The organism is Novosphingobium chloroacetimidivorans, assembly GCF_014204535.1.
GTDB classification, from domain to species: domain Bacteria; phylum Pseudomonadota; class Alphaproteobacteria; order Sphingomonadales; family Sphingomonadaceae; genus Novosphingobium; species Novosphingobium chloroacetimidivorans.
Genome location: NZ_JACHLR010000005.1, coordinates 1 through 55,234 on the forward strand (window position 1 = coordinate 1; position 55,234 = coordinate 55,234).

Consider the following 55,234-nt stretch of genomic DNA (forward strand, 5'->3'; position numbering starts at 1 on the left):
CCGTCAAATCAAACCGCGCCATATCAATCCCCTTCTCGGAGAATGAATCAGATCGCCGCCCCTTTGGGAATCCTGTTTATGGGTATGTGACCTAGTGAGCCGAAAACGGCTCGCTCAGATCAGCGGAAAGGCGGACGCCCGATTGAGAGTGATGAACTTCATGCGTGCAAATATAACGCAATGGGCAGTTGGCGCAATTGTGGCCTGGCGGGTTGACGACATCCGCACGTCCGACTCCCGACATTCCGGACATTGGCGGCAATACCGATGAACGACCTAGTCCGGTCGGCTTCTGCCGCTTCTCGCGTATGCCAGCGCTGCGGCAGAAGCCGCCGACTTTCCAGCTGTTCGCGTGCCGAATCCCGCTCCACGAAAGCTTCCGTCCATTCAGGTACAGTTTGGCGGCCGGAACTGGGCCGTAGCGGAAGCGCGGCTTTACGCTTGCGGCGCGGCGTCGGCAGACCTTCTCCGCATGCGTTCCAGAATGTCCTCCGCCACGTACAGAACCTCTTTCGCCACCACCGGCTTATCTCCCCTACCGATCTTGAGCGCGATCAAGAGTGGTTCGAGTGACCCTCCCCCCGGCCCGCCCAAAAGCTCCTCGAGGAGTTCGGCCCGCCGATCATTGGCAATTTCGATTGCACTGTCGACGAACGCGGGGATCAACTCCATCCTGCTAGGTATCATTGGCAGCACCTCGGTGAGCAGAAAGAATTTCCGCGTCATCGCCATGCCGGGCACCCGAGGCTGCCGAGGAGATGGACGTGGCGACCGACAGCAAGGCGAGCGATGCAAAGCACGCTGGCGAACCGATGCCGACCAAGCTCGATCCGAAAACCTACGCGCTCCGCTCGCGTCCGGCACGCGCGATCCGCTTTCGGCGTGACGTCATCGTCGGCGTGGCCGCCGTGGCAAGCCTCGGCCTCGTTGCGGTGGGCTGGATGGCGCTGAAGCCACGTCTCTTCCAGCGGGCTGCGCAAGAAGCAGAGCTGTCGCAGCCGATGCCGGGCTGGCGGACAAGGTGGATTTCCACACCTGGTCGCTGCTGAAAGGTGTGGGTCTTGCCACCATGCTGAGTTTCGGCTCCGAGCTCTCGATCGGCGGCGATGGCGATTTTGTGGAGGCGCTCCGCAAGTCCGCGCAGACCAACGTCTCGCGCGCGGGCGACCAGATCAGGTCGATCACCGCCCGATCATCTTCCCTGCCGTGCGTGTTGACCCACTCGTTCATGATCGTCGAGAAGGCAGCGCGAAACCCAGGGGGCACATGCCTGCCGTGTTAGCCGGCGCGATTGAGCAGGTAGCGGAGCGCATCTTCGCTCATCGGGCGGTGCATGTGACGCGTGCTGGGGAAGACCAGCTTGCTGGCACCGGTCAGAGGAGCGATCGCCTGTAGGACTCCACCCTCGCTGGAGCGAGAGGAACGAGGTGATCGCCGCCAACGTCATCCTTCCGTTTGAGATTACCCTTCATGCGCACGTCCGGGATGCGCCAAAGCGGTGCATGCCCGTCAAGATTTTCAAACTCGGCCCACTCCGCTCCGCGCAGCTCACCGGGCCGCACAGCGGTGAGCGCGATCAGCCGCAAAGCGAGGCGCGTGAACCTCCAGCAACTTGGGCGGCGCGAGCGTGGTGATCGGCAAGCCGCCGACGGCAGGGAAGACATCGCGTTCGAACGAGCGGAGAACGTCGGCGGCATGACCTTGGCCCATTGCGGAGCGTAGACCTCGTGCCACTCACGCGCGACCTTCTCGAAGGTGTTGCGAGAAGCTTCGATAGTGGCCTTGAGCTTCAGCTTCTTCGCGACGCCGGGGTCGTGGCCCTCTCGCAGCTTTGCCAAAGCTTCGTCTCTCAGCCTGCGCGCTTCAGCCAAGCCCAGCGAGGAATAGCGGCCAAGCGCGAGGCTCTTCTGCTTACCGTCATATTTGTAGTTGAGGCGCCAAAGCTTCGAACCGCCCGTTGTCAACAGCAGGAACAGCTGGTGAGCATCGAAAAGCTTGTAGCTTCGATCTTTTGGTTTGGCGTCTCGTATCTGCGCATCGCTGAGCATGAGATCGATACCCTATATTCAAGGTTCGATACCCGATCGCGCGTGGATGGGCATGAAGGGAAAGGAACCAGCCTGCCCCGAAAACACAAGCAATTCTGCCGATCTTGTCAATCCCGGTGGACTGCTGGGTACCCCTGCGGAGGGGCCTCTGGCGGACCTGCTGGGAGCAAGTTCGAACCATCTTACCGAAATCTTGAAGGAATGGAATGACGTCCTTCGTCATTCCAGCCTTGGTCGCGGACAGGCCCAAAATGCCAATGAACGGGAGGATGGAAGCGCCCCGCGCGTCAGCCATCCGGCTGTCGGGCGGAGGCGCAAGATTGCATAATCGGGGGGCGGGATGGCAATTCGTCCGCCTCCGTTCTCGCTCAGGCTCACTTTCGAGCAACGCGCCCGCTTGGAGGCGGAAGCGGGGGATATGTCGCTGGGCGGCTATATCCATTCCCGCCTGTTTGATTCCGAAAATCCGCCACCACGTCGTCGGAGCAAAAATCCGGTCAAAGATCACAAAGCTCTGGCCCAAGCCCTCGGGCTGCTGGGCCAATCGCGCTTGTCCTCGAACCTGAACCAGCTCGCGCGTTCGGCGAACACGGGGAGCTTGCCCGTGACGCCCGATACCGAAGCGGCGCTATTGGAAGCCGTCGCCGAAATTCGTGAAATCCGCCGCCTGCTGATCGAAGCTCTAAACCTTGAGGTCGAGCCATGATCCTAAAGGCGTCTCAGCGCAGCGGCGCGAAGCAGCTCGGTCTGCACCTCCTCAAGACAGAAGAGAACGAACACGTCGAAATTCACGAGGTCAGCGGCTTTGTGTCCGACGATCTCATGGGGGCGATGAAGGAAGCGCACGCGCTGTCGCTTGGGACCAAGTGCAAGCAATTCCTGTTTTCCGTGTCGCTCAATCCGCCGTCCACCGAGTCCGTTCGTTCGGAGGTTTTCGAGAGGGCGTGCGACGTGATCGAAGAAAGGCTCGGTCTCAAAGGCCAGCCGCGCATGATCGTGTTTCACGAGAAGGAAGGGCGTCGCCATGCCCATGCCGTCTGGTCGCGTATCGACGCGGAAACCATGACTGCCAAACCGCTGCCCTTCTTCAAGCGGACGCTCAACGCCATCGCCAAGGAACTGTATCTCGAAAACGGCTGGAAAATGCCGGAAGGGTTCCGTGATTCCAAACTCCGCGATCCGCGCAACTTCACGCTCGACGAATGGCAACAGGCCAAGCGGGCGGACCTCGATGCGCGGGAGGTGAAGGCGACTATTCAGGAATGCTGGGCGGTGTCGGACAACGGCCCCGCATTCGCCAAGGCGCTCGAAGAGCGCGGGCTGTTTCTGGCCCAAGGTGATCGGCGCGGTCATGTCGCCGTGTCGATTGAGGGCGAAGTCTTCGCCATCGCCCGTATGGTCGGGCAGAAATCCAAGGAGGTCGCAGCTCGCCTTGGCGATCCGAAGTCATTGCGGTCGGTTTCAGACACGGTGCGCTTCATCGGCGAAGCGGTAGCGCCGCGCCTGTCGCGCTATATCTCCGAAGCCAAGCGCATCGCCCACAATGCGATGAAGCCGCTCAACGAGCGGAAGCAGGCAATGAAAGACGCCCACGCGCAAGAGCGGAAGCTGCTCGCCGAAAAGCAGCGTGAGCGGCACTTGTCGGAACAGCAAGCGCGTTCCGCGCGGGTCCGCACGGGAGCGAAAGGCGTCTGGGACATCATGACCGGACGGTATTTCAAGGTCCGAAAGCAGAACGAGGTGGAGGCGTTTTTCGGCCTCCAACGTGATCGGGCGCAGCGGCACGATCTAGTTTCAGCTCAGCTCAAGGAACGGCAAGCTCTGCAACAGGAGATTGTTCGTTTGCGCGAACGAAGTGCGCGGCAGGTTCTTGGGCTGTATCGCGATGCAGCCCAATATCGTCGCATGGTTCGGGACGGACAATTCGAGCGTGACGGCGCGGAACGGGTGCGTCCCTTGGCCCCGCGCGGCCCTGAACTCGGGCGGTAAAGTTCGCAGCCTGAGGCGCGGCAATAAGCATCGGGATTCGCCATCGCCTCGATCATTTTCAGTTTTCTCATGCTGATTTCCGCCGCCCGCTGGGCGCGGTTGTGATCGGTGTATCTGTCCGATGACTGCGATCCGGTGCAAGGCGTTGTCAGCCTTCTCCATTCCATTGCGATTGGGGCAATGCACCTCATTCATGCGGGACTGATTCCTCGTCCTCAACGCGGCCCAGCGGGGGCGGCGCAAAACAACAGGAGGAATCCATGTTCAAAATGACCAAAGGCGATCTGGCCAAGAAATCCGACGCGCAGCTTGCCGCACTGTTCCAGCAGGCAACGCTCGGCCTTTCCGCCGCAAAGTCGGACCTCGCCTCGGCGCAATCGCTGCTCGCGATGATCCACGTCGAACGCGCGAACCGTCGTCCGTCTCCCTAGCGACGATAAAGGGGCGCTATCCGCGCCTCTTCTTTTCTTCCTTGCTGTCGTTGACGCGCATTACAACGCGACCGTTGAGCGGAAGGGCATTGAGGCTCAGCGTGAAGCCTTTCCCGTCGCGGGTGGCCCATGCAACGCCGATGTCGGTCCAGCGGGCTTGCTCGCCGTCGCCGTTGACAGTGAATAGGCGGTGGCTCGGGCGGTTCTGATTAGTGTCGGTCATGATGTTCTCCTGTCTGTTGCCGAAGGACCATTCCCTCGGTTCATGGGGAGTGTGCGGACCGGACGGAGAAGACGGGGATCAAAGGATGGTGAAGCCACCTGCGGGCCGGACCTGCACAAGCGAAGCGCGGAAGGGAGGCTCCTTGATCCCCGTCGCGTCCGGTCCAAAACCCATGAAGAAAACCGATGGAATAGTCATGTGGCTGACGGCGCGAACGCTGGCATCGATACTGAATGCGCCTGCTTATCCCCCCGACCGTGCACGGCGATATTGCCAATGAGGGGTCGTCGGCTGGATGGTCCGGTCGTGTTGCAGGAAGGGAATTACAATGAGCGATTACGCAGCCGAAGCCGCCCGCCGTGACGCCGAACAGCGGAAGGCCGCTCGCGATATGCAGAACGCGACGTGGCAGGAGCGCGAAAAGTACAATGCGGCCTATGCCGCCGCGCAAAAGAAATAAGTCCGCAAGACGGACAGCGAAGGCGTCGCCGGAATCCGGCGACGCCCTTTTTGTGTCTATTGCGATAGCAATGAAGGCGGCCCTCAGGCCGCCTCCTTGCGTTCGATATTGGAGAGATTAGCAAGATATTCGGCGGCCTTGTTCGCAGCACTCGCGGCGGTGAAAATCGCCTTGCGGTCGGATTTCAGGATGCGGAGCCAGTTGTCGATATAGGCCGCATGGTCGGGACGCGGCTCGGCAGAAATCCCAAGATCGCCACACAGGAAGGCTGCGCCAAGCTCGGCAATCATTTCTTCCATAGCATATGCGTCACTGCCGAAGCGTTCGTTCAACTCGCGATTGAGGCGGGTCTTGTGGCCGCTCCAATGGGTGAGTTCATGCAGGAGGGTGGAATACCATCCTTGGGTCGCGGTGCTGGTGTCAGTGCCGATGAAGCGGTGCTTGTCGGGCATGACGATGTAATCGCTCGCGGGGGCGAAATAGGCCGAGTCACCACCGATGCGAATGTCTGCACCTGTGGCGGCAATCAGCCGTTCGGCGGCGTCGATTGGATCGATCTGCGCGACGGGTTGCGAAACCTCGGGAGTCGCATATTCGTCCACTTGGGCGATGTTGAAAACGTAGGACGCCTTGGCCACGAAGCGGCGCGGATTCTCGTCGGTAGAATTGCCTTCGCCTGCGGACTCGTCATTCTCGAATTCCTTGTAAAAGATGATGAGCGATGATTTCTCGCCTTTGCGAACCTGAGCGTCGCGCTCCTGCCACTGGCGGTAAGTTCCCCAGATGCCCTGTTCGTAACCCCGCGCGTCGGCTGCGGCCCAGAGGGCGACGGTGTTGACGCCGCGATACGCATTCTTGGATGCAACATTGACGGGGCGGCAGATTGCAGAACCCTTGCGGTGCCAAGGTAATTGAACCTGCCCTGCGCCTGCTTCGATAGCAGATACGATCTGGTTGGTGATGGCTTCATACACGTCGAAGCGTGTGGTGGATTTGGTAGTCATGTCCGGTCTCCTTTCGCTGTTTCCTGAGGACGCGAAGGGAAAGGCTCGGGGTATTAAGCCGGACGGTCAGCCGTAGGCGGAACGGGCAACACGGGAGGACCAAGGCACTTGGGACGAATGGAGCGGGCCACCCGTTGACCGGGCGGCGCACCGAGCCAACTTAGCGGCATTATCTCAGGGACGGCGGAAGAGCTGGCACAAAGGCCCAATCATCCACCTGAGGACAGGAATTGAATCCTATTCCCAAACGAATAATGTTCCTGCTATGTTCTCGTGCATGGGCAGTTATCAGGGCGACGACACAACGGGCTTCCAAAGTCCGGCACAGGACTATGTTGAACCAGTCATCGATCTGGCTCAGCTCCTCGATCTGCGCCGTCCGGGCCTGTATCCCGTGCGGGTTGTGGGGCATGAACTCCGCGCCCGTGGCATTCATGCGGGCGACATTCTGATCGCAAATGCGGCGGCGGAGCCGACATCGGGCAAGGTATGCGTCGCGTTCCTGCATGGCGAAGTGATACTCGCGACACTGAATCTGAAAGACGATGCTTGGTGGCTTACGCCGTCAAAAGGGTCGCCGCTTCCGGTATGCGACGATGTTGAAATCTGGGCGATCATCAGCGCTCTCGTGCGGATGCGGGTGTGACCATGTTCGCGCTTATCGATGGGAACAGCTTCTATTGCTCCTGCGAGCGGGCATTCGATCCGACATTGCGCGACAAGCCGCTCGTTGTTCTGTCCAACAACGACGGCTGTGTGATTGCCCGAACTCAGGAAGCCAAGGAACTTGGCCTCAAGATGGGCGATCCGTGGCATATCGCGAGCAAGAAGCCTGAACTGAAAAGCGTGCTCTGGAAAAGCTCGAACTATGTCCTCTATGGCGACATGAGTCGCCGCGTGTTCGATGTGCTGTCCAGCATGGTTCCGCGTGTCGAGCCTTATTCCATCGACGAAATGTTCATGGACTACACAGGCCTCGAAGGCGACATGACGGAGAGAAGCGTCGCCATACGCGCCGCCGTCCGCCAGATTGCCAAGATTCCAACGTGCGTCGGAATTGGGCCGACGAAGACGATTGCCAAACTGGCGAACAAGCTCGCCAAGGCCGACCGTAGCGGCGTTGGCGTCCTTGATCTTTCGACGGCGGAAGCCCGCCGCGAATTTTATCCGTGCGTCGAACTCGGTGACGTGTGGGGTCTGGGCCGTGCATCGGTCGCCAAGCTGGCAAAGCTCGGGATCGATAACGTCGCATCTTTCGTGAGCATGGAACCGGACCTCGTGCGGGAGACGCTGACCGTCACGGGCCAGAGAACCCATGCTGAGCTGCGCGGCGTGCAATGCTTCACCTTCACCGACGCGCCGTCGTCGCGGAAAAGCATTGCCTGCACGCGGAGCTTCGGACGGGCCATCACATCGTTCGACGATATGCGGGAAGCGGTCGCGACATACGCGGCGCGGGCGGCTGAAAAGCTGCGCCGCTTCGGCATGAAGGCCGGAGCGATGCAGGTTTTCATGCGGACGAACGAATTCAACGACGATCCAAAATACTCGAACTCTGTGACGTTCGAGATTGAACCGTCGGCGGACTCGTTCGCCTTGATCGGCGCGGCGACACGGGCGGCGCGGTCGATGTGGCGAGAAGGCTTCCGCTATTTCAAAGCAGGGGTCATTCTGATCGATTTATATCAAGCGGCGGAATTGCCCGTGGGCGACCTGTTCGCATCTCGTGATCCCGAGAAGTCCAAAGCCCTCATGACGGCGCTCGATGCCATTAACGGACGGTTCGGAAGGGGAGCCGCACGGCCCTCCATATTGGCAGGTCGTGCAGATTGGTCGATGCGGCGTGGAAACCTGTCCCCGTGCTATACGACAAGGATAGATGACCTTTTAACGGTTCGAAGCTGAGGATTAATCGTCTGTTATCGGTGGATGATCAGCATTTTCACGCTTCGTTCCAGCCAAGCCCCGGTCTATAGTGACCTGAACAACTCGCTGGGGGTACTTTTGGAATCCGTACATAATCCCGATCGGTTCATGTCTGATCTTAGGCAAATTCTATCGCAAGGTAGAAAGCGAATTGGATTGCTTGTTGGCGCTGGCGCACCCTTGGGTGTGAGAGTGAATGCCGCCGGAAAGTTAGACGATGCGGGCAAAGCTTTGATACCGGGCGTGGACGCTTTGACGGAAAAGGTCGTGGCTGCATTGAAGGGAAAAGAAGCGGTAGCTGCCGCCGCGATCATAGCTGACCTAGATAAGAAAAAGCCAAATTCAGCTAACATTGAATCACTTCTTTCAAAAGTTCGGCTTTTGCAGAACGCTATCGGGGATTTGGAACTTCACGGTCTGGATGCGAAAGGATATGAGGCGCTCGGCCAATCGATCTGTAAAGAGATTGGAGAAGAGGTCGGCGCCAACTTGCCGAATGATCGTTGCGCTTATCATGAGCTGATTTCATGGATTAACGGAACCCAGCGGCAGCACGGTATAGAGATATTCACTACCAATTACGATCTGCTGTTTGAAGAGGCTTTTGAAGGAGCAAGAGCGCCTTACTTCGACGGATTCACAGGCGGCAACGCTCCTTTCTTCGATCCGGTCACGGTAGCAGGCGACGATTTGCCTCCGAGGTGGTCGCGTCTGTGGAAATTGCACGGCTCCTTGGGCTGGTCGAACGATGACGGCACCATTGTTCGAGCGGGAGGAAAGAAGGCCACAGAACTCGTTTATCCTGACCATCTAAAATACGATCTGACACAGAAGCAGCCCTATTCCTCACTGTTCGAACGGCTCAAACAATTCTTGCTAACACCTGACACGTTACTGCTTGCGACGGGATTCTCATTTCGTGATGCTCACATCTGCGCGGTGTTAGACGAGTGCTTAGCTGTAAATAAAAACACGGCTGTTTTCGCGTTTCAGTTTATGGAACTCGCAAAAGAGGAGCCTGCATGCAAGATCGCGTACAACCGTCCGAACTTATCGGTTTATGCCGCTGACGGGGCGGTCATCAGTGGCGTAGCTGGAAAATGGAAACTCGGCGATCCGCCAAAAAACTGGACCGATATTCGGGCAAGCTTTTGGGGCGAGCGAACAAAGGGGTTGCCGCATGTTTTCCTCTTGGGAGATTTTGCCCGGTTCAGCCGATTTTGCGCCCTTTCGCAATCTGCGGACATGCAGCGTCCAACAACGGCACCAATCGACGAGCCGGAAAGTCCAGCTTCATCGGATGCAGAGACTGTGGCTGAAAAACAAGGGAAAGCCGCATAATGCGGGACACCGACCCAACGTATCTTGGTAGGGTTGCGGGTGTCGCTGGTGCGTCAATCCGCGTGAAATTGGCAGAATCGCTCTCTTCCGGTTTGGCGATTATCAAGGGGCACACATACCGAGTGGGACAAGTGGGTAGCTTCGTCCGCATTCCTCAGGGGTATCAGGATTTGTATGGCATCGTCGCAGAAGTCGGCGCGGCGGCGGCTCCGCCGAGTGCGGACGGTGCCGACATCGACACGGGTCGATGGATGCGGGTGGAACTCGCCGGTGAAGCCATCGGTGACCGATTTGAGCGCGGCTTAAGTCAGCACCCCAACATTGATGACAGCGTTCACATTGTTACTGAGAGTGACCTGAAAAGAATTTATGGCGGTAAGGGGGACGATCAAGTGCCGGTCGGCTGTCTCTCTAGCGCAGAGAACATCACTGTCCGCCTTGCCCTTGATGCACTGGTGACACGGCATTCTGCCATTCTGGGTTCGACGGGTTCAGGGAAGTCCACGACTGTCGCGAGCCTACTCCGGTCTATCGTGCGGCCTATGGACGGCAAAGGCGCTGATGGTGCTCGGGTTCTGCTATTAGACATTCACGGAGAATATTCTGCCGCGCTTGGCGATATCGCGACGGTTTTCAGTACCACGCCGCAGCCAGGGGAGAAGCCTCTTGTCGTACCTTACTGGGCTTTGGAGGCCGGCGAGCTTTTGGATTTCGTTGCAGGCGATCTCAACGACAATCATCTAATCGCCTTCACCGATAAAATTCAGGAGCTGAAAGAAAAGACCTTGGCGGCTGGTTCGCTGGCGGGCTTGGACGCCAATTCGATTACCGTTGATAGCCCTGTTCCGTTCAGCCTCAAGAAGCTTTGGCTTGATCTGATTGATTTTGAAATTCGAACGCTCACCGGGACAAATCGCGACGTGCCAGCCATCGAAAAGCCCGGCGACGCAGAAAGTCTCACGCCTCCGCAGTATACCCCACACGCAATAGGCTCTGCTGGCCCGTATCTGAATACGGCGGCGAAAGGTATACGACGTCCGCTGAATCTTCTTAGGTCGCGGCTGCTGGATCGACGCTATGATTTCATTTTGCATCCCGGCGAATGGGAGCCAGATGTCAACGGAACGACGGCCAAGGACTTAGATGTTTTGCTGTCCGGCTGGCTCGGCCATGACAAACCTCTGACAATCTTAGACTTGTCAGGTGTGCCTAGCGCGGTGCTTGTGCGGCTTATCGGCTCGATTCTGAGAATTATCTATGAGGCTTTGTTTTGGAGCCGCGAGAAAACCGAAGGTGGGGTATTGCGGCCACTCCTGATTGTTATGGAAGAAGCACATCGATACGTCAGCCCAGAAAGTGGGAATGTCGCGGCGGACGTGGTGAAGCGAATAGCGAAAGAAGGCCGGAAATATGGTGTCGGCGCTATGCTCGTTTCGCAGCGGCCCGCTGAAATTGACGAAACCGTTTTGTCGCAATGCGGCACGCTCATAGCGCTTCGGCTGACCAATCCAACTGACAGAGCGAGGGTCAAGGGCGCGCTGCCCGACAATCTATCGGGTCTGATGGATTTACTGCCGGTCTTGCGGACAGGAGAAGCCATCATCGCTGGGGAGGCTGCGCGGTTGCCGGTCCGAACAAGGGTCTTCCTACCTTCGTCAGAACATCTTCCTAACAGTCTCGATCCTGCTGTAAGCGAGGCTTGGGCGACACGAAGGAAGGCAGAGGGATATGATCGCGTTGTCGCATCGTGGCGCGCTCAAAGCACGACGGCGGTTGCAAAGAAAGCGGATGTGAAGCGGGTGGCGGTCGTTGATTCATCATCGGCTAAGAGTGACAGTAAAGACGAAAAGGCGGAATAATGGAACGGGCGGCAGTAGGTTCATCGAATATATCGGAGGTTGGATATGATCCAACATCTGAAACTTTGGAAGTAATGTTCACGAATGGTTCGGTGTATCAATATTACAATGTTGGCCAAGCCTTGTTTGACCAGTTAATGCAGGCACCCTCTAAGGGACAATATCTGAACGTTTATATTAAAAACTCTTACCCGTACTCGCGAGTTGGGTGACAATAATTCTTCTGTGAATCGTGCCTTATTAAAGAGCGACAGCTTTCATGTTGACGTTGTACGTGCACGATCCTTCGATTGTGCGTGAACCAAGCGAGCCGATTTGGCATCGTATCTGTACTGAGTGATGGTACCGTCTTTGATCCGTTCAACGGCTTCGTCGATCACATGGAGAGGCACGAGAAACCACTCACGGGGGCGGACAGGCTTGCCGAAGCGGTCCGCGATTTCGAGGTCGTAAGCCGCGTCGGCGAAAAACCGATGGATCAGCTTTTCGAGCTTGGTACGGTTGATATTGAATAGTTTGTATTCGGCGATGATCTCGACGCCTGCCAAGAGGTAGGTTGCGTCGTTCTCGGCGGCTGCGATGCGCGTTACGACGCTGCCGCCTGTCACGCCAATTTTATGAATGAGTGCGCGATGCGCGGCGATCTGGGGATGATCGGACTTGCTTCGGAGGACATAGATTGACCCGCTTTCCGTATCGCCTTCGGTGGCACTACCTGAAAACAGTGGGCCTGCCTCGGGATCGGTAATGCGCCGTCCTGCTTCATCCTTATGGAGTGCGCGTTGCAGCGACCGCATGAGCATATTGCTCTCGGTCCCATTGTCGAAAACAACACGAAGGCGGGCGTCAGTTCGACCTTGGGCATTGGAATATATTTCGCCCATTTCAGCAACGTAGGCCATCTGGCCACCGACGATGAAGACGCTTCCGACACGGATTTCAGCCTTCAATTCGAACGGACGGGTATTGCGAACGCCCGTGTCCAGCTCGTTTTTGATCTGGGCAAAAATCGGCTTAAACTTGTCAAAGTCTTCGCACTTGTCGCGATTGGCGATCTCCTCGGCGGCGCGCCGTTCCTCGCGGGTTTGAACATGGCGGAGCTGGGTGATGTCGTCGTCGCTGCCGCCTTCAATGCCGAGTTCCGCAAGCAGGGCATCGTCGTCCAGTTCATCGGGGACGGCGCGATTGGAAACGGAGCTGGCATCGAGCAACCCGTGCTTGTCCAGAGGCGCGAGTAAAGTCCGGCACTCGTCGAGTTCGCGCAAGCGATCAAGACGGACGGCATAAAGCCGCTCGAAGATGTCGCGCTCCTCGCCATGCAGCGGGGCGCGACCATGCTCATCATAGAATTTGAGGATGTCCTCGAAGCCCGCGATGATCCGTTCCTCGCGCGGAGTGTAGGTGCGCGCGACCTTCTGCTCGACGGTGACGCCGAGTTCGGCAAGCAGTTCGTCGTCGGTCAAATCAACCATTGGCGGCCTGCGCTCTGTGTTTCGCAAGGGCCGCTACGCCTTCGGCAAGGCGCTTTTCCCAAGGGTCTTGTGCTGTGATGTCGGGAGCGCGTCCGCGTTCCTGCTTCCATTTCAAAGCGCGAATGGCAAGATCGCGAGCCTCTTCGTAAGGGATGCTGACCTTCCGCTTCTCGATGACGGCGGCAACCTGCTTCAACGTGCCTTCGCTCATGGATTTGGCAAGCACCGCATAGGCAGCTTCAAACGGATTGATCCGGTCGATCAGGTCAATGTCGAGGTCGCGCACGTCCATTGCGAATTTCCGTACACCGTCGAGCAATGCCGTGTTCGCGCGCAGCTCGTCGCCGTCACCAGCATCGCCAGTGCTGGCAAGCTGCTTGGCTTTCTGCGTGAGGTTGAGTGCCGCGATGGCGTGTTGGCGGACGGCTTCCTGATCTTCGTCGGTCAACTCAGGGTAACGGTCGCGCACGATTTTGCCCATTTTGAGCTGGGTCAGCTCTTCCGCCAAGGTTTCGCCGCCGACGTGCGCCCCATCGAACAGGCCGCGCTCCAAGGCCGACTTGTCCTGAACGAATGCCGTGATGACCTCGTTCAAATCCTCGGTGCAAATGCGGTTGGCTTCGGGGCTTTTCGGCTCGACAAGCCCCTTGATCTCGAAATGGAACTGGCCGCGTTGCTCATTGAAGCCGACGTTGGTTTTGCCTTCCTTGTAACCGCCTTCGCCATAGTCGAAGCGTTCAATCGGGCCTCGGTCTTTCGGCGTGAAATTGAAGCGCGGTGCGAGAACTTGTTCCATCAACAGGCTGGCGGCGATGGCTTTCAGGGTGTCGTTGATTGCATCGACAACGGCGGCTTCCGACGCATCGGGTTCCGCGATGAGGTTGGTGAAGCTGGCCACTTCCTTGTTGGGCGCATCACGGGTGGCGCGTCCGATGATCTGGATGATCTCGGTCAGACTGGAACGGTAGCCGACCGTGAGCGCGTGTTCGCACCAAATCCAGTCGAAGCCTTCCTTAGCCATACCCAGCGCGATGATGATGTCCACATGGTCGCGGTCATTCTTATGCGCAGGGTCTTTCAGCGCATTGAGCGCCTTGGCCCGCTTCGTTGCGTCGCTGTCATCGACAAGATCGGCAATCTTGATCGTGCGACCATCGGGCAACTCCACACGGTGGAATCCCGTCGCATCATCGACGCCTTTCCAGTCGCCGAGATATTCCATGATCTCTTCGACTTCCTTGATCTTGTCCTTCGTGCTTTCGCGCGAATTGACGGAGGGAATGTGGACGATGGTTTTCAACGATGGATCAAGGACGGCCTCAATCGCATCAAGATAGCGGCCCGTGTAAAAATAATACCCGATGTTCAAAGATTTCAGGTGGTCGTAGCCGTTAAGCTGCTCATAGTAAGTGTAGGTGACAGTCTCGAACTTGGCCTCATCCTCGGGCGGCAAAACTGCCACGGCATCGCCACGGAAATAGCTGCCCGTCATGGCAACGATATGGACCTTGCCTCGTCGGATGAACTCGGCGAGCTGGCCACCCAGCTTGTTGTCGGGGTTGGCGGAAACGTGGTGGAACTCGTCCACCGCGATCAGGCGGTTGTCGAACGCCTCGACGCCCAACTGTTCGACCGCAAAGCGGAATGTCGCATGAGTGCAAACCAGCACCTTGTCATCGTTGGCGAGAAACTGCCCAACGGCGCGAACCTTGGAAGGGTCAACGCGCTCTTCATCGGGGCCGGGTGCGTTGCACAGATTCCATTGCGGCTTCACCGTCCAGTCGTAATGGAAGCCATGCTTGGTGAGCGGTTCATCCGCGAAACTCCCGCCGATGCTTTTTTCAGGCACGACAATAATCGCCTGCGAAACACCTTGGTTGTGCAGCTTGTCGAGCGCAATGAACATGAGGGCGCGGGATTTGCCCGACGCGGGCGGTGACTTGATGAGCAGAAATTGCTCGCCGCGCTTGGCGTAAGCGCGCTCCTGCATCTGACGCATTCCAAGCTCGTTCGCCTTGGCCGACGCGCCTGTGCGGGCGGTCTGAAACGATACGGCGGGAATTGGTTTGGATGTCGTCATGGCTCAAGCCGCCTCTTTCTTTTTGGTTTTCTTCGGCTTTCCAGCACTTTGCGTCATTTTGGTGTAGAGTTCAAACAGCTTTTCTAACCGCTCGGTGTCGTTCTTAAACCGCCGTCCAATGTAAATGCGCTCCAAAACCTCGTCATTGGCCTCGTGGGCGCGGCGAAGATTATCAGGCATATTCTCAGGATCATACAATTCGGCAATGGTAGCCGGATAATGCGCTTCACGCGCAAGTAAAATTTCATGTGCGCAACGGGTCAATTCAAATTTATTTTGCTCCGTCAGTGTATTTATCGGAAAAGTGTGCCAACCCATTTTGTTTGAGTACGAAAAGCGAGTTTCAAGCTTTCCGCACACAGCAGCGATCCAAACTAAGTGCATCCGCGATGCTATGATAGACAGATTCATTATTGGGCCATCATACAAGGCATAAGACAAGTTGGTTGCACGATCTTGCGATTTGAATAAATCCACTGGGAGATACGGCCTATTTTCAGAACTTCGAATTGGCACTATGATAGTGTTGTGTCGCCCAAAATTCATTTCTCGAAACTGATGCGAGCGAGCAGCCATCTGCCTTGTTCCAGAGTCGCCGCTTGCCAAACGCATTGATTTCACAGCTTCGATACGTTCTGCTATTGAGGGAATTGACAAAGCTTCATTCAAATCGGGATTTTCAATCCAGATACAGTATCGGGACAAGCCATTTATTACTTCCGTTGATCCCCATAGCGGCTTCAGCCAACGCTCTCTTTGAGTTTGATTTAATCCTAGATTTTTAATTTCATCGGTCGTTAAAATTAAGTGACCGCCATCATATGGAGCATTTCCCAGAGACATAGGAGTAATGTCTGAAAGAGGCGTGGTTCGTCCTTCGACAATTACGGTGTGGTTTGGAATGAGATATGGGCCGATGATACTGCAAGACTTGTATATAGCATTATCCGCTTCCGTTACATCAAACAGCTTTCTCTCAGTGTAATTACGAGAAGAAATCCCAACTATTATGACGGTAACACCTGCGTTGTTGCTGGCTAGATTTCGCCATTTAAATGAGGTGTAAGCAAACTTTATCTGAACTCCCATTTTATTCAATATAGGCCACAAAACCGGAACTTGTCCGCCTTGACAAATAGAATTGGTGCTTACGAACGCCGCCTCAGCATTTGTAATTCTTGCCACCTCTGCGGCTTTTACAAACCACCCGCACACGTAATCTAGAGTTCCACTTCTAGAAGTGTACGGAGATAGGAGGCGAGTTAATTCATCCTTGTCTTCTTTGGTCTGGTTTTTTGTGCCTTTGTATGGCGGGTTTCCACAGATATACGTTTCACCCCCGTCGTTCTCAAAATCGATCTGAGCTTGGTCAATGGGTGTGTTAAAAAGGTCATCACCGTGCAATTTTACGCCCGTTCCAGTCGGGGGGCAGATGCTCAACCAATCCAGACGCAACGCATTCCCACAGGTGATCCAATTTTGCGCGTCTAGAGGCAGGAACTCGGCGAGCGCCTCCTTCTGCCCACGATACAGCACATCGCACTGATACTCAGCTATGATAAGCGCGAGACGGGCAATCTCCGCCGGAAAATCGCGCAGCTCAATTCCCCGATAATTGGTGAGAGGGATGTCGGTGCGTCGATCAGCTTCATCGCGCCGCCGATTGATCTCCGCTTCAATGGCGCGCATTTCCTTGTAGGCAATGACAAGAAAATTGCCGCTGCCGCACGCTGGATCGAACACGCGTATTTTCGCCATGCGATTGCGGAGGTTCAACAGCTTGCGGCCATTGTCGCCTGCTTCCTCCAACTGGTCGCGCAGGTCGTCGAGAAAGAGCGGGTTCAGCACTTTCAGGATGTTGGGAACGCTGGTGTAGTGCATCCCCAATGCGCCGCGCTCATCGTCGTCGGCGACCGCTTGGATCATACTGCCGAAAATGTCGGGGTTGATCTTGGTCCAGTCGAGATTGCCAATGTTTAGCAGGTAGGTCCGCGCGATCTTGCTGAAACGCGGAACGTCCGTGCTGCCTGAAAACAGCCCGCCGTTGACGTAAGGGAACACGTCGGCCCAGCGGGGTAGCTTGGCGGTCGCACGGTCCGCGACACTGGTGTTCATCGCGCGGAACATTTCGCCAATCACCTCATGGGTGTTCGACGAGTCCCGCTCGCTCATCTGGTCAACAGTCGCGGTGAACAGGCCCGTGCCGTTGAAGATGTCGGTATCCTCTGCGAAGAAGCAGAAGATCAGTCGCGCCATGAAATGGTTCATGTCGGGGCGGCGGGCGGGCTTCGCCCAATCGGGATTGTCTTTCAGCAGCTCGACATACAGGCGGTTCAGACGTCCCGTCGCCTTGATGTCGAACGAGCTTTCCCTGATCTGCTTGACGGTGGTGATGCCCGCCAAGGGCAGGAAGAAACCGAAATGATCGGGGAACTGAGTATAGTTGCACGCGATGGGCGGCTCATCGCTAAACAGGTCTTCGGCCTGTAGCGTCTCGCCATCGGTGGCGAGAATGAACTTCGCCTTGGCCTGTGCCGTCTTCGGGCTTTCCCTCAAAGCCCTCAGCGTCGCATCGACCTGACCAGCGGCACAGGTGGCAACGTGGATGTTGCTGCGTTGAAGGACGCCACCCGCAACGTCGGACGTGTTCGACGCGCCTGCACGAAGGCGCTTGAGCGTGGTGTCCTTGTTGCCGAACGCAGCAAGGAACGCATACGGGAATTCGACTGGATCGAATGGCGCAGTCGCAAGGTCGGATACGGCTTCTTCGATTTCGACTGCGTTCATGCGCCTAAGTGTTCCTTGTTACGTCAAATTCCGTGGCCTCCCTGATGGGGTTGTCGGCTGAATCGCCGACACTCATGCCACCGACATGAGTAGATCAGGGGGCGGATTTTGTCACCTAGAACCCGCTCCATGTATGCGGCTATCCACATTGGCGGGCATCCAATCGGCGGACGGTTGGCCCCTCGGGGAGAGGCTGGGTTCCAAGGGGCAGGCACGCCCTTTCGGTCGTCTCAATGGGCGAAAACAGTGTGCAGGGTCCAAGGGCGGCATACGCCTTGGTCGTGGTTCAGGGCGCGAAAGCCCTGACGGCATCCAATCCGAGCAGGGTTGGGGTATGGGGGAGGAACCGCAACGCGGTTCCGGTTGGGGAGAGAGCATTCTCCCCAATGGTGCGGATCTGGCTCAATGCCAGTGACGCGCCACTGCTAGAGGGATGCAACGGGAGAGCGCAGCGTCTCCCTTGCCAAGATAGGCGTGGTAGTACCACGCACATCTTGCGGTCAGCGTAAGCGACGGTCTTTCTATCCCTTTGCCTCCGCTGACGGGTTCGGCATCAGGTGATCTGCTGCCAAAGCTGGTGAGCCTCGCCATGTGACGCGAAGCTCCAGTAATGAGAATACAGGTCGGGATGATCTTCCCTCTTGAATATGAAATCGGGTCGCGTGCCGCTCTTCGTTGCTGAGGTTCGCGGTGACACAACGACAAGCGCGTCCTCATGGTCCGGGTCCACGAACGATAGCGTCATGGGCAGGAACCAAGCGCGATAAATTTTGAGCACACCCGCTTTGGTGTGCCGCGATCTTGCTTTGCTTTCTATCGCTGCCTTCTCGGCGGCATACGAAGCCGCGAAGCGGTCGAGTGTCGTCCAGCATTTTTGAAGATGCGCGGGAAACTGCTCTTCCTTCAGGAACCGCGTCCAGATTCCTACCGCGTCGGATGGTGGCATGTGCGAGAAGGGCTGCGGCGCATCCCCGTGCATGGCGACGATTTCGACCGTTGCGCCGCGAATGAGCGCATCCCTGATCTTGGGCCAGAAGTCAGCGTCGCTGCCTGCTTCCTGATTTATCATGTACCAGTGGTTTTGAGCGATCAGGACAATGCGCTTGCTCGCCCGCTGGAACAGATAGCCAAGGTCGCGGGCGCTTTTCTCCTGAAGGAATGCAAGGACCGGGACAGGTCGGGAGCCAAGACGTGAACGGGCGTCTTCGATCATCTGTTCAGGACTGAGGCCGAATTTTTCGAGGATCGGGCCGGTCAGGTCGCCCCGTTCGCACCATGCCCATATTAGTAGCAGACCGAAGAGGGCTGGCTTGTGCCTGTTCCGCAAGCTGACGACATTAGTTCTCACATAATCTGCGAGGTCCAATTCGTCCTTTTCTCCATCGGCTCGTCGAAAACTGATCTGAGCGTTTTCGGCTATCGCAGCGAGCGGACCGATTAAGGCGCGATATTTCGGCTTTCCGCCTCCGGGGCAGTTGTCCTTTATCACCTCATAGAGAGCCGCCGCCTGATCCTCGAAAATGCGTTTTTCTGACCGCTCGGCAGCGGCAACCGCTGCGCGAAGTATCTCCGGGTCGATCAGCTCGCGGGGAAGATTCTCGTAGGGCATTTCAACTGCATAGCAGCAGTCGCTGCTCGTTGGCAGATGTCGTTACCCTTATTTTACCCTGTTGTTGCCTGTCCTGTTCAACTCCCCGCCAATGTTCAGTCGGGGTAGCAAAATGAGGTCGGCGGGAATGCACCCGGCGGCGTCGCGACAGAGGTAACACAGACTGGCCAGTCGTCTTTCCAAGGACGACGACAATGGAAATCCACATTGAAAGCCGCGAACGCCTTCTGAGCCTCGATTTTTTAGAGGGGCTGGCGATTCGGATTGCAGACCTGAATCTTTCTCGTGTCAAAACGACGGACTGGCTTGCCAGTAAAATCTTCTTCTTCGACGGGACAATCTACGATTGGAATGGCAGGCCGCTCTATCTCGATAGCGACATAGTGGATCGGGCGTATGGGCGGGACATCGCCTGTAGCTGGAACAGCGAAGTGAAGATGTTCGCTGCGCGCCCGCCGATCCGGCGTCCGTCGCATCGGCTGCTATTGCGTCTGGCTTTGTGGGACAGTGCTATGAAGATCAATCTTACTCCTGTCCTTTCCTGACATCACAGGCGGGCCGTTATCCCCCCGATAGCGGCCCGTAATTTTGAGAGATGTAGGCTCCACTTTTACGACGGAGACTCCCATGACCTATCGTATCGACTACACTGGCGACGATTCCGACAACAGCAATGTGGTTGCCGCAAGCCATTATACTGCGCCTGAAATCCGCTATATCGAGATGCCGCGTCGCGGTTTCGGTATCCCGAGCATCGTCAAAACCTCCGCCGCCTTGTTGCTGGGCGGCGCGGTGCTGTTCGGACTGGAGGCACAGGGTCCGGTCGAGTTGCGCCCTTCGACGCTGATGGGAACCTATGACTCCCGCATTGAAGAGCAGGTGAAGGCTGCGGAGATGCGCGTTCAGGGTCGCTACGAGGGCTGGGCTGCACAGGTGAAGGCTTCTGCGGAGCAGAATGTCGAGCAATATAAGGCCAAGACCAATGGCTTGATCGCCGCCTATCAGGGGGGACTTGATCGCGCCAAAACCTATGCTCAGCTTACGGGCCAGTTGCAGTCGCAGCTCGTCGGTGCCCAGCTCAGCCGGACGGGCAACGAACAGTCCCTCGAAGTCGCTCTCATTAGTTGGGGTCGTCTTCTGGGCACGGGCCTGAACATCTATCACCCCGGTTCGGGCGATCAGGTGATGGGCTGGGCGGAAGTGAACAGCGACCGCCTAGAAGGCGAGCTGAACGATGCAGTGCTCAAGGGACAACGCGTTTCTATCGAAGGATGGGACACGGGCCTTCCGTCCGCCGCTGAATTGCAGCGGCAGCTTGATGACGTCGAGCCATTGAAGGTGCCGCCGATGCCTGCGCTCGGTCCCGAACACGGTTCGGATCGCTGAGAAGGCATGTATGCGCCGCCGCTCCATGCTGCCGTTTCTGCAAACATTCGCCTCCGTGCATCGGGGCGTGGTGGAGCGGGATTATGCCGATGCGTCACGACGCGAAGCGGCTCAGACAAGGGCGCAGATTGCGACGGCGCAGGCGTCAGGCGTCCTGGGCAATGGGCGTCTCGCAAATCTGCGCGACGCCCAAGCCGCAAATCTCTTCGATCCGAACGGATTGTTTCTCGGGGCGCTGCATAAGCGCCCCTTGTTTTTCAGCGGTGACTCTCCGCTCCTTACCTATGCCCGCACGGGTACTGGTAAGGGCCGCGATTTCATCCTGCCAAATCTGGCGCATAGCCGGAACCGCTCTATGGTCGTAATCGACCTGAAAGACGGAGAAAATTGCTGGGCAAGCCATGTCCACCGTCGCAACAATCTCGGTCATAAGATTGTCTATCTCAATCCGTTCGGGCTGCACGGCCTGCCGAATGCGCGGATCAATCCGCTGCACAACCTCATCGACATCGTTCGCTCCGGCGAACAAATCGATACTGAGGCCGATGAGATTGCCCATATCCTCATCCCGCCATCGCCAAAGGATCAGAATGGCGATTGGGTCGGGAGCGGCGCTCGGCGGATGCTCGCGCTCCGCATGGAATATCTTGCCCTGTTCGAGTCGGAATTGTGCAATCTGGGCGGGCTGTGGCGGTTTGTGAATTCATCGCAGGACGATCAGAACATGGCGTTTGCCATGATGACGACGTGCGGTGTGGAAGGTATTGAGCGCCGCGCCCATGCCATCCAAGCGACGGCTATGGACGCACCGAAGCAGCAGGAAGCCTATAAGTCGGCCTGCATCGACGCGCTCAACGTATTTGAGCCGAACAAGAAACTGGAACGGGCTACCTCGGGCCACGATGTCGATCTGTCGGCGCTCAAGCATAGGCTGCATACGGTCTATCTGATGGCACCTAGCGACAAGCTCAGCGCCGTCGCGCCGTGGGTCAGCCTTATTATCAGTTATCTCATCGAAACCGTCGCGCGGGAGCGCGGTCCTGTCGCGACGACGTTGATCCTCGACGAGTTCGCCCAACTGCCACCATCACCAGCAATCAAGAAGATGCTTCACCTCTATCGGGGGAAAGGGTTGCAGCCGTGGATATTCGCGCAAGGGCGTCATCTGCTCGAAGGCAAATGGTCTCGCGACGCAGTGAAGGATTTTGAGGACTCGGCTGCGATCCTGAACACCAGTTGCGTCGAGGACACCGACGTTATGGCCGATATTGAGAAGTGGAGCGGGAATCGCACAGTTCTCATGCACGGCATGAACCGCAGCGGCGGGACGGTGGAATCTGCTGGAGCGAACCTCGGCGAAAGTAAACGCGCTGTCATGCAGTCGGAGGACATTCGCAAGGTCGGCGACGGTCGGCAAATCATTCGCGTCGCGGGGATGCCGTATCTGTTGGATTGCGAGCGCGTACCGTTCTTCCACATCGATCCGTGGAAAAGTCAGATTCTTGATGTCCGTGATCTCCATAAGGGTATGCGGAAGTGACCGGGGATAGCGCAGCGGTTCGCGCGATCAGCCCGCGTTTTGCGTCGGTGAGTGTGGCGCAATCCGCGCCTGCTACCGTTCCACCTGAACGCGCGGCGGAAGTGTGTGAGAAAGCTGAGCGCGTAACCGCGAAGGCAGAGGCACACTTTGAAAAGCATCGCCAGCTCTGGACCAACCGCCAGTACGGGCAGCTTCTCGCCCGTGATGGCGAGCGCATGGCGTTCCGACCAAATGGAATGGCCGATGATCGCAAAGCGCATCTAATGCGGGCGGCGGATCATCTGGTGAGGCAGAAACAGGTTCAGCGGATTTCCAAGATTGCTCGTGCCGCTCAGAAAATGATGATGGAAGGGCAAACCAACCGACGCCAGCACGAAATGGGGAGGTAACAAAACTCCATGTAAGTTTGATAATATGAAATAATATGTGGTATTATAAAAATGGGGATTACGAGTATCTTCGCAAAACGCGAATTCGAAAGTCGTATGCCTTACGCGAGAACCCGGAACATATTCTTCGGCTATATCGCTGAACACTAAAAGCGATGGGCCGTGGGAAAGACTATTCCCCCGACTGACTAACGGTAAATTTTTAGATCGGACTCTCTCACTGCTCAAATGAGCGCCGCGTTAGCGGCGGGGACGGGTTTGATGAAGTTGCTATCGGCAGAGGAAATGCAGGAACTCCGCACTGAGCTTGCGGGATTTTGTATTTCTGACGAGCGCAAGGACGAGCTGATCCGTTTTCTCGATGCTATCGCCGCCTCGTTTATCCATCAGGCATTCGGCAAAAGCCCTGTCCAGTTGTCTCTTTCCGCCCGTGCAAACTATGCTTTCAATGGCGCGGAAACCCATGCTAATCTCCCAAAATCCGAGATTTCGGAGCTTGTTGACCTCGCCGGGAATTCGAAGTGCGAGGGCGCGATCAACACCAAAAGCCCCCGCAAAACAGGGGGGAGGCAGGCAGCGCCATGACCAGAAAAATAAACCATCAGGCAGTCATATACTGCCGCGTCAGCACCAAGAAACAGGCGAAAGAGGGCAACGGCCTCAGCTCGCAGGAAACCCGCTGCCGCGAATATGCCAAGCATCGCGGGCACAGGGTCGTTGGCGTTTTCACCGATGACGTGTCGGGCAAGCTGGCGCAACGTCCGGGCTTCGATCAGATGCTCGCTTTCATCCGCAAGGCCCGTAGCAATGCGGGACTGGTCGTTATCATCGACGACATAAGCCGTATGGCGCGTGATGTCCGCAATCACTTCGATCTGAAAGAGTCGATCTTCCGAGCGGGTGCGACGCTGGAATCCCCGTCCATTGAATTCGGGTCGGACTCCGATAGCATCCTCATCGAGCATCTGCTGGCGAGCGTTGCACAGCATCAACGCCAGAAGAACGGCGAACAGGCCAAGAACCGGATGCGGGCGCGTATGCTCGGCGGGTACTGGGTATTCATGGCACCGCTGGGCTATCGCTACGAGAAGAGCGGGAGCGGTGGCAGCATTCTGGTGCGCGACGAACCCGTCGCCTCGATCATAGAGGAAGGCCTGACAGGCTATGCCACAGGCCGTTTCAACTCCAAGGCGGAGGTAAAACGCTTCCTTGAATCTCATGCAGAGTTTCCGGTGTGCCGTCACGGCCATCTGACGAACCAGCAAGCGCACCGGATCATGACGCGCCCGATTTATGCTGGCTATGTCGAAAGCGATGTCTGGGGCGTCTCGCTACGTCCGGGGCAGCATGAAGCGATCATCTCGCTCGCGACCTTCCACCAGATTCAGGAGCGGCTGGCTGGCAAGCCGTTGGCTCCGACGCGCTCTGACATCCATGTGGATTTCCCTCTGCGCGGTTATGTCACCTGTGGGGATTGCGATCACCCGATGACCGCAAACTGGACCAAGGGGCGCAACGGTCGCTACCCTTATTACGTCTGCCGTCATCGCGGGTGTGACCGCTTCGGCAAGTCCGTGAAGCGAGATACAGTCGAAGGGGCGTTTGAGGCGATGCTGACAAAGCTGACGCCGCGACCGGAGTTGCTCGCCCTGTTCTCGAAGTTGTTCCGCAAGCGTTGGCTGGAGGCGGAGTCGAAAGCGCACGAAGGCCGTGCGGCGATGAAGCGTGAAATGGCTGGCATCGAAAAGCGGATCGGCAATCTGCTTGACCGGATCATGGAAGCAGAGAGTCGCGCTGTAATCTCACGGTACGAGAGTGAGGTCGAAAAACTCGAACTGGAAAAGCTGGTTCTGAACGAAAAAGTGGCGTCGTGCGGCACAGTCGCACAGGACTATGACGAAACTTTTCGAACCGCTTTTGAGTTTATCGCAAACCCTTGGAATCTTTGGAATAATGGCACGTTCGATGACAAGCGTATCGTGCTGAATCTCACGTTAGGCTCTCATCTGGAATATGACTGGAATGAGGGCGTTCGAACCGCCGAATTATCCTTGCCGTTCAGGCTGTTACAGGATGTTTGCGACCAAGAAATGTTAATGGCGGAGAGGGTGGGATTCGAACCCACGGTACGGTTACCCGTACACCGCATTTCGAGTGCGGCGCATTCGACCACTCTGCCACCTCTCCGCGAGGTCTTTGCTGGTAGCGGGAAGGTCCCGCCGGTCGAGCGAAGCGGGCGGTTAGCTCATGGTTGCGGGCTTGCCAAGCCCTTTGTGACTGCTTTTGGGGGATGAAGCGGGCAGCTTGCTTGTTTCGGGCTCTTCGCGCGCCTATATTTCGCCCATGAACAGCATGAACCGTGCCTCTTTCTATCTTCCCCAGGCTGGCCGCATGATCGAGGCGCCGCGCAGTGCGCGGGCCAGGTTCGCCATCGGCAGCATCGTGCGGCACAAGCTGCACGACTTTCGCGGCGTGGTTTTCGACATAGACCCGGTCTTCGCCAACAGCGAAGAGTGGTACGAATCCATCCCCGCCGATGTGCGTCCACAGCGCGAGCAGCCGTTCTACCACCTTCTGGCCGAGAGCGAGGACAGCAGCTACGTCGCTTACGTCAGCCAGCAGAACCTGCTGGAAGACGGTGAAAGCGGGCCGGTGGACCACCCTTCCATCGCGCAGATGTTCCACGATTATGCCGGCGGTCACTACCAGATACGCCGGGGCATGGCACACTAAGCCGGCGTCTGCGGCGTCAGCCTGCGGGGTTTGCGCCTCGCAGGTGATCGCGCCCTTCCGCGCCCGCGATGATGGGTGCCGTGCCGAAACTGCGCTCAACCCGCAAGTAGGAGAGCGCCAGCGTGGCGATCTGCCAGCGCCCGTCACGCTTGACGTACGTTTCCAGGTAGTGACCCCATCCGTTGTTCTGGCTGCCGTCCTCCCAGATGTTGTAGTCTTCCATGGCCCAGACACCCGTGGCGCTCTCCGGTCCGGTCAATTCGATCTCCGGCATGTGGCCGTGGTGCACGCTCTGAAGGATGGTCATGCCGCGCGCATAGTCCATGAAGGCATCGCGGCCTTCGAAGCGTTGGCCGCCGGCCCTGGTCAGATCCACGACGATGTCAGGCGCGAACCCCTGGGCATAGAGGTCCCAGTCCTTCGTATCCAGCGCGCGGAAGTAGCGAGCCTTCAGCTTCCGGATTTCCTCGATATCGTCCATCGCGCGATCCTCTCTTTTGTTTGGAGAGCATGCTATGGTGCCTGATCGTCCAGCACCAGTCCCCGCAAGGACAGATCTAGCTCTTCAGCTTCCAGCCAGACCGCAGCACCATGTAGGTCACCGTGGCGAGCAGCGCATTGACCACGCCCAGGCCGATGGCGGAGTGCAGCACCGCGGCGTTGGTGTCGCCGATATCGCTCACGCCCAGGAAGCCGAAGCGGAAGCCGGAAATGACATAGAAAAAGGGATTGAAACGGCTGATCGTCTGGAATGCAGGCGCCAGGTTGTCGATCACGTAGAACGTGCCCGACAGGAGGGAGAGCGGCGCGATCACGAAATTTGTGATGGCGGCGTTGTGGTCGAACTTCTCCGCCCAGATCGAGGACAGGAAGCCGAGCAGCGCCAGGAAGAACGATCCCATCAGCCCGAACCACACGATCGCCCAGGGATGCGCCGGGCGAAGGTGCACGTCGGGCCACAGCAGCATCGCACCGGTCAGCGCCAGGCCGACCAGGATCGCGCGCGTCACGGCCGCAGAGGTCATCGCCAGCATCAGCTCGCCCTCGGTGAGCGGCGGCATGAGGAAGTCGATGATCGTGCCCTGGATCTTTCCCGAGAGAAAGGAGAAGCTCGCGTTGGCAAAGGCGTTCTGCATCATGCCCATGACGATCAGGCCCGGCGCCACGAAGGTCGCGAAGTTGACGCCGAGAACTTCCTTGCCGCCGCGGCCCAGCGCAACGGAGAAGATCACCAGGAACAGCAGCGTCGTGATCGCGGGCGCCCAGATGGTCTGGGTCTGGACCTTGAAGAAACGGCGCACCTCCTTCATATACAGGGTCTTGAGCCCGATCCAGTTCACCTGGTGGATCACAGGCTCTCCCATCGCCGGAAAGCTGCGAGGTTGCGGGATCTGGGCGGGCGAAATGAGTTCCGCCGAAGAGGGTTGATCGGCCATGGTGCCGCGACTATCGGCTGGCCGCTCCGCAGGCAAGTCCTGCGGCCGGAAGCTGGCCCGAATAGCTGCAGTCGCAGCGACAAGATTGTGGCACCTGTCGGTGCCGATGATGATGCAAGGCCTCGGTGCGAGGCGGAACGAACGGATTGCAGATGAGCTGGACGGACGAGCGGATCGAGAAGCTGCGGAAGATGTGGGAGGGCGGTGCCACCGCCAGCCAGATCGCCGACGACCTGGGTGGCGTCAGCCGCAACGCCGTGATCGGCAAGGCCCACCGCCTCGGCCTCAAGGCGCGACCTTCTCCGGTGAAGCCGAACGAAAAGCCCGCCCGTCCTGCGCCGGTGGCCAAGCGCCCTGCGGCAGAATCGCGCGACGATGAGCAGGAAGCACCGGCGGCGCGTCCCGAGCCGGTCGCTGCCGCTCCTGCCGTGGAGCGCCCTGCTCCCACGCCGACGCCGGCACCTGTGAGCGCCGCGCCCGCAGAGCCAGCTGCCGACGAGCCGGTTCGCGCGCCGCAGCCGCGCATCGTCTCGGTCGGGCCTGGCGGCTTCCTGCGTCAGGGTCCGGGCGATCAGCAGCAGCCGATCCCACCCGCGCCGCCGCGTCGCCTCGTGCCGGCCAAGCCCAGCGCCGAGATCGCCGACAAGACCAGTCTGCTCGACCTCAACGATCGCATCTGCCGCTGGCCGATGGGTCACCCGGGCGAGCCGGACTTCCACTTCTGCGGTGACAAGGTGAACCCTGGCTTCCCGTACTGCGTCGACCACTGCGGCCGGGCCTACCAGGCGCAGCTACCCCGCGGTGCGCGCCGTCCTCCCCCACCCCTCCCCTTCGGTGGGCCTCGAGTGCGGTAAGCCCCATTGGGTCGCCGTCGTCCCGGGCTCGACCCGGGACCGGTTCCGGCAGTGCGCGGGTTTTGCGTTTCTGGCCTCAACTCTGCCGACCACAGCCCGTTCGTGCTCGTGATCGTTGAAGCAGGCGTAGCTCGCCTGCCTCAAGCCCGCGCGACTTGCGGCGACTTGCTCCCTCTCAACAGCGCCGCGCAGGCCGCACCTGCCAGCGTCAGTCCGGCCATGACTGCCATCGTCAGCAGGTAGGACGAAGGCGCGGGGAAATTGGCTCCGCCTTCGGGCGCCGCGACGGTGCGGCTCGCCAGCAGCATCGCGATTACCTGAGCGCCCACTGCCGCCGCGATGCCGCGCACGACCTGCATCGATCCGATCGCCTCGCTGGTGCGCTCCTGCGGCACCGAGGCGACGACGATGTTGGGGATCGCCGCCTGCAGGATCGTGGTCCCGAACGAGATCACGCACAGCAGCGCGATGACCAGCTTCAACTCACCCGGAAGCAGCATGGCCGCGCACCAGCCCGCCGCCGCAAGCAGAGCGCCTGCCGTCACCGTCAGGCGATTGCCGAAGCGGCGGATGAGCCAGCCGGCGAACGGCCCGGCGAAGAACGAGAGTAAGTTCGAAGGCAGCTTGGCAAGGCCGGCAACGGTCGCGCTGAGGCCAAGACCCACGGCCGTCCAGCCGGGCGACTGCATGTAGGATGAGAAGACGTAGACGATCTGCATCGTCCCCATGCCCAGCAACACGGTGATCAGATTGGCGACGGCGAAGTCGCGATCGCGGAACAGGCGCAAGTCGACGAACGGCTCCTCCGCCCGCAAGCTGCGCTGCCCCCACAAGGCGAAGAGCGCCACCGATACCGCCAGCATCGCCAGCACTTGCGGCGCGAACCAGCCAGCCTGCTTCGTGGCACCCAGGGCATAGAGCAGCAGGCCGATCGCCGGCACCGGCAGCAGGCCCTCCACCCAGTCGATCGGGCGGCGGGTCGGCGTGCCCGGCCGATCGGGCACGAAGGCGGCGATTGCCGCGACCGACAGCGCGAGCAGCGCCGCGCTCGCCCAGAACAGAGCGTGCCAATCGAGGTTGTCGACGATCACGCCACCGGCGACCAGGCCCATGGCGGCTCCGGCACCCAGCGCCGTCGTCAGGACGCCGATGCCCATCGGCACCTTGTCCTCCGGCAGGCTCTCGCGCACGATGCCGATGGACAGCGGCAGCACGACCGCCGAGAGGCCCTGCAGCGCGCGGCCGACCAGAACCACGCCGAAGTTGGTGCTGACGGCGCTGATCACCGAGCCGACGAAGGCGAGCGCCAGCAGGATCAGCACCAGCCGCTTGCGCCCGCGGATGTCTCCCAGGCGGCCGACCACGGGCGCGGTCGCGGCGGCGATGAGCATGTGGATGGTGATCAGCCAGCCCACCTTCAGCGGATCCCCGAACTGACGCGTCAAGGTGGGCAGAGCGGCGTAGACCATCGAGGCTTCGAAGGTGACGGTCATCTCCGCGATGAACAGGGCCGCGATGATCAGTGCCGGTGCGGATCGCATCGGGGTTCCTCTTCCATGCGCCGGCTGGCTGCCGGCATCGTTGTCGCCCGAGACTATTGATCTTGTGTTCAGCAGCCAAGCGCTTTGGTGCAGCGGGTTGCCCCGCGCAGGCAGGCAAGCGCAAGATCGCGCCCATGCTAAAGCGATTCGCGCCCCTGCTCGCCCCTGCCCTGCTCGCCCTTACGGGCGCGGGCCCTGCGCAAACGCCTGCCAAGGACGTCTACGTTGCGATCACCACCAGCGCCGGGACGATCACCGTCGATCTCGACGCCGAGCACGCGCCGCTGACCACGGCGAACTTCCTCAAGTACGTGGACGGCCGCAGGTTCGATGGCACCGCCTTCTATCGCTCGATGCACCTCGACTGGGGTACACCGCCCAACGGCCTAATCCAGGGCGGCACCCAGAACGAACCCACGCGCACCTTCAAGCCGGTGGCGCACGAGCCGACCAGCCAGACCGGTCTGCTGCACAAGCGCGGCACGATCTCGATGGCGCGCTTCGCCCCGGGCACGGCTACGGGCGACTTCTCGATCATGGTTTCCGATCAGCCCGGCCTGGACGCCAGGCCCGACGCACCCGATGCCGACGGCAAGGCGGGCTTCGCCGCCTTCGGCCAGGTCGTCGGCGGCATGGAGGTGGTCGACAGGATCTGGGACATGCCCCGCTCCGCCACCAAGGGCGCGGGCGTGATGAAGGGACAGATGCTCGACCCGGTCGTGAAGATCGTCAGCGTCCGGCGCGTGGCAGGACCGCCGGCACCTGTGTCTGGCGCGCCGGCCGTCCCGTCAGCAGCGGGTACGGATTGATCGCCGCGCCGTCCTGGGACCAGCCCTTCGAGGGGTCGGCGCTCCACACCGCGAAGTGCAGGTGCGGCGCCGCGGGATCGGCGTTGCCGGTGTGCCCGACCGTTCCGAGCCGCTGCCCGACGTTCACCCGCGATCCCTCGCGCAGAGCGGGATCGTAGCCGGCGAGGTGTGCGTAATAGTAGATCAGCCGCCGATCGGGCGAGCGGACGTAGATCGTGTTACCGCCCTCTTCGGAGAGGAACATCTTCTCGACCCGACCCCCCGCCGCGGCCAGCACCGGCGCGCCCTCGCTCGCCATGATGTCGATCGCGTCATGCCGGCGTGCCCCTTCGGCGCGAGCTTGGGAGAAGGTGTCGACCAGGCCGGTCGCGGGCACTCCGGCCACCGGGATGGCCAGGGAGCCGACCCGGACCGGAGAGGGAGCCAGCACCGGAGGGCGAGTTTGCGACGGTGCGCTGGCCGGGGCACCACCGGTCAGCCCATCCAGCAAGCCCAGGCGTCCGGCCGGACCTTGCGTCGACGGCTTCGTCGCGGCTGGATCTCCATGTCGATCTGCGGCGATGTGGCCGTGGAACAGCCAGGCGCCCAGCGCCACCCAGAATGCCGAAGTCAACACCACGCTGAGAGCGATGGCGCGGCTCAGCCCCGGCCATCCAACTTGGAACGTCATGCCGCGAACACGGCGGCGCCGCCGTGAGCCCCGCGCCCACGGTCGCATCGGCCACCTTCCAATACAGGCGACGTGCTCGGCAATACGGGTGCAGTAGCAAGCACGCTGTTTCCTCCTCAGGAAGGGTCATCGTCCGTCTTCCGGCGACCTGTCCTACAAACGAACATTCGGGGGAATGGCTGCGGTCCTACAATGAAGCCATCTTGACTTGCGCCTCGGGTGCGTGTGCTTGACCGAGCCATGAGCGAAGACGAGACGCATACCTTGCGCGCCGGCTGGCTGCAGCGGCTGGGCCTGGCCCAGCGCCGGCGCGCGCGCGATCCGCAGCCGGTCCGAGCCATCGCCAGCCTCGACCCGCACACCGAACACGCCATGCAGCGCCGGCGCGAGCTGCTGGCCGACGTCTCCAGCTTCGTCATCGCGCACGGGCTGCCGGTGAACAGCTTCACGCTCGACATCGCGCACAAGGTCATGGCCGAAACCGACACCCGGCTGATGGGTGCGGTCGAAGACCGTGTACGCGCCGGCGAGCCGATCACGGTCGATTGGCTCGAAGCGACGGTTGGCAAGCGCGGCAACGCGGAGGGCATGCAGGCGCTGCAGGACCTCATCGAACGGCTGGAAAGCACCATCGCCCAGTTCGCGCAGACCGCCAGCGAGGCTCGCAGCGCCACCAGTCGCTACAGCACCGCGCTCGAGCAGCACGCCGAAGGCCTGAGCTCTCCCGAGAGTGGGCAAGGCGATGACACCATCGCCGCCCAGATCGCCGCCATGGTGCACGACATGCTCTCCCGCACGCGGCTGCTGGAAAAGGAGCTCGACCGCTCCGAGCGCGAGACGCGCCAGCTGGAAAAGAACCTCGCCGCAGCCCGGCGCGAGGCGGAGGTCGACTACCTTACTGGCCTGCCCAACCGCCGCGCCTTCGAAGCCGTGTTCGCCCGCGAGGTGGCCGAAGCCCAGCAGGCCGGCCACCCGCTCTGCGTGGCCTTCTGCGACATCGATCACTTCAAGCGCATCAACGACGCTCACGGCCACGAGGCCGGAGATCGCATCCTGCGCGCCGTCGCACAGACGTTGTCGAAGCTGCTTCCCGATGCCTGCCACGTCGCGCGCCACGGCGGCGAGGAGTTCGTGGTCGTCATGCGCGCGCTGAGCATGGATGAGGCCGTCGCCAAGCTCGACGAAGTTCGCACCGCCATGGCCGGGCGGCGACTAATCAACCGATCGACCGACACGCCATTCGGGCAGATCACGTTCTCCGCCGGGATCGCCGACGTATGCGCATACGAGGACGCGCGTGAGGCGCTGCGCTGCGCCGACCGTGCACTCTACAGCGCCAAGAGCCAGGGTCGTAATCGCATCGTCTGCGCGCCCCCGCCGCAAGGCTGAAGACCGCCCCACTCTCGATCGACGAGACAAACGCACGAAGCGAATCGATCGCCTGAGCCTGCGGATCGATAATATCCGATCGCGGATAGAACGTGAGGTCGATCTTCAAGCACTCATCAACAGCACTGTTTTCTTCGAACCGTTACTTGACGGCCGACGAGTCGATCTTCGGCCGGGGCGCGACGCTTAGAACTCGTTAGGGAATTTTGCTTATCATCCATGGTGATAAAAACACGGGATGAACCGCGGTGCCGGCACAGAATTCATTCGCCAACGATCTGCGGGTCACATCGACACGCCGCATCGCCATCCTGGGTATCCAGGTTCCGAGTTGCGTGTTCATCGCAATCGCCGCATTCGGGCCGGCGGAATATACTCGCCCCGCCGCCGCCCTGGCTCTCGCGATCGTGCTCGTGGTCTTCTGCATCGGATTGTTCTTTGCGCGTGGCGCGGTCGAGCAGGCGCTTCGGCAGGGCCTGTTGTTTCGCGAGGCGGAAGAGACCAAGCAGCAGGTCGAAGAACTCTTCGCGATGACCGACATGCTCCAGGCGGCGGAGGATCATGAGGACGCTGGATCGATCCTGCTGGCGACCGCGCGTCGCCTCCTGCCGGAGTTCGGCGGCGCGCTCTACGTCTTCAACAACTCGCGCGATCGGCTGGACCTCGCCAAGTCATGGAACGTCAGCGAGAGCTTCCATCCCGGCAGCACGCTGCTGCCAAGCAATTGCTGGGCGCTCAAGCGTGGCAAGCCGCACATCAACGACATTTCGCGTGAGACACTGTGCTGCATGCACACCATCGGCACGACGCCCCACATCGAAGTGCCGATGATGGCGCGCGGGCAGGTGCACGGCCTGCTGGTGCTCTCGATCGACGGTGAGGATGCCTTCGAACGCCTGGAACAAGTGGGTCGGGTGGCGCGCGCGCTGGCCGATTCGATGTCGCTCGCGCTCTCCAACATCGCCCTGCGCGAGAAGCTGCGCACCCAGTCATTGCGCGATCCGCTGACGGGCTTGTACAACCGCCGCTACATGGAAGACGCGCTGGAGCGTTACATCAGCTTGGCTGAGCGCACGGGAAGCGCCACGTCGGTGATGATGATCGATCTCGACAACTTCAAGCGCCTCAACGACGAGCACGGCCATGCAAAGGGTGACGCGGTGCTGCGCGACGTTGCCGCGCAACTCGTCACCGCCCTGCGCCCGTCCGATGTCGTCGCTCGCTACGGCGGCGAGGAGCTGATCGTGATCCTGCCCAACTGCGGGATCGACGATGCCGCGATCAAGGCCGAGATGCTGCGCCTGCGGATCGAGGGATTGTCGGACGCACACGGCGTCTCGATCAGCGCCTCGTTCGGCATCGGCAGCGTGCCGCAGACCTCGACCAACGCCGCCGACGTCGTGCCCATGGCCGACGCTGCGCTCTATTCCGCCAAGCAAGCGGGCAAGAACTGCGTCGTCTGCGCCGACAAGCGCGCCGGGCGGGACGACAAGGGTGCGCCCAGGCTGGCCGTCACGGGCTGAGACGCTTCGCGCTGAGGTTCGCCGGGCGATGCCTTGGCACGATAAATGGCACGCCAGCCGGGCGTAGCTGAGGATCTGCCTTTCCCGGTTCGCGTATTAAGCCAACGGCGACACGCTGTCAGGCACTTCGGGCGCGCCACCTCACCCTTGCAGGGACGCCTGTCCTCCCCGGTACGGGGAGGGGGACCGCGCGAAGCGTGGTGGAGGGGAGTCTCGCCATCTCCGGAGCTCGCCGGCAAGCTCGGGTAAGGACGCGAATCCCCACCACCCCTCGCTACGCGAGCGGTCCCCCTCCCCGTCCCGGGGAGGACAAGATGCGCTCGCATTCTCCCCTATAGGGGGATGTTAGACGCGTAGCGATTGACGGAGGCGTGTCACCGTCGTCGGAGCAAGCAACCGAAAGCGCTACATCCCTCCACCACCGCCTGCGGCGGCGGCGCCTTGCAGGAGAGTATCCGGACACATCGCTCAAGCGTAAATCAAAAAGGCCGCGCCGGTTGCCCGGTGCGGCCTCTTCAACTCAAGCCTTCAAGGATTAGTCTTCCTTGAGGAAGGCCGGCATGTGGTCGGGATTGCCGCCACCGTTGTCGCCACCATCACGGCGCGGACCACGGTCACCGCCGCCGCGCGGGCCACGATCGCCGCCGCGGCCGCCGCCATCGCGGTCGCCACGGGGACGACGACGGTCACCACCGCGATCGCCACCGCGGTCGCCGCCACTCGGACGATCGCCACGCGGTTCGCGCGGTTCGCGAGCGGGACGGGTGTCCTCCAGCGGCTCACCGGTTTCCTGATCGACGACGCGCATCGACAGGCGGACCTTGCCGCGGTTGTCGATCTCGAGGACCTTGACCTTCACGGCCTGGCCTTCCTTGACGACGTCGGTCGGCTTTTCGACACGCTCGTTCTTCATCTCGGAGACGTGGACGAGGCCGTCCTTGCCACCCATGAAGTTCACGAAGGCGCCGAAATCGACGATGTTGACGACCTTGCCGTCGTAGATCTTGCCGACTTCCGCTTCCTCGACGATGCCCAGGATCCAGGCCTTGGCGGCTTCGATCTGGCTCACGTCGGAGGACGAGATCTTGATCGTGCCCTCGTCGTCGATATCGACCTTGGCGCCGGTTTCGGCGACGATCTCGCGGATCACCTTGCCACCGGTGCCGATGATGTCGCGGATCTTCGACTTGTCGATCTTGATCGTCTCGATGCGCGGAGCGTGGGCCGACAGCTCGGTGCGAGCCGAACCCAGCGCCTTCTGCATCTCACCCAGGATGTGCGTGCGACCGGCCTTCGCCTGCTCGAGCGCCTGACCCATGATCTCCTTGGTGATGCCGGCGATCTTGATGTCCATCTGCATCGTGGTGATGCCCGCCTCGGTGCCCGCGACCTTGAAGTCCATGTCGCCGAGATGATCCTCGTCGCCCAGGATGTCGGACAGGACCGCAAAGTCCTTGCCTTCCAGGATCAGGCCCATGGCGATACCGGCCACCGGACGCTCGATCGGAACGCCCGCGTCCATCATCGACAAGCAGCCACCGCAAACGGTCGCCATCGAGGACGAGCCATTGGACTCGGTGATGTCGGACAGGACGCGGATGGTGTACGGGAAGTCCGCCTTGGTCGGCAGCACGGGGTGCAGCGCACGCCATGCCAGCTTGCCGTGGCCCACTTCTCGGCGGCCCGGAGCGCCGAAGCGTCCAACTTCACCAACGGAGTAGGGCGGGAAGTTATAGTGCAGCATAAAGTTGGAGTAGGACAGGCCGTCCAGGCCATCGATCATCTGCTCGGCGTCCTTGGTGCCCAGCGTGGTAGTGCAGATCGCCTGCGTCTCACCGCGCGTGAACAGCGAGGAACCGTGGGTGCGCGGCAGGAAGCCGACGATCGCCTCGATCGGACGGATCTGGTCGAGCTTGCGGCCGTCGATGCGCGAACCGTCCTTGAGGATGGCGCCGCGAACGATGTCCGCCTCGACCTTCTTCATAGTCTTGTTGGCGACCATCTGGGTCTGCGGGGTCTCGTCCGCGAACGCCTTCTTCGCCTTGGCACGCGCTTCGTTCAGCGCGTTCGAGCGGGCGGACTTGTCGGTCAGCTTGTAGGCTGCGGCAACGTCCTTGCCGATGGCGGCCTTGAGCTTCTTCTTGATGTCCGCGGTGTTGTCCGACAGGTCGACATCCCAGGGGTCCTTGGCAGCCTGCTCGGCCAGGTCGATGATCAGGTCGACGACCTTCTTGATCTCGTCATGCGCGAACATGACGGCGCCCAGCATCTCGTCCTCGGACAGCTCCTTGGCTTCCGATTCCACCATCATCACGGCATCGCCGGTGGCGGCGACGACGAGGTCGAGGCGGCCTTCGCCGGCCAGAGTCTGGTCCTGCTTGGGGTTCAGCGTGTATTCGCCGTCGACGAAGCCGACGCGCGCGGCGGCGATCGGGCCCATGAACGGCACGCCCGAGATGGTCAGCGCGGCCGAGGCGGCGATCATCGCGACGATGTCGGGCTCGTTCTCACCGTCGTAGCTCATGACCTGAGCGATGACGTTGATCTCGTTGTAGAAACCTTCAGGGAACAGCGGGCGGATCGGGCGGTCGATGAGACGGCTGGTCAGCGTCTCTTTCTCGGTCGCACCGCGCTCGCGCTTGAAGAAGCCGCCCGGGATACGGCCGGCGGAGGAGAACTTCTCCTGGTAGTGAACGGTCAGCGGGAAGAAGTCTTGGCCTTCCTTCACCGACTTGGCGGCGGTCACGGCGCAGAGCACCACGGTGTCGCCCAGGGTGGCCAGCACGGCGCCGTCGGCCTGACGGGCGATGCGGCCGGTTTCCAGCGTGAGGGTCTTGCCGCCCCACTCCATGGATACAGTCTTTACGTCGAACATGAGATACTATCCTCAACCCGCGGGCCAGATTGCCTCGTGGGGTTACCTGCCGGGGATACCGTCCCGGTCCGGTGTGGAGCCTTGGCTCCTGGTCCTCACGCCGAATTGCGATCGGACCGGTAGTGGGTTCCTGAAAGCCAGCGCTGGCCATCTTCCAACACCACCGTCATCCCGGACTTGATCCGGGATCCCGCTTGTTCTTTCGACCGCACGATGTGCCGCAAGGGAAGCGGGGCCCCGGATCAAGTCCGGGGCGACGAGCTAGAGGATGGCAGCTTTGCAGCGATCTCCTTCTCGGAAGCCCAATAGAGCAGCGGCCCCGGTTTCCCGGAGCCGCCGTGAAACTTACTTGCGAAGACCCAGCTTCTGGATCAGCGCGTTGTACCGCGCCACGTCCTTCTTCTTGAGATAGTCCAGCAGCGAGCGCCGCTTGTTGACCATCGCCAGCAGACCGCGGCGCGAGTGGTTGTCCTTGTGGTGGGCCTTGAAGTGCCCGGTCAGGTTGTTGATCCGCTCGGTGAGGATCGCGACCTGCACTTCCGGCGAACCGGTATCGCCCGACTGGCGGGCGTTATCGGTGATGATTTCCTGCTTCTTTTCAGCCGTTACCGACATGGTCTTACTCCGCGACATCAGAGAGGTTGAAGCCCCGGGAGACGCGGGCGTCGCCGCCCGTCAGTTCCAGCAGGGCGACCGGGATCATCCGCAGTCTCGCCAGGTGGAGCCCGTCTTCAAGGGGCAGTCCGGTCAGAACGCGGCCCTGTTGGACCGCCCTTGCCTGCTCCGGGTCGAGGTCGATGGCCGGGATGTCGTCCAGCCCCGCCTCCAGCGGCAAGAGTATCTGTTCAAGTGGCGCGCCCTTGCCGATTTCGTTCAACTTGTCCAGCGATATCGCATGACTGAGGTCGAATGGACCGGCTTTCGTGCGGCGGAGCATGGTCACCGTGCCACATGCGCCGAGCGCATGCGCGATGTCGCGCGCCAGGCTGCGGATATAGGTGCCCTTGGAGACATTTGCCAGGAGAGTCACGCTGTCCTCCCCGATGCGGGGAGGGGGACCGCGCGAAGCGTGGTGGAGGGGACTCGCGGTTTCCTGTGAGCGGTCGTTGTGGCGAGAGTCCCCTCCACCACCTTCGGTGGTCCCCTTCCCCGTGCCGGGGAGGACAGTCAGCGAATGGATCGTCACGTCCCTACTCGCCAGTTCCACTGCCTGCCCTGCCCGCGCAAGGTCGTAGGCCCGCTCGCCATCGATCTTCAGTGCCGAGTACGCAGGCGGCACTTGCGCGATCCGGCCGGTGAAGCGCGGCAGGATCGCCTCGATCTCCGCCATGGTCGGCCGACCATCGCTGGTGGCGACCACCGCCCCTTCCAGGTCCAGCGTGTCCGTTTCCTCGCCGAACCTGATCGTGAATTCGTACGCCTTGTTGGCATCGAGCATCCGGCCGGTCACCTTGGTCGCCTCGCCCAGCGCCACCGGAAGCACGCCGCTTGCAAGGGGATCGAGCGTGCCGCCGTGGCCGACCTTCACGCCCCCCTTGCGACCTTGGCCCAAGCCAGCCTCGCGCAAGTTGCGCTTCACTGCGGCCACCGCCTGCGTCGAGCCGAGGCCCACCGGCTTGTCTAGGATGATCCAGCCCGAGGGCATGGCTCAGGCGCCCGCGACCGCGCGCACCAGCGCGTCGAATTGATCGAGCATCCATAGCACCGGCGGCAGCACGACATTGCGCATCAGCCCAGCGCTCGGCCAAAAATAAGGCACCACCACGAGCAGCACGAAGACCAGCGGAAAGCCGATCGGCCGCAGCTTCTCGTATGCCCGCGCGGCCCGGCGCGGCAGCAGGCCCTCGAGGATGTGCGAGCCGTCGAACGGGGGGATCGGCAGCAGGTTGAACAGCGCCAACGATACGTTGATGAACACGAACGATGTCAGGCTGAGCACGACGAACTGGGCCATCCCGCCCTGTGCCTGCGAGCGGACCAGCAGCCCGAGCGTCACTGCCCCCAAAGCCGCCAGGACGAGGTTGGTCAGCGGGCCTGCGGCCGCGACCGCCATCATCCCGAAGCGCGGGTTGCGCAAGCGACGATGGTCCACCGGCACGGGCTTCGCCCAGCCAAACGTCGGCAGGCTCGCCAGTGCGAGCATGCCGGGCACCACGATCGTGCCTATGGGATCGACGTGCCGAAGTGGGTTAAGGCTCAGCCGCCGCCGCTCGTGCGCGGTCGGATCGCCAAGCATCCATGCGACCCAGCCATGCGCGACCTCGTGGAACACGATCGCGACGATCAGCGGCACGATCAGTGCCGCGGCTTGGAGAAGGGTCTGCTGCATGGGTGGCAAGCTAGGAAGGCCAGGCCTCCCGCGCAATCAGTCAGCCACATCGCCCAGATCGCGCCGGACGCGCGGATCGGACAAGAGGCGCTCGATCCGATCGGCCTCCTCGAAGGTGTCGTCGATGCGGAAGCGGAGCTTGGCCGCGGACTTGAGGCCAAGGTGACGCGCCACTTCCTTCTGGAAGTACGCCGTGTTCTGGCGCAGCGCGGTGAGCACCGATTCCTCGTCCTCACCCAGCAACGGCTTCACGTAAGCCGTCGCCAACCGCAGATCCGGCGACATCCGCACTTCGGTGACGCTGACCGAATGTGCGCTCAAGGTGCTGTCGTGCACCTGCTGCCGGGTGAGGATCTCTGACAGCACGTGCCGCACGCGCTCGCCTACCTTGAGGAGGCGAACGGAGTGCTGCTCGGGCGTGGATTGCTGGCGTGCCATGATGTCCTTGCATGTGGCGCAGCCGCGACATTTTGCAACAATTCATTACGCGGTCCCCGCTGGACGCAGCGCGTTATTCCAGCGAAATTCCAAGCCAAGGAGAACGCCATGCAGCGCCATTCGCGCGCGACAAACGAAGCGCTTCCGGTCGCAATCGTATGCAGCGGGATCGGCCGATCATCGCCGCGCACGTCCAACTGAGATACCGTCCTGTCGGGATCGGTGGAGGCACGGTGTCCCTTTGCCTTCTGCGATCCTGACCGGTGCCGTTGCGGGGCTTCAAAGCCCAGAGCGAGCCGGCTTTTCGCCGCCGTCCGGAACGCTCTTCCATCGCCCTGCCCCGGCGCTGGACGCAACGGACCTACCCTGCAGAGCGCGCGCTCAGGCCATCTTGTCGAGGATGCGCTGCAACGAGCGCATGTTGCGCGCGGTGCCGTCGCAGCCCAGGCGCTTGGCCAGAAACGGCCCGCTCAGCTTTGTATTGCCTGCGCCGTCCTCGAAATCGATGAACAGCGCACGATCGCCCAGCGCCAGCCGCTCGGGCCCACGCCCCGCATGATCGCGCAGCAGCGTATCGAACTGCGCCTGGCTCGGCTGATGCGCCAGGAAGTGCGTGTGGACCAGGTTCTCGGCACCATCGATGCGGAACGGATTGTCCTCGATCGCAGCGCGTATCTCAACGGCCGTGCGGACGGCGACGAAGCTCTTCATGTCGAAACGATCGCGCATCATGTGGGCGAACAGATCCTCCAGCCCATCGGTGGGTCGGTCGTCGAACGAGAACAGGACGTTGCCGCTGGCAACGACCGTCTCCACGTCCTCGAACTCCTCGCGCTCGAAGGCATAGCGCAAGTCGGCCATCTTGAGCCGATTGCCGCCCACGTTAATACTGCCGAACAGGGCGACGTAGCGGGTCATGGTGGCGGTGCTTCGGAATAGAAGGTGAGGCGATTGCCCGCCGGGTCGGTGACGGTGAATTCAAGCGAGCCCCAAGGTGCTTGCTTGGGCCGACCTGGCCGAGCGCACCCAAAGTTTTTCGCCCGCAGGCCGCGGGCATAGCCGACCACGTCCATTACCGGGATGCGAACCGCGGAGCCGGGGGTGGCGTCGCCGTAATGCTCGGACAAGTGCAGACGACACGAACCCAGCTCCACACCCATATACAGCGGTAGATCGGCCTCGAAGCGATGCTCGAAAGTAAGCGTGAAGCCCAGGAAGTCGCAATAGAACGCCTTGCTCCGCGCCTCGTCGAAGCTGCGTAGGATCGGAGTGGGGCAGCCGCAGCTCATGCTTGACTGCCCCCCTGCCGATTAGCCGACCGTGCGATCGCGATGGCTGACCTCGAACACTTCGAGCTGGTCGCCAGCGCGAATGTCGTTGGTGTCGGCCAGGACCACGCCGCACTCCATGCCCGCGCGCACTTCGTCCACGTCGTCCTTGAAACGACGCAGGGACTGGATGAGCGTGGCCGAGACAATGACGTCGTTGCGGGTGAGACGGGCGTGGATGCCCTTGCGGATGAAACCTTCCTGCACCAGCAGACCGGCGGCCTTGTCGCGCTTGCCGGCAGGGAACACCTGCTTGACCTCGGCGCGGCCGACGACCGTTTCGATACGCTCCGGGCCCCAGATGCCGGCCATCTGCTTGGCGACTTCGGCGGTCAGCTCATAGATGATGTCGTAGTACATCATCGGCGTCTTGGTCTTCTCAACCTGCTCGCGCGCCTTGGCGTTCGGGCGGACGTTGAAGCCGACGATCGGCGCGCCGCTGGCAGCCGCCAGGGTCACGTCACTCTCGGTGATCGCACCCACGCCGGAGCTGAGCACGCGCACCTTGATCTCGTCGTTCGACAAGGCGTGCAGCGCCTGATTGATCGCCTCGACCGAGCCTTGGACGTCGGCCTTGATGACCACCGGGTACTCGATGACGTTCTTCTTGTCAGCGAGTGCCGAGAACATCGTGTCGAGGCTGGCGGGCGCGGTCGCGGTCCGCTTGGCGGTCGCCTGCTCCTGGCGATAGGAAGAGACTTCGCGGGCACGCTGTTCGCTCTCGACCACGCTCAGCAGGTCCCCGGCCATCGGCACGCCGCCCAGACCCAGCACCTCGACCGGCAGCGCCGGCGGCGCTTCCTTCACCTGGCGGCCCTTGTCGTCGAGCATGGCACGCACGCGGCCGCTTTCGCTGCCGACGACGAAGATGTCGCCGACCTTCAGCGTGCCGCGCTTCACCAGTACGGTCGCCAGTGGGCCCTTGCCCTTGTCGAGCTTGGCCTCGATCACGGTGGCTTCGGCATCGCGGGTCGGGTTGGCGCGCAGTTCGAGCAGTTCCGCCTGGAGCAGGATCTTCTCGACCAGTTCGTCGAGGCCCGCGCCGGTCTTGGCGGAGACTTCCACGTCCTGCACGTCGCCCGACATCTCCTCGACCACCACTTCGTGCTCGAGCAGACGCTCGCGGACGCGCTGGGCATTGGCCTCGGGCTTGTCGATCTTGTTGATCGCCACGATCATCGGCACGCCGGCGGCCCTGGTGTGACGGATCGCCTCCACCGTCTGCGGCATGATGCCGTCGTCGGCCGCAACCACCAGCACCACGATGTCGGTGACGTTGGCGCCGCGCATGCGCATCTGCGTGAAGGCGGCGTGGCCCGGGGTGTCGAGGAAGGTGACGAGATCGCCGCCCTTGGTCTTGATCTGGTATGCACCCATGTGCTGGGTGATGCCGCCCGCTTCGCCGCGAACCACATCGGTGCCGCGCAGCGCGTCGAGCAAGCTCGTCTTGCCGTGGTCGACGTGGCCCATGATGGTGACGACCGGCGGGCGAGTGACCAGCGATTCCTCGGCATCCACGTCCTCGGTGGTGTCGATGTCGATGTCGCTTTCCGACACGCGCTGGATGTTGTGGCCGAATTCGGTCACCAGCAGCTCGGCCGTATCCTGGTCGATCGTCTGATTGACGGTGACCATCATGCCCATCTTGAAGAGCGACTTGACGAGGTCAGCACCCTTCTCGGCCATGCGGTTCGCCAGTTCCTGAACGGTGATGGCTTCTGGCACGACGACATCGCGGACCTGCTTCTCACGCTGCTGCGACTGTCCGCCGAAGTGAGCGCGACGCTCCTTCTCACGGGCACGCTTGAGCGCCGCGAGCGACCGGGCGCGAGCGCCCTCGTCCTCGTTGAGCGCACGGGTGACGGTCAGCTTGCCGGACTGGCGACGATCGGCGCCACCTGCGTTCTTGTTGCGATCGCCGGGACGTGCGGGCGCCGGCGGTGGAGTGCCCGGACCCTTCTTGGCATCGGGCCGCTTGGCCGCCGCAGAGGACGTGCCAGCCGCGGTGGTTCCGCTGCTGGCCGCGGCTGCGGCCGGTTCCGGGCGGCGCACTTCGGGGCGCTGCACCGGCGTGAACCGGCGCGGAGCGGGAACGACTTCCGGCTGAACCGGCTCGGCGGGCTGCGAAGCAAGCGCCGTCGGTTCCGATGCGGTCGGCTCGGGCGCAGTCGGCGCAGCAGCGGTCGGCGCCTCGCTCGAGGCTGCGACGGGGGCAGTTGCCTCGACCTCGACTGGGGCTTGGGCCACCGGCTCGGGTGCTGCAGGAGCAGGTGCCGGCGCAGCGGCGGCCTCTGCCTCGGCACGACGGTTCTCTTCGGCGCGGCGCCTCTCTTCCTCCAGAGCACGGGCGCGCTCTTCGGCTTCGCGACGGCGGCTTTCCTCCGCAACGCGCAGGCGATCTTCCTCAGCCTCGCGCTGAAGGCGCGCCACTCGCTCCTGCGGCGTCTCACCGGCAGGCGCGGGACGGCGCGCGACCGGCGGAGCCGGCGGCGGCGGAGCGGCGGGCGCCGGCTCGGGCGCGGCAACGACCGGCTCGGGCTTGGTCTCGACGGTTTCGCCGGGGCGGCCCAGCACCTTGCGGCGCTTTACCTCGACCACGACCTTGTTGGTCCGGCCGTGGCTGAAGGTCTGCTTGACCTCGCCGGCCTCGACCGACCGCTTGATGCCAAGCGGCTTGCGGCCAAGGGTCGGCTTGTTGTCGGTCTCGCTCATAAGTCTCTATTCGCCCTTCGAATCAATTCGTCGTTGCGACCACGGTTTCGGCTTGCGCCGACCCTTGGCCTCCATCATTCTCAGTCTCGGCCGATTGCGCGGCCTGCCCTCGGAAATGCAGCAGGCGCTGCAGCGGCGCCGCGACTCTCTCGGCCGCCTTGCCGTCTGCCAGCGCCAGGTGAACGACGTTGTCGCGGCCCAATGCCACAGACAGAGCCGCCCGGTCCAGTGGCAACACCGTACCTCTGAGGCCACTTCCTTCCGCGTCGCTGCCCACGCGCCAGGCCTGGTCCAGCTTGCGCGAGCCGTCTTCCGCCGCATCGGCCGCATGGGCCAGCCAGCGCACCTTGCCGTTACGCGCATTCTCGGCAATCCGGTCGGATCCTACCAGCAACCGGCCCGACTTGGTCTCAAGGCCGAGCCGATCGGTGAAGGCACGCACCAGGGCGGTATCGATCCGCTCGGCCAGATCATCGGGGATGGTGAGCGGTGTGCCGTCGAGAGACTTGCCAAAGGCTCGCAGCAGCGCGCCCTTTAGTTTGCCCTTCGCCTGCGCTTTTTCAAGGTCTTGCCGCGACACGCCGATCCACGCGCCGCGCCCGGGGGCACGCGCGTGGACATCCGGCAGCACCACGCAAGCACCATCCGGTCCGGGCGGGGACACCGCCAGCCGGATCAGCGCATCGCGCGGGGCCGCTTCGCCGGAGAGGATGCACGTCCTCTCCGGGCCATTAGCCGAGTTGTCGGAACCTAGGCGATCATTGCGAGGACTCCGCATCGGCGGCCTCCTCAGCTTGGGCCGGTTCAGCAGCCGGCTCGTCGTCGAACCAGTGCGCGCGCGCGGCCATGATGATCTCGTTGCCCTGTTCTTCGTTCAGGCCGTACTCGCCGAGTACGCCACCCTTGTCTTCGTCGCGGGCGCGGCGATTGACGGTGCCGTCGCGGCGCTTCTGCTCCTGGCGCTTCTTGGCGATCAGCTCGTCGGTGGCGAGGTCGGCCACGTCGTCGAGCGTCTTCAGACCCGCCTTGCCGAGCGTGACCAGCATCGCTTCGGTCAGGTGCGGCAGCTCGGCAAGAGCATCCTCGACACCCAGCGCACGGCGCTGTTCGCGATAGGCCTCCTCGCGACGCTCCAGCGCTTCCTGGGCGCGGCTCTGCAGCTCTTCGGCCAGTTCCTCGTCGAAGCCTTCGATGTTGGCGAGCTCGGCGACATCGATGTAGGCCACTTCCTCCATCTCGCTGAAGCCTTCGGCGACCAGCAGCTGAGACAGCGTCTCGTCGACGTCGAGCTCTTCTTCGAACATCTTGGAGCGCTCGACGAATTCCTTCTGGCGCTTTTCCGAGCTTTCCTGCTCGGTCATGATGTCGATCTGCGAGCCGGTCAGCTGGCTGGCGAGACGCACGTTCTGGCCGCGCCGGCCGATCGCCAGCGACAGCTGATCGTCGGGCACCACCACCTCGATGCGATTCTCTTCCTCGTCGATGACGACGCGGCTGACGGTCGCGGGCTGAAGGCCGTTGACGACGAAGGTCGCGGTGTCCTCGCTCCAGGGGATGATGTCGATCTTCTCGCCCTGCAGTTCCTGCACGACGGCCTGGACGCGGCTGCCCTTCATGCCGACGCAGGCGCCGACCGGGTCGATCGAGTGATCGTGGCTGATCACGCCGATCTTGGCGCGCGAACCCGGGTCGCGAGCGGCGGCCTTGATCTCGATGATGCCGTCGTAGATCTCGGGCACTTCCTGCGCGAACAGCTTCTTCATGAATTCGGGGTGCGCGCGGCTGAGGAAGATCTGGGGCCCGCGGTTCTGACGCTCGACCTTCAACACGATCGCGCGGACACGCTCGCCGACGCGGGCGGCCTCGCGCGGGATTTGCTGGTCACGGCGGATCACGCCTTCGGCGCGTCCGAGATTGACGATCACGTGGCCGAACTCGACCGACTTGATCACGCCGGTGATGATCTCACCCGCACGGTCCTTGAACTCTTCGTACTGGCGCTCACGCTCGGCGTCGCGGACCTTCTGGAAGATCACCTGCTTGGCCGACTGCGCATCGATGCGACCCAGGTCTACCGGAGGCAGCGGATCGACGATGAAGTCACCGACCTTGGCGTCCTTCTGCAGCTTCTGGGCCTGGGCAAGGTCGACCTGCTTGAAGTAATCCTCAACCTCCTCGACCACCTCGACGACGCGCCACAGGCGCAGGTCGCCGGTGCGCGGATCGAGCTTGGCACGGATGTCGTTCTCGGCACCATAGCGGTTGCGCGCCGACTTCTGAATCGCCTCTTCCATCGCCTCGATGACGATGGACTTGTCGATCATCTTTTCCGACGCGACCGAATTGGCGATCGCGATCAGCTCGGCGCGGTTGGCGGAAATCGCACTGGCCATGGGATTAGTCTTCCTGTTCCTCAAGAATTTCGTCGGCGCCCTCGACTGCGAGAGGGCGGGTAGCGGCGATCAGCTTGTCCGTCAGGATCAGCCGAGCAGATTGCACATTGGAGAGCGGGAACGTGACCCGGCCAGACTTGCGATCATCGAACTGCACCAAGTCACCCTCGATCCCCGCCAGATCGCCATGCAGCGCCTTGCGGTTCTCGGCGACGGATTCGATCAGGTTCACCTTGGCCTCGTGCCCGGTCCAGGTCGCCCAGTCCTTGGGACGGGTGAGCGGACGGTCGATGCCGGGTGAGCTGACCTCGAGGCGATAGGCCTCCTCGATCAGGGTTTCGCCGGCTTCTTCCAATGCGTCGAACTTGTCGGAGATGCGGCGCGACAGGGTGGCGCAGTCGTCGAGCACCAGCTGACCGGTCGCCGGGTTCTCGGCCATGATCTGCAGCGCGATCTCGTCGTCGCCCACTTCGCTCTTGCCGAAGATGCGCACGCGCACGAGATCGAAACCCAGGGCTTGCACCTCAGGCTCAACAACCTCCGTGATCCGCGCGATATCGACCAAAAGACAACTCCAGTTCGTCAGGCATTCTGCCCGGACTTCAGACCCAGGCATCAGGCAAGGCAGTTTCGCGCCAGCCCCTTGCGGCGCCAGCCCGATCTTGCATCACCAATGTCGGGATGTGCGCTATGTAGTCTCCTGTGCCAGCGAAAGCAAGTGCATGGTTGCGACCGGTTTGCAGCTTCAAGGGACTCGGACAGCCGAGAGAGCAAAACGCCCTTGCGGGAGTTTGTGCGAGGCCCCACACCTTGGATCGATGCAGGGACCGACATGAATATCCGCGCACTGGCAGCAAGCGCCTGCCTCGTGCTCGCGGGATCGCAAAGCCCGGCAGCCACCGATGCGCGAGCGACCCTGTCTTCAGCGACGGCGACGCCGGCTTTGTCGCCCACGCCCCACAGCGACTCACTCAAGGTCGCCTTCATCGGCGGCTCGATCACGGAGGGCGCCTTTTCCAGCGTACCGGCAGAAAGCTACGCCGGGCTGCTAACGAGCTGGTTGCGGACCCACTACAAGACCGTCGAGGCACGCAACACGGGGCTGGGTGGCACGGGATCGGAGTTCGGGGCCTATCGCACCAGCCACGACATGGCCGGCTTCGCGCCCGACCTCGCGTTTATCGAGTTTGCGGTCAACGATGCCGGCAACCAGCGCCCTGCCCTGTTCGCGCACATCGATGCAATCGTCTACAAGCTGCGCCAGGCGAACCCGCGCGTGAAAATCGTCTACCTGTCGACGACGGACGTTCGCGAAGAGGCCGACCGGCGCGCCGGTCGCCGCGCAAGCTGGGTGGAAGACTCGGCCGCGGCGGCCAGCTACGCAGGCTTGCAATACATCGACGTGGCCGCCGGCATCTGGGCCAAGGTGAAAGGCGGCACTCCTGTGACGCACTTTTTCGTAGATGTGGTGCATCCAAATGACGCGGGCCATCGACGCTACTTCGAGGCTATCCGCGATGCCATGGCCCCGAGCATCCCGCTGGCGAGGCAGCCGCGCGCGACCGGCTCCAGACTGATCGGCCAGAGCAAGCTCGATAGTGCGCGATTGGAGAAGGGTTCGTCGGCCGCCGGCTGCCGGCCGGGCGCGCTCTCGCTCAGATACATGGAGGCGGCGCTGTCTTGCGACCGGGGCGACAGCTTCACCTATACGTTCACCGGAACCACCGTCGGCCTCGTCAAGGCAGAAGTGCGCGACGGCGGACGGCTGGCCTGCACCATCGACGGCGGAAGCCCCACCACCGCCGATTTCTATAGCGATGCCACGCACATCTACGAGCGGCCCTTCCCGCTCTTCCTTTACCGTGACCTGCCCTCGGGCCGGCACAGGCTGGCATGCCGGGTAATTGACGACCTGATCAGCCTGCCTCAGGGCACCTCGACCGGCCGCAAGGTAACCGTCGGCTACTTCATGGTCAGCGACGAGCGGCCGGTCACTCTTTAGAGGCGAGGGTGTCCAGCTCCTGAGCTCGCATGAAATCAATCGCTGGCGTGGGAATCCGGCCCTCGCGATTATGACGAAGTTGAAGGCTGAGCCGCCAGGTCCAAGCCAGGCAGCCCGAGCCGATCAGCCCGTGCCGATCAGCCCGTGCTTGCGCAGGCAGTGCCGCAGCTGATCGTAAGTGAGACCTAGCGCCGAGGCGGTGCGCCGCTGGTTCCAACGATGCTGCTCCAGCGCGGCGGCGATGAGCGTGCGTTCATGCTCCTCCACCGCAGCGCGCAAGTCGGCAGGCGGCGTGGCTGTCGGCGCGGACGAAGCCGGTGTGGCAGATGCAGGCGCGGGATCGACGACGCCCTCCCTCGGAGCCCAGATGCTTTCGAACGGATCGAAGATGATCCGCGCGATCGGGCGGTCCTGGTCGTCCCAACGATAGACGGCGCGTTCGACGACATTGCGCAATTCGCGCACATTTCCCGGCCAGGCGTAGGCTTCAAGCGCGTCTGCGGCGGAGGGGGTGAAGCCCGGCCACCCCTCCCAGCCGAGCTCGGTCGCCATGCGCCGGCCGTAGTATTGGGAGAGTTCGGCGACATCGCCCTCGCGCGCGCGTAGTGGCGGCAGCGTGATCACCTCGAAGCTGAGGCGATCGAGCAAGTCGGCCCGGAACCGGCCTTCGGCGGCAGCGCGAGGAAGATCGGCGTTGGTGGCACCGACGATCCGGACATCGACTTGCAAAGGCCGCGAAGAGCCGATGCGCGTGACCTCGCCATATTCCACCGCGCGCAACAAGCGTTCCTGCGCGGCCATCGAGAGCGTGCCGAGTTCGTCGAGGAACAAGGTGCCCTTGTCGGCCTCCTCGAACCGCCCGGTGCGGGCGCGGGTGGCTCCCGTAAAGGCGCCCGCCTCGTGGCCGAAAAGCTCGGCCTCGATCAGCGTCTCGGGAAGCGCTGCGCAGTTGAGCGTGACCAGCGGCTCCCCCCAACGAGGGCTGAGGTGATGCAGGCGCTGCGCGATCAGCTCCTTGCCTGTGCCCCGCTCGCCGATGACCAGCACCGGGCGCCCGGCAAGAGCCGCGCGCGACGCACGCTCCACGGCATCGAGAAAGGCGGTGGACTGGCCGATGAACTGAAAGTCTCGCTCCATGCCATAAGTTAGCGATATTCCCCAAGTCTTGGCAAGATGGAAGTAGCGCGCGACCGTGCGCTCGGAGGAAATCGCAGCAATTCCGCGCTACTCGCCGTTTGGCACGGCGCTTGCGATGATCCCGGCACTACCAAGGCTCAGGCTCAGGCAAGGACGAAACCCATGTTTTTCCGTAACGACGCACCCGCAAGCAAGGTCGCCCGCTCCAAGGTGGACGCCGCGATCCTGGCCAGCGTGCTGGCCATGGGCACGCTCAACCTCCTTGTCATGGCCGACCAGATCGGCATGCCCAAGGCCTATGCCGCCAGCTCATGCCGCTGTGCGCCGGGCATCGCGCTGGCATGACCCGGCTCGACGCGGAAATCGCGGACCTGCGGGGGCAGCGGCAGGCTTTGCCGGCACCGCTCCTCACACTCGACGGGTTGGACGAACCCGGCTCGACGACCACCCGGCCGCGGGCGTACTATCACAATCAAAGCGATCGGCCGTTCACGACCGGCCGACACTCGATCAGAAAGGCACCCCCTGCGATGGGCATCTTCTCCCGGACGCGCGACATCATCGCCGCCAACTTCAACGACCTGCTCGAAAAGGCCGAGGATCCGGCCAAGATGATCCGCCTGATCATCCTCGAGATGGAGGAGACGCTGGTCGAGGTTCGCACCTCCAGCGCGCGCACCATCGCCGACCAGAAGGAGATGCGCCGTCATGTCGCCAAGCTCGACAAGCTGCAGGCCGACTGGTCGGACAAGGCACAGCTGGCGCTGAGCAAGGAGCGCGAGGACCTTGCCCGCGCCGCGCTGCTGGAGCGCAAGAAGGCCGCCGACATGGCCGACCAGCTCAAGTCCGAGATCGAAGTGCTCGACGATGCGCTGCGCGCCTACGAGGCTGACATCGAAAAGCTCCAGAACCGCCTGCGCGAGGCGCGCACCCGCCAATCCTCCATCGCCGCGCGGCTGCAGAGCGCCGAGAACCGGGTCAAGTTGCGCACGCTGCTCTCCAGCGAGCGGGTGGACGAGGCCATGGTGCGGTTTGACCAGCTGGAACGCCGGGTCGACTATGCCGAGGGCCGCGCCGAGTCGATGAGCCTGGGCGATGCCCGCCAGCCAAGCTTGGCCGATGAGATCGCCGCGCTCGAAAATGGAGACAGCATCGAGGCGGAACTGGCCGAGATGAAACGCCAGATGGGCGACAAGCCCGCCGCGACATCGAACTGATCGTAACGGCGAATACAAGCAAGGGGACCAGGACAGTGGCACGCGGACAATTCTATCTCGACAAGTCGAACGCCAAGCTTGCCGGCGTATGCGCCGGCATCGCGGACTACACCCAGGTCGATGCGCTATGGGTGCGCATCGCGGCGGTGTTCCTCACGCTGTTCGTCTCGTTCATCACCATCCCGATCTACATCGTGACCGCGCTGGCGGCGAACAAGCGACCGATGGCACTGTACAGCGAGGCCGAGGAAGAGCGCCTGCTGCGCCGCATGCAGCGCTCGCGCAGCAAGGGGCGCTATCGCTCCGAGCTGTCCGACATGGACCGCCGCGTCGCCGAGATCGAGGCGCGCTATTCCACCAGCAACGCGCGGCTCGCCGCCGAGATCGACAGCCTGCGCTGAGCACGTCGAAAAGGATAGATCGACATGGAAGACATCCTCGCCCTGCTCATCCCACTCGCGCCGTTCCTGATGGTCTGCTTCATCGTGTGGACCAAGCACCAGCGCAAGATGGCCGAGATCCAGATCGCGGCCACGGCGGAAAAGGCGGCGCAATACGCCTCGCACTCCCGCGAACTGGAGGAGCGCGTACGCGTGCTGGAGCGCATCGTCACGGATGGCGGGTACGACACCGCACTGCAGATCGAAGCGCTGCGCGACACCCGCGAAGTCGAGGCACAACGTCGTACCGAGCGCGATCAGGCGATCAACTGAGGCCGCTCGGCCAGGAAGGATGTGAGGTCATGAGTTTCTGGAGCGCCATAGTCGCCATCGTCGCGATCCTCGCCTTCGCCTGGGTGCGCGCGCAGCAGCACCGCGGGGGCACTTCGCTCGACAACGCCCCCTCGCGCGAGCCGGAACTGGAGCGTGAGATCGAGCAGCTGAGGAAGCGAATTGCCGTGCTGGAACGTATCGCCATCGAAGAACGCGGCGGAGACCGCCTGGCCCGCGAGATCGAAGCGCTGCGGGATTGAAAGCCGGGCGGACGCCGAGGCTGGCTCTTAAATGGGTGGTGGTGTGAAACTCTCGTCAAGCCCCCGAAGGCGGGGATTCATCTCCTGAGCTCGCGTAAAGGGAACCACCTGGAGTTGGATTCCCGCCTTCGCGGGCATGACGAAAAATGAAGCGGGAACCGGCACCTGTGCCGCGTTTACCCGCTCGAAGGCAAGCCCCGCCGCAACTCCTCCAGCCACACCTCCGCACTCGCATCGGACGGTGCGCGCCAGTCACCGCGCGGGCTGAGCGCCCCGCCACTCGAAACCTTCGGTCCGTTGGGGATCGCCGAGCGCTTGTATTGCGCGAATGCAAAGAAGCGCTTCAGGAACTCCTCCAGCCACTTGGCGATCACGGGCAAGTCATACGTCGCCCTGACATCCTCCGGCAGTCCGGCTGGCCACTCGCCGCGCGCCGCATCGTGCCAGGCATGCCACGCCAGGAACGCCACCTTCGACGGCTTCTGCCCGAAGCGCATCACGTGGTGCAGGAAGAAGTCGTTGAGTGCGTATGGTCCGATCTTGTCCTCGGTGCTCTGCATCTCGCCATCCTCACCCGCCGGGACCAGTTCGGGCGAGATCTCGGTGCCCAGGATCGAGAGCAGCACATCGCGCGTGCTGTCGTCCACCTGGGTCGTGGCGGTCCAGCGGATCAGGTACTGCATCAGCGTCTTGGGCACGCCGGCATTCACCGCATAGTGGCTCATATGGTCGCCGACGCCATAGGTGCACCAGCCCAGCGCCAGCTCCGACAAGTCGCCGGTGCCGACCACGAAACCTGAGTGCTGGCTGGCGAGACGGAACAGGTAGTCGGTGCGCAGGCCCGCCTGGACGTTCTCGAAAGTGACGTCATAGACTTTCTCGCCCCGGCCGAACGGGTGGCCGATGTCCTTCAGCATCGTCGTCGCGGCGGGGCGGATGTCGATCTCCTCGGCGGTGATGCCGAGCGCGTCCATCAGCTTCCAGGCGTTGCTTTTGGTGCCCTCGCTGGTGCCGAAGCCGGGCATGGTATAGCCCCGGATCGCGCTGCGCGGCATGCCGAGCCGGTCGCAGGTCTTGGCCATGACGATCAGCGCGTGGGTGGAATCGAGGCCGCCCGAGACGCCGATGATCAGGCTCTTGGCTTTCGCGGACTCGACCCGGCGCATCAGGCCGTCGACTTGGATGTTGAACGCCTCGTAGCAATCGGCGTCGAGCTTGTCGGCACGATCGGGCACAAAGGGGAAGCGGCGCATCGGGCGCTGCAGGCCCAAGTCACCGCTGGCCGGCCGGTGATCGAAGAAGACCGTGCGGAACGCCTGCTCGGGGTTGCCGGCCGCGCGGGCGGCATCGGCATAAGTCGGCAGCCGCAGGCGGTCATTGACGATGCGGGTGCAATCGACATCGGCGATGCACAGTTCGGGTTCGAGCGAGAAGCGCTCAGACTCCGCCAAGAGCCCGCCCAGCTCGTAGATGACGCCCTGCCCATCCCAAGCGAGATCGGTCGTGCTCTCGCCATGGCCGCCCGCCGAGTAGACATACGCCGAGTACGTCCGCGCCGATTGCGAGCTGCACAGCAGGTGCCGGTCGTCCGCCTTGCCGATGACGATGTTCGACGCCGACAGGTTGCACAGGATCGTCGCCCCGGCGAGCGCACCCAGAGAGCTTGGCGGCGCGGGCGCCCAGAAGTCCTCGCAGATCTCGATGTGGAAGATGAAGTCGCGCTGAAGGTTGGAGGCGAAGACGAGGTCGGTTCCGAACGGCACCTCCTGCCCAGCGACACGGATGGTGCGGCCGGTGACGCCGATGCCACTGGTGAACCAGCGCTTCTCGTAGAACTCGCGATAGTTGGGCAGGTAGCTCTTGGGCACCACGCCCAGCAGCTTGCCGTCGGCGATCGCCAGGCCGCAGTTGAAGAGGCGGCCCCGATCGGCCAACGCGGCGCCGATCAGCAGGACCGGCGAGTGGCCTCTGCTGGCCTCTACAACGTCACCGATTGCCTCCTCGACCGCTTCGATCATCGCTTGTTGCAAGTGCAGGTCGTCGATCGCGTAGGAAGACAGGCACAGCTCGGGATAGACCACCAGGTCGACGCCGGCCTCATGCGCGCGCCTGGCCTCGGCAATGATGCCGTCGCGGTTGTAGGCGACGTCTGCGGTGCGGACCTTTGGGGTGGAGGTCGCCACGCGCACGAAGCCGTGGCGGTGGAGGTCGTAGAAGGGGTGGCTCTGGGTCATCGGTCGGACCTGACAGTTGGAAGCTTGTAACGCAACGACCCACTCCATCACCGTTCGTGTCGGGCGTAGTCGAGACACGCTGGCCTGGCGCTCACGTGTCTCGACTACGCTCGACACGAACGGCAGGGGGTTTTGACTTGTTCCAATCCGGGTTCGCCCTAAATGCCAGACCCATGCGCAGCCTCGACGACATCCGCGAAGAGTACGAATTCCTTGATGGCGACGAGCGCTATCGCATGCTGATCGAACTCGGCCGCGAGCTTGATCCGATGCCCGATGCGCTGAAGACGGACGCCACCAAGGTGCGCGGCTGTTCGGCCAGCGTCTGGGTCTACCCCACCAAGGCGGACAACGGCGCCCTGCACTTCCTGGCGGACAGCAATGCCGCGATCACCAAGGGCATCGTCTCGCTGGTGCTGGCCGCGGTGCAGGACCGGCCCGCTGCCGAAGTCGCCGAAACCGATATCGCCGCGAAGCTCGAACCGTTCGATCTTCGCAACCAGCTCTCATCCAACCGCACCCAGGGCGTGCCGAACATGATCGCGCTGATCCGCGAGACCGCGGCGCGCTATGCCGCCGGATAAGGAACCGGGAGATTGCGGGCCGGCCGAGGAGCCGGAGTTTCCCACGCCCGCGCTCGGCCGCATGCGGCTGCTGTGGGCGGCGGGAGGCTGGGTCTTCGTAGCGGTCGGGACTGTCGGCATCTTCCTGCCACTGCTGCCGACGGTGGTGTTCTACCTGCTGGCGGCGTGGTGCTTTTCCAAGAGCCACCCGCACCTGGCCGACAAGCTCTATGCCCACAGGCTCTACGGTCCTCAGCTTGTGGCGTGGCGGGATCGAAGGGCGATCAGCCGCAAGGGCAAGATCTCGGCGCTACTGGCCATGAGCGCCAGCGTGCCGTTCGTGTACTTCACGCTTGGCTGGCCGCTGGTGTTGATCCCGGTCGTGGTGCTGGTGGTGCTGGGTCCGTGGATCTGGACGCGGGCGGAGTAAGGCTTCCCGAACTAGCGTCGTCCCGGGCTCGACCCGGGACCGGTTTCGCCATGTCACGACCTCGCTGGCCTTGCCCGAGAGGTTCATCGCTTCCGGAACCGTTCCCGGGTCAAGCCCGGGACGACGATTGCTTCACGCCACCAAGTCGAACCTGTCGGCGTTCATCACCTTGGTCCAGGCGGCGATGAAGTCGCGCACGAACAGCTCGCCCGCATCCGCCCCGGCATAGACTTCCGACACCGCCCGCAACTGCGAGTTGGAACCGAAAGCCAAGTCAGTGCGCGTGGCGGTCCACTTCTGCTCGTCGGTCGCGCGGATGGTGCCGGCGAAGATCTGGTCGCTGCTCTCGTCGACGACCTTCCACGCCGTACCCATGTCAAGCAGGTTGACGAAGAAGTCGTTCGTCAGCTGGCCCGGACGGTCGGTCAGCACGCCTTCCTTGACGCCTCCGTGGTTGGCACCGAGAACGCGCAAGCCGCCCACCAGGACCGCCATCTCGGGCGTACTGAGCCCAAGCAGCGAGGCACGGTCGACCAGCAGTTCCTCCGTCGGCACGCTCTTGCGGGTCGGCAGGTAGTTGCGGAACCCGTCCGCCTCGGGCTCGAGCGGCTCGAAGTTCGTGGGATCGGTCCACTCCTGCGAAGCGTCGGTGCGCCCTGGCGTGAAGGTGACCGGCACGGTGTAACCCGCAGCCTTGGCCGCCTGCTCGACGCCGACGGCACCGCCAAGGACGATCAGGTCGGCGATCGACACCTTCTTGCTCGCAGTGTCGAATGCCGCCTTGATCCGCTCGTAGACGGCGAGCACCTTCTCCAGCTTGGCGGGCTCGTTGACGTGCCAGCTGCGCTGCGGCTCCAGACGGATGCGACCGCCGTTGGCGCCGCCGCGATGGTCCGACTTGCGGTAGGTCGAGGCCGAAGCCCAAGCCACCGAGACCAGCTCCGCCACGCTGAGGCCAGAGGCGAGGATCTTCTCCTCCAGCACCGCCACATCGGCTGCGCCGATGGTTTGATAATCCGCCTTGGGGATTGGATCCTGCCAGATCAGGTCCTCGGCCGGAACGTCGGGGCCGAGGTAGCGTGCCTTTGGCCCCATGTCGCGGTG

General features: G+C 62.0%; 55 protein-coding genes, 1 tRNA gene and 1 pseudogene (1 of these 57 cut by a window edge). 29 read left to right on the forward strand and 28 right to left on the reverse strand.

Annotated elements, in window-relative coordinates:
* Window positions 1-435 precede the first annotated feature (435 nt).
* Window positions 436-732 carry a hypothetical protein gene (locus tag HNO88_RS07190; RefSeq protein WP_184243591.1) on the reverse strand — a complete coding sequence of 99 codons (297 nt, stop codon included), beginning with the start codon at window positions 730-732 and terminating at the stop codon, window positions 436-438.
* 32 nt (window positions 733-764) lie between these two features.
* Here HNO88_RS07190 and HNO88_RS22230 point away from each other — a divergent pair, with 32 nt between their 5' ends.
* Both HNO88_RS22230 and HNO88_RS22235 read left to right on the forward strand, forming a co-directional pair.
* A complete protein-coding gene (locus HNO88_RS22230) occupies window positions 765-1,049 on the forward strand; it encodes a hypothetical protein (protein WP_246381317.1) in 285 nt (94 codons plus the stop codon).
* Window positions 1,022-1,282 (forward strand): hypothetical protein, encoded by a 261-nt coding sequence (locus HNO88_RS22235; RefSeq protein ID WP_246381319.1) that lies wholly within the window; start codon window positions 1,022-1,024, stop codon window positions 1,280-1,282. The genes HNO88_RS22230 and HNO88_RS22235 overlap by 28 nt, the downstream gene beginning before the upstream one ends.
* Before the next feature lie 91 nt (window positions 1,283-1,373).
* Here HNO88_RS22235 and HNO88_RS23180 read toward each other — a convergent pair whose 3' ends face one another.
* The gene (locus tag HNO88_RS23180; RefSeq protein ID WP_246381322.1) at window positions 1,374-2,048 is read right to left on the reverse strand and encodes a tyrosine-type recombinase/integrase; all 675 of its coding nucleotides are present in this window, start codon (window positions 2,046-2,048) and stop codon (window positions 1,374-1,376) included.
* Between the two features lie 340 nt (window positions 2,049-2,388).
* Between HNO88_RS23180 and HNO88_RS07200 the strand changes: the two genes are divergently transcribed.
* The 3 genes from HNO88_RS07200 (at window position 2,389) to HNO88_RS07210 (ending at window position 4,468) form a co-directional block, all read left to right on the forward strand.
* On the forward strand, window positions 2,389-2,754 hold the full coding sequence (locus tag HNO88_RS07200; protein WP_184243593.1) for a MobC domain-containing protein: 366 nt from the start codon (window positions 2,389-2,391) through the stop codon (window positions 2,752-2,754).
* The gene (locus tag HNO88_RS07205) at window positions 2,751-4,037 is read left to right on the forward strand and encodes a relaxase/mobilization nuclease domain-containing protein (RefSeq protein ID WP_184243595.1); all 1,287 of its coding nucleotides are present in this window, start codon (window positions 2,751-2,753) and stop codon (window positions 4,035-4,037) included. Before HNO88_RS07200 ends, HNO88_RS07205 begins: the two co-directional genes overlap by 4 nt.
* A 260-nt stretch (window positions 4,038-4,297) precedes the next feature.
* Window positions 4,298-4,468: a hypothetical protein gene (locus HNO88_RS07210; protein ID WP_184243597.1), complete on the forward strand. Its 171-nt coding sequence runs from the start codon at window positions 4,298-4,300 to the stop codon at window positions 4,466-4,468.
* Window positions 4,469-4,484: 16 nt separating this feature from the next.
* Here the strand turns inward: HNO88_RS07210 and HNO88_RS07215 are convergent, their stop codons facing one another.
* Window positions 4,485-4,691, reverse strand: a complete 207-nt coding sequence (locus HNO88_RS07215) for a hypothetical protein (protein WP_184243599.1) — start codon at window positions 4,689-4,691, stop codon at window positions 4,485-4,487.
* A 328-nt stretch (window positions 4,692-5,019) separates the two neighbouring features.
* Here HNO88_RS07215 and HNO88_RS22665 point away from each other — a divergent pair, with 328 nt between their 5' ends.
* Entirely contained in the window at window positions 5,020-5,151 is a 132-nt protein-coding gene (locus HNO88_RS22665) for a hypothetical protein (protein WP_281383992.1), read from the forward strand.
* An 83-nt stretch (window positions 5,152-5,234) separates the two neighbouring features.
* Here the strand turns inward: HNO88_RS22665 and HNO88_RS07220 are convergent, their stop codons facing one another.
* Window positions 5,235-6,155, reverse strand: a complete 921-nt coding sequence (locus HNO88_RS07220; protein ID WP_184243601.1) for an ArdC family protein — start codon at window positions 6,153-6,155, stop codon at window positions 5,235-5,237.
* Between the two features lie 277 nt (window positions 6,156-6,432).
* Here HNO88_RS07220 and HNO88_RS07225 point away from each other — a divergent pair, with 277 nt between their 5' ends.
* From HNO88_RS07225 to HNO88_RS22670, 5 genes are read left to right on the forward strand one after another with little or no spacing between them, the layout of a single operon-like run.
* Window positions 6,433-6,801, forward strand: coding sequence for a LexA family protein (locus tag HNO88_RS07225; RefSeq protein ID WP_221419883.1), 369 nt, complete (start codon window positions 6,433-6,435; stop codon window positions 6,799-6,801).
* A gap of 2 nt (window positions 6,802-6,803) precedes the next feature.
* Window positions 6,804-8,060, forward strand: coding sequence for a Y-family DNA polymerase (locus tag HNO88_RS07230; RefSeq protein ID WP_221419884.1), 1,257 nt, complete (start codon window positions 6,804-6,806; stop codon window positions 8,058-8,060).
* A gap of 24 nt (window positions 8,061-8,084) precedes the next feature.
* Window positions 8,085-9,422, forward strand: coding sequence for an SIR2 family NAD-dependent protein deacylase (locus HNO88_RS07235; protein WP_221419885.1), 1,338 nt, complete (start codon window positions 8,085-8,087; stop codon window positions 9,420-9,422).
* Complete coding sequence (locus HNO88_RS07240; RefSeq protein ID WP_184243607.1) at window positions 9,422-11,281, forward strand: ATP-binding protein; 1,860 nt, start codon at window positions 9,422-9,424, stop codon at window positions 11,279-11,281. Before HNO88_RS07235 ends, HNO88_RS07240 begins: the two co-directional genes overlap by 1 nt.
* Window positions 11,281-11,493, forward strand: a complete 213-nt coding sequence (locus tag HNO88_RS22670; RefSeq protein ID WP_184243609.1) for a KTSC domain-containing protein — start codon at window positions 11,281-11,283, stop codon at window positions 11,491-11,493. The genes HNO88_RS07240 and HNO88_RS22670 overlap by 1 nt, the downstream gene beginning before the upstream one ends.
* Before the next feature lie 45 nt (window positions 11,494-11,538).
* On the opposite strand, the gene HNO88_RS07250 is transcribed toward HNO88_RS22670, so the two are convergent.
* From HNO88_RS07250 to HNO88_RS07265, 4 genes are all read right to left on the reverse strand, one after another.
* On the reverse strand, window positions 11,539-12,753 hold the full coding sequence (locus HNO88_RS07250) for a GIY-YIG nuclease family protein (RefSeq protein ID WP_184243611.1): 1,215 nt from the start codon (window positions 12,751-12,753) through the stop codon (window positions 11,539-11,541).
* Window positions 12,746-14,833: a DEAD/DEAH box helicase gene (locus HNO88_RS07255; protein ID WP_184243613.1), complete on the reverse strand. Its 2,088-nt coding sequence runs from the start codon at window positions 14,831-14,833 to the stop codon at window positions 12,746-12,748. Before HNO88_RS07255 ends, HNO88_RS07250 begins: the two co-directional genes overlap by 8 nt.
* 3 nt (window positions 14,834-14,836) lie before the next feature.
* A complete protein-coding gene (locus HNO88_RS07260) occupies window positions 14,837-17,620 on the reverse strand; it encodes a class I SAM-dependent DNA methyltransferase (RefSeq protein WP_184243615.1) in 2,784 nt (927 codons plus the stop codon).
* 553 nt (window positions 17,621-18,173) lie between these two features.
* Complete coding sequence (locus HNO88_RS07265) at window positions 18,174-19,229, reverse strand: hypothetical protein (protein WP_184243617.1); 1,056 nt, start codon at window positions 19,227-19,229, stop codon at window positions 18,174-18,176.
* Window positions 19,230-19,423: 194 nt separating this feature from the next.
* On the opposite strand from HNO88_RS07265, the gene HNO88_RS07270 reads away from it, so the two are divergent.
* From HNO88_RS07270 to HNO88_RS07285, 4 genes are all read left to right on the forward strand, one after another.
* Window positions 19,424-19,774, forward strand: coding sequence for a hypothetical protein (locus tag HNO88_RS07270; protein WP_184243619.1), 351 nt, complete (start codon window positions 19,424-19,426; stop codon window positions 19,772-19,774).
* Between the two features lie 82 nt (window positions 19,775-19,856).
* The gene (locus tag HNO88_RS07275; protein WP_184243621.1) at window positions 19,857-20,615 is read left to right on the forward strand and encodes a hypothetical protein; all 759 of its coding nucleotides are present in this window, start codon (window positions 19,857-19,859) and stop codon (window positions 20,613-20,615) included.
* A 10-nt stretch (window positions 20,616-20,625) separates the two neighbouring features.
* Window positions 20,626-22,155, forward strand: a complete 1,530-nt coding sequence (locus HNO88_RS07280) for a type IV secretory system conjugative DNA transfer family protein (protein WP_184243622.1) — start codon at window positions 20,626-20,628, stop codon at window positions 22,153-22,155.
* Window positions 22,152-22,544, forward strand: a complete 393-nt coding sequence (locus HNO88_RS07285; RefSeq protein ID WP_184243624.1) for a hypothetical protein — start codon at window positions 22,152-22,154, stop codon at window positions 22,542-22,544. The genes HNO88_RS07280 and HNO88_RS07285 overlap by 4 nt, the downstream gene beginning before the upstream one ends.
* Window positions 22,545-22,814: 270 nt before the next feature.
* On the opposite strand, the gene HNO88_RS07290 is transcribed toward HNO88_RS07285, so the two are convergent.
* The gene (locus HNO88_RS07290; RefSeq protein WP_184243626.1) at window positions 22,815-23,009 is read right to left on the reverse strand and encodes a hypothetical protein; all 195 of its coding nucleotides are present in this window, start codon (window positions 23,007-23,009) and stop codon (window positions 22,815-22,817) included.
* 116 nt (window positions 23,010-23,125) lie between these two features.
* Here HNO88_RS07290 and HNO88_RS22975 point away from each other — a divergent pair.
* A pseudogene (locus tag HNO88_RS22975) lies at window positions 23,126-24,148 on the forward strand (recombinase family protein); the annotation flags it as partial.
* 493 nt (window positions 24,149-24,641) lie between these two features.
* On the opposite strand, the gene HNO88_RS07305 reads toward HNO88_RS22975, so the two are convergent.
* Window positions 24,642-24,731: transfer RNA gene (locus tag HNO88_RS07305), tRNA-Ser, on the reverse strand.
* Window positions 24,732-24,896: 165 nt separating this feature from the next.
* Here HNO88_RS07305 and hspQ point away from each other — a divergent pair.
* Window positions 24,897-25,277, forward strand: coding sequence for a heat shock protein HspQ (gene hspQ, locus HNO88_RS07310; protein ID WP_184243628.1), 381 nt, complete (start codon window positions 24,897-24,899; stop codon window positions 25,275-25,277).
* Window positions 25,278-25,293: 16 nt separating this feature from the next.
* On the opposite strand, the gene HNO88_RS07315 is transcribed toward hspQ, so the two are convergent.
* Window positions 25,294-25,758, reverse strand: coding sequence for a nuclear transport factor 2 family protein (locus HNO88_RS07315; RefSeq protein WP_184243630.1), 465 nt, complete (start codon window positions 25,756-25,758; stop codon window positions 25,294-25,296).
* A 76-nt stretch (window positions 25,759-25,834) separates the two neighbouring features.
* Window positions 25,835-26,713: an ABC transporter permease gene (locus HNO88_RS07320; protein ID WP_184243632.1), complete on the reverse strand. Its 879-nt coding sequence runs from the start codon at window positions 26,711-26,713 to the stop codon at window positions 25,835-25,837.
* A gap of 152 nt (window positions 26,714-26,865) precedes the next feature.
* Between HNO88_RS07320 and HNO88_RS07325 the strand changes: the two genes are divergently transcribed.
* Window positions 26,866-27,567 carry a GcrA family cell cycle regulator gene (locus HNO88_RS07325; protein WP_184243634.1) on the forward strand — a complete coding sequence of 234 codons (702 nt, stop codon included), beginning with the start codon at window positions 26,866-26,868 and terminating at the stop codon, window positions 27,565-27,567.
* A 140-nt stretch (window positions 27,568-27,707) separates the two neighbouring features.
* Here HNO88_RS07325 and HNO88_RS07330 read toward each other — a convergent pair whose 3' ends face one another.
* The gene (locus HNO88_RS07330) at window positions 27,708-29,108 is read right to left on the reverse strand and encodes an MFS transporter (RefSeq protein ID WP_184243636.1); all 1,401 of its coding nucleotides are present in this window, start codon (window positions 29,106-29,108) and stop codon (window positions 27,708-27,710) included.
* Between the two features lie 134 nt (window positions 29,109-29,242).
* On the opposite strand from HNO88_RS07330, the gene HNO88_RS07335 reads away from it, so the two are divergent.
* Window positions 29,243-29,917, forward strand: coding sequence for a peptidylprolyl isomerase (locus HNO88_RS07335; protein WP_184243638.1), 675 nt, complete (start codon window positions 29,243-29,245; stop codon window positions 29,915-29,917).
* Here the strand turns inward: HNO88_RS07335 and HNO88_RS07340 are convergent.
* Window positions 29,838-30,587 carry a M23 family metallopeptidase gene (locus HNO88_RS07340; RefSeq protein ID WP_184243640.1) on the reverse strand — a complete coding sequence of 250 codons (750 nt, stop codon included), beginning with the start codon at window positions 30,585-30,587 and terminating at the stop codon, window positions 29,838-29,840. The two genes, HNO88_RS07335 and HNO88_RS07340, sit on opposite strands and share 80 nt — an antisense overlap.
* 240 nt (window positions 30,588-30,827) lie before the next feature.
* Between HNO88_RS07340 and HNO88_RS07345 the strand changes: the two genes are divergently transcribed.
* Complete coding sequence (locus HNO88_RS07345) at window positions 30,828-31,976, forward strand: GGDEF domain-containing protein (protein ID WP_184243642.1); 1,149 nt, start codon at window positions 30,828-30,830, stop codon at window positions 31,974-31,976.
* 248 nt (window positions 31,977-32,224) lie between these two features.
* The gene (locus HNO88_RS22835) at window positions 32,225-33,499 is read left to right on the forward strand and encodes a sensor domain-containing diguanylate cyclase (RefSeq protein WP_184243644.1); all 1,275 of its coding nucleotides are present in this window, start codon (window positions 32,225-32,227) and stop codon (window positions 33,497-33,499) included.
* A gap of 535 nt (window positions 33,500-34,034) precedes the next feature.
* Here the strand turns inward: HNO88_RS22835 and pnp are convergent.
* The 11 genes from pnp to rimP form a co-directional block, all read right to left on the reverse strand.
* Window positions 34,035-36,374: a polyribonucleotide nucleotidyltransferase gene (pnp, locus tag HNO88_RS07355; protein WP_184243646.1), complete on the reverse strand. Its 2,340-nt coding sequence runs from the start codon at window positions 36,372-36,374 to the stop codon at window positions 34,035-34,037.
* A 345-nt stretch (window positions 36,375-36,719) separates the two neighbouring features.
* Complete coding sequence (rpsO, locus tag HNO88_RS07360) at window positions 36,720-36,989, reverse strand: 30S ribosomal protein S15 (RefSeq protein ID WP_159864440.1); 270 nt, start codon at window positions 36,987-36,989, stop codon at window positions 36,720-36,722.
* A gap of 4 nt (window positions 36,990-36,993) precedes the next feature.
* Window positions 36,994-38,019 (reverse strand): tRNA pseudouridine(55) synthase TruB, encoded by a 1,026-nt coding sequence (truB, locus tag HNO88_RS07365; RefSeq protein ID WP_184243648.1) that lies wholly within the window; start codon window positions 38,017-38,019, stop codon window positions 36,994-36,996.
* Between the two features lie 3 nt (window positions 38,020-38,022).
* Window positions 38,023-38,703 carry a site-2 protease family protein gene (locus HNO88_RS07370; RefSeq protein ID WP_184243650.1) on the reverse strand — a complete coding sequence of 227 codons (681 nt, stop codon included), beginning with the start codon at window positions 38,701-38,703 and terminating at the stop codon, window positions 38,023-38,025.
* 36 nt (window positions 38,704-38,739) lie between these two features.
* Complete coding sequence (gene rbfA, locus HNO88_RS07375; protein WP_184243652.1) at window positions 38,740-39,141, reverse strand: 30S ribosome-binding factor RbfA; 402 nt, start codon at window positions 39,139-39,141, stop codon at window positions 38,740-38,742.
* A gap of 381 nt (window positions 39,142-39,522) precedes the next feature.
* Window positions 39,523-40,059, reverse strand: coding sequence for a DUF1697 domain-containing protein (locus HNO88_RS07380; protein ID WP_184243653.1), 537 nt, complete (start codon window positions 40,057-40,059; stop codon window positions 39,523-39,525).
* Window positions 40,056-40,430, reverse strand: coding sequence for a glyoxalase superfamily protein (locus HNO88_RS07385; protein WP_184243655.1), 375 nt, complete (start codon window positions 40,428-40,430; stop codon window positions 40,056-40,058). The genes HNO88_RS07380 and HNO88_RS07385 overlap by 4 nt, the downstream gene beginning before the upstream one ends.
* A gap of 21 nt (window positions 40,431-40,451) precedes the next feature.
* Window positions 40,452-43,181, reverse strand: a complete 2,730-nt coding sequence (gene infB, locus HNO88_RS07390; protein WP_184243657.1) for a translation initiation factor IF-2 — start codon at window positions 43,179-43,181, stop codon at window positions 40,452-40,454.
* A gap of 22 nt (window positions 43,182-43,203) precedes the next feature.
* Window positions 43,204-43,959, reverse strand: a complete 756-nt coding sequence (locus HNO88_RS07395) for a DUF448 domain-containing protein (protein ID WP_184243659.1) — start codon at window positions 43,957-43,959, stop codon at window positions 43,204-43,206.
* Window positions 43,940-45,574 (reverse strand): transcription termination factor NusA, encoded by a 1,635-nt coding sequence (nusA, locus tag HNO88_RS07400; RefSeq protein ID WP_184243661.1) that lies wholly within the window; start codon window positions 45,572-45,574, stop codon window positions 43,940-43,942. Before nusA ends, HNO88_RS07395 begins: the two co-directional genes overlap by 20 nt.
* A gap of 4 nt (window positions 45,575-45,578) precedes the next feature.
* Window positions 45,579-46,139, reverse strand: a complete 561-nt coding sequence (rimP, locus tag HNO88_RS07405) for a ribosome maturation protein RimP (protein WP_184243663.1) — start codon at window positions 46,137-46,139, stop codon at window positions 45,579-45,581.
* A gap of 267 nt (window positions 46,140-46,406) precedes the next feature.
* Between rimP and HNO88_RS07410 the strand changes: the two genes are divergently transcribed.
* The gene (locus HNO88_RS07410; protein WP_184243665.1) at window positions 46,407-47,576 is read left to right on the forward strand and encodes an SGNH/GDSL hydrolase family protein; all 1,170 of its coding nucleotides are present in this window, start codon (window positions 46,407-46,409) and stop codon (window positions 47,574-47,576) included.
* 123 nt (window positions 47,577-47,699) lie between these two features.
* Here HNO88_RS07410 and pspF read toward each other — a convergent pair whose 3' ends face one another.
* Window positions 47,700-48,713 (reverse strand): phage shock protein operon transcriptional activator, encoded by a 1,014-nt coding sequence (pspF, locus tag HNO88_RS07415; RefSeq protein ID WP_184243667.1) that lies wholly within the window; start codon window positions 48,711-48,713, stop codon window positions 47,700-47,702.
* A gap of 162 nt (window positions 48,714-48,875) precedes the next feature.
* Here pspF and HNO88_RS07420 point away from each other — a divergent pair, with 162 nt between their 5' ends.
* Genes HNO88_RS07420 through HNO88_RS07440 form a run of 5 tightly spaced genes read left to right on the forward strand, consistent with a single transcriptional unit; the run spans window position 48,876 to window position 50,903 of the window.
* A complete protein-coding gene (locus HNO88_RS07420) occupies window positions 48,876-49,058 on the forward strand; it encodes a hypothetical protein (protein WP_184243669.1) in 183 nt (60 codons plus the stop codon).
* Window positions 49,055-49,930 (forward strand): phage shock protein PspA, encoded by an 876-nt coding sequence (gene pspA, locus HNO88_RS07425; protein WP_246381325.1) that lies wholly within the window; start codon window positions 49,055-49,057, stop codon window positions 49,928-49,930. Before HNO88_RS07420 ends, pspA begins: the two co-directional genes overlap by 4 nt.
* Window positions 49,931-49,965: 35 nt before the next feature.
* Window positions 49,966-50,331, forward strand: a complete 366-nt coding sequence (locus tag HNO88_RS07430; RefSeq protein WP_184243671.1) for a PspC domain-containing protein — start codon at window positions 49,966-49,968, stop codon at window positions 50,329-50,331.
* Window positions 50,332-50,355: 24 nt separating this feature from the next.
* A complete protein-coding gene (locus HNO88_RS07435; protein ID WP_184243673.1) occupies window positions 50,356-50,643 on the forward strand; it encodes a hypothetical protein in 288 nt (95 codons plus the stop codon).
* 29 nt (window positions 50,644-50,672) lie between these two features.
* On the forward strand, window positions 50,673-50,903 hold the full coding sequence (locus HNO88_RS07440; protein ID WP_184243674.1) for a hypothetical protein: 231 nt from the start codon (window positions 50,673-50,675) through the stop codon (window positions 50,901-50,903).
* 176 nt (window positions 50,904-51,079) lie between these two features.
* Here the strand turns inward: HNO88_RS07440 and HNO88_RS07445 are convergent, their stop codons facing one another.
* Window positions 51,080-53,137 carry an NAD(+) synthase gene (locus HNO88_RS07445; protein ID WP_184243676.1) on the reverse strand — a complete coding sequence of 686 codons (2,058 nt, stop codon included), beginning with the start codon at window positions 53,135-53,137 and terminating at the stop codon, window positions 51,080-51,082.
* Between the two features lie 173 nt (window positions 53,138-53,310).
* Between HNO88_RS07445 and HNO88_RS07450 the strand changes: the two genes are divergently transcribed.
* Both HNO88_RS07450 and HNO88_RS07455 read left to right on the forward strand, forming a co-directional pair.
* Complete coding sequence (locus HNO88_RS07450; protein WP_184243678.1) at window positions 53,311-53,721, forward strand: SufE family protein; 411 nt, start codon at window positions 53,311-53,313, stop codon at window positions 53,719-53,721.
* Entirely contained in the window at window positions 53,708-54,130 is a 423-nt protein-coding gene (locus tag HNO88_RS07455; protein ID WP_312857013.1) for a YbaN family protein, read from the forward strand. Before HNO88_RS07450 ends, HNO88_RS07455 begins: the two co-directional genes overlap by 14 nt.
* 132 nt (window positions 54,131-54,262) lie before the next feature.
* Here the strand turns inward: HNO88_RS07455 and katG are convergent, their stop codons facing one another.
* On the reverse strand, window positions 54,263-55,234 hold the final stretch of the coding sequence (gene katG / locus HNO88_RS07460; RefSeq protein ID WP_184243680.1) for a catalase/peroxidase HPI. Its footprint extends 1,242 nt past the window's final position; 972 of the gene's 2,214 nt are visible here — the last part of the coding sequence; its start codon lies beyond the right edge, outside the window; the stop codon is at window positions 54,263-54,265.

Excerpts from the sequence above, each read along its gene's own strand:
- pspF (WP_184243667.1), bottom strand. The coding sequence starts at position 48,713 with ATGGAGCGAGACTTTCAGTTCATCGGCCAGTCCACCGCCTTTCTCGAT.
- HNO88_RS07265 (WP_184243617.1), bottom strand. The coding sequence starts at position 19,229 with ATGCCCTACGAGAATCTTCCCCGCGAGCTGATCGACCCGGAGATACTT.
- rbfA (WP_184243652.1), bottom strand. The coding sequence starts at position 39,141 with ATGGCACGCCAGCAATCCACGCCCGAGCAGCACTCCGTTCGCCTCCTC.
- HNO88_RS07345 (WP_184243642.1), top strand. The coding sequence starts at position 30,828 with ATGAGCGAAGACGAGACGCATACCTTGCGCGCCGGCTGGCTGCAGCGG.
- HNO88_RS07325 (WP_184243634.1), top strand. The coding sequence starts at position 26,866 with ATGAGCTGGACGGACGAGCGGATCGAGAAGCTGCGGAAGATGTGGGAG.
- HNO88_RS07370 (WP_184243650.1), bottom strand. The coding sequence starts at position 38,703 with ATGCAGCAGACCCTTCTCCAAGCCGCGGCACTGATCGTGCCGCTGATC.
- HNO88_RS22670 (WP_184243609.1), top strand. The coding sequence starts at position 11,281 with ATGGAACGGGCGGCAGTAGGTTCATCGAATATATCGGAGGTTGGATAT.
- HNO88_RS07255 (WP_184243613.1), bottom strand. The coding sequence starts at position 14,833 with ATGACGACATCCAAACCAATTCCCGCCGTATCGTTTCAGACCGCCCGC.
- HNO88_RS22665 (WP_281383992.1), top strand. The coding sequence starts at position 5,020 with ATGAGCGATTACGCAGCCGAAGCCGCCCGCCGTGACGCCGAACAGCGG.
- HNO88_RS07210 (WP_184243597.1), top strand. The coding sequence starts at position 4,298 with ATGTTCAAAATGACCAAAGGCGATCTGGCCAAGAAATCCGACGCGCAG.
- HNO88_RS07225 (WP_221419883.1), top strand. The coding sequence starts at position 6,433 with ATGGGCAGTTATCAGGGCGACGACACAACGGGCTTCCAAAGTCCGGCA.
- HNO88_RS07235 (WP_221419885.1), top strand. The coding sequence starts at position 8,085 with ATGATCAGCATTTTCACGCTTCGTTCCAGCCAAGCCCCGGTCTATAGT.
- HNO88_RS07270 (WP_184243619.1), top strand. The coding sequence starts at position 19,424 with ATGGAAATCCACATTGAAAGCCGCGAACGCCTTCTGAGCCTCGATTTT.
- HNO88_RS07190 (WP_184243591.1), bottom strand. The coding sequence starts at position 732 with ATGGCGATGACGCGGAAATTCTTTCTGCTCACCGAGGTGCTGCCAATG.
- infB (WP_184243657.1), bottom strand. The coding sequence starts at position 43,181 with ATGAGCGAGACCGACAACAAGCCGACCCTTGGCCGCAAGCCGCTTGGC.
- HNO88_RS07240 (WP_184243607.1), top strand. The coding sequence starts at position 9,422 with ATGCGGGACACCGACCCAACGTATCTTGGTAGGGTTGCGGGTGTCGCT.
- HNO88_RS07200 (WP_184243593.1), top strand. The coding sequence starts at position 2,389 with ATGGCAATTCGTCCGCCTCCGTTCTCGCTCAGGCTCACTTTCGAGCAA.
- HNO88_RS07280 (WP_184243622.1), top strand. The coding sequence starts at position 20,626 with ATGCGCCGCCGCTCCATGCTGCCGTTTCTGCAAACATTCGCCTCCGTG.
- HNO88_RS07250 (WP_184243611.1), bottom strand. The coding sequence starts at position 12,753 with ATGGTTGATTTGACCGACGACGAACTGCTTGCCGAACTCGGCGTCACC.
- HNO88_RS23180 (WP_246381322.1), bottom strand. The coding sequence starts at position 2,048 with ATGCTCAGCGATGCGCAGATACGAGACGCCAAACCAAAAGATCGAAGC.
- pspA (WP_246381325.1), top strand. The coding sequence starts at position 49,055 with ATGACCCGGCTCGACGCGGAAATCGCGGACCTGCGGGGGCAGCGGCAG.
- truB (WP_184243648.1), bottom strand. The coding sequence starts at position 38,019 with ATGCCCTCGGGCTGGATCATCCTAGACAAGCCGGTGGGCCTCGGCTCG.
- hspQ (WP_184243628.1), top strand. The coding sequence starts at position 24,897 with ATGAACCGTGCCTCTTTCTATCTTCCCCAGGCTGGCCGCATGATCGAG.
- HNO88_RS07435 (WP_184243673.1), top strand. The coding sequence starts at position 50,356 with ATGGAAGACATCCTCGCCCTGCTCATCCCACTCGCGCCGTTCCTGATG.
- HNO88_RS07445 (WP_184243676.1), bottom strand. The coding sequence starts at position 53,137 with ATGACCCAGAGCCACCCCTTCTACGACCTCCACCGCCACGGCTTCGTG.
- HNO88_RS07335 (WP_184243638.1), top strand. The coding sequence starts at position 29,243 with ATGCTAAAGCGATTCGCGCCCCTGCTCGCCCCTGCCCTGCTCGCCCTT.
- HNO88_RS07395 (WP_184243659.1), bottom strand. The coding sequence starts at position 43,959 with ATGCGGAGTCCTCGCAATGATCGCCTAGGTTCCGACAACTCGGCTAAT.
- HNO88_RS07260 (WP_184243615.1), bottom strand. The coding sequence starts at position 17,620 with ATGAACGCAGTCGAAATCGAAGAAGCCGTATCCGACCTTGCGACTGCG.
- HNO88_RS07205 (WP_184243595.1), top strand. The coding sequence starts at position 2,751 with ATGATCCTAAAGGCGTCTCAGCGCAGCGGCGCGAAGCAGCTCGGTCTG.
- HNO88_RS07315 (WP_184243630.1), bottom strand. The coding sequence starts at position 25,758 with ATGGACGATATCGAGGAAATCCGGAAGCTGAAGGCTCGCTACTTCCGC.
- HNO88_RS07340 (WP_184243640.1), bottom strand. The coding sequence starts at position 30,587 with ATGACGTTCCAAGTTGGATGGCCGGGGCTGAGCCGCGCCATCGCTCTC.
- HNO88_RS07455 (WP_312857013.1), top strand. The coding sequence starts at position 53,708 with ATGCCGCCGGATAAGGAACCGGGAGATTGCGGGCCGGCCGAGGAGCCG.
- HNO88_RS07220 (WP_184243601.1), bottom strand. The coding sequence starts at position 6,155 with ATGACTACCAAATCCACCACACGCTTCGACGTGTATGAAGCCATCACC.
- pnp (WP_184243646.1), bottom strand. The coding sequence starts at position 36,374 with ATGTTCGACGTAAAGACTGTATCCATGGAGTGGGGCGGCAAGACCCTC.
- HNO88_RS07385 (WP_184243655.1), bottom strand. The coding sequence starts at position 40,430 with ATGAGCTGCGGCTGCCCCACTCCGATCCTACGCAGCTTCGACGAGGCG.
- HNO88_RS07275 (WP_184243621.1), top strand. The coding sequence starts at position 19,857 with ATGACCTATCGTATCGACTACACTGGCGACGATTCCGACAACAGCAAT.
- HNO88_RS07450 (WP_184243678.1), top strand. The coding sequence starts at position 53,311 with ATGCGCAGCCTCGACGACATCCGCGAAGAGTACGAATTCCTTGATGGC.
- HNO88_RS07230 (WP_221419884.1), top strand. The coding sequence starts at position 6,804 with ATGTTCGCGCTTATCGATGGGAACAGCTTCTATTGCTCCTGCGAGCGG.
- HNO88_RS07320 (WP_184243632.1), bottom strand. The coding sequence starts at position 26,713 with ATGGCCGATCAACCCTCTTCGGCGGAACTCATTTCGCCCGCCCAGATC.
- HNO88_RS07215 (WP_184243599.1), bottom strand. The coding sequence starts at position 4,691 with ATGACCGACACTAATCAGAACCGCCCGAGCCACCGCCTATTCACTGTC.
- HNO88_RS07290 (WP_184243626.1), bottom strand. The coding sequence starts at position 23,009 with ATGGGTTTCCGCGCCATTGAAAGCATAGTTTGCACGGGCGGAAAGAGA.
- HNO88_RS07380 (WP_184243653.1), bottom strand. The coding sequence starts at position 40,059 with ATGACCCGCTACGTCGCCCTGTTCGGCAGTATTAACGTGGGCGGCAAT.
- HNO88_RS07330 (WP_184243636.1), bottom strand. The coding sequence starts at position 29,108 with ATGCGATCCGCACCGGCACTGATCATCGCGGCCCTGTTCATCGCGGAG.
- HNO88_RS07440 (WP_184243674.1), top strand. The coding sequence starts at position 50,673 with ATGAGTTTCTGGAGCGCCATAGTCGCCATCGTCGCGATCCTCGCCTTC.
- HNO88_RS07420 (WP_184243669.1), top strand. The coding sequence starts at position 48,876 with ATGTTTTTCCGTAACGACGCACCCGCAAGCAAGGTCGCCCGCTCCAAG.
- rpsO (WP_159864440.1), bottom strand. The coding sequence starts at position 36,989 with ATGTCGGTAACGGCTGAAAAGAAGCAGGAAATCATCACCGATAACGCC.
- nusA (WP_184243661.1), bottom strand. The coding sequence starts at position 45,574 with ATGGCCAGTGCGATTTCCGCCAACCGCGCCGAGCTGATCGCGATCGCC.
- HNO88_RS07410 (WP_184243665.1), top strand. The coding sequence starts at position 46,407 with ATGAATATCCGCGCACTGGCAGCAAGCGCCTGCCTCGTGCTCGCGGGA.